General features: G+C 69.3%; 42 protein-coding genes. 19 read left to right on the top strand and 23 right to left on the bottom strand.

The genetic code is table 11. From position 1 onward, the window contains the following. The first annotated feature begins 72 nt into the window (after positions 1 to 72). The 4 genes from HHX40_RS21920 (at position 73) to HHX40_RS21905 (ending at position 3,337) form a co-directional block, all read left to right on the top strand. Positions 73 to 582 carry an NUDIX hydrolase gene (locus tag HHX40_RS21920; RefSeq protein ID WP_220499435.1) on the top strand — a complete coding sequence of 170 codons (510 nt, stop codon included), beginning with the start codon at positions 73 to 75 and terminating at the stop codon, positions 580 to 582. Positions 583 to 805: 223 nt separating this feature from the next. After that, positions 806 to 1,837: an inorganic phosphate transporter gene (locus HHX40_RS21915; RefSeq protein ID WP_182882119.1), complete on the top strand. Its 1,032-nt coding sequence runs from the start codon at positions 806 to 808 to the stop codon at positions 1,835 to 1,837. Between the two features lie 46 nt (positions 1,838 to 1,883). After that, complete coding sequence (locus tag HHX40_RS21910) at positions 1,884 to 2,288, top strand: arsenate reductase ArsC (RefSeq protein ID WP_182882118.1); 405 nt, start codon at positions 1,884 to 1,886, stop codon at positions 2,286 to 2,288. A gap of 443 nt (positions 2,289 to 2,731) precedes the next feature. After that, on the top strand, positions 2,732 to 3,337 hold the full coding sequence (locus HHX40_RS21905; RefSeq protein WP_182882117.1) for a class I SAM-dependent methyltransferase: 606 nt from the start codon (positions 2,732 to 2,734) through the stop codon (positions 3,335 to 3,337). A 44-nt stretch (positions 3,338 to 3,381) separates the two neighbouring features. On the opposite strand, the gene HHX40_RS21900 is transcribed toward HHX40_RS21905, so the two are convergent. The 7 genes from HHX40_RS21900 to HHX40_RS21870 all read right to left on the bottom strand — a co-directional run bounded on the left by HHX40_RS21900 (position 3,382) and on the right by HHX40_RS21870 (position 8,729). Next, positions 3,382 to 4,443 carry an alcohol dehydrogenase catalytic domain-containing protein gene (locus HHX40_RS21900; protein ID WP_182882116.1) on the bottom strand — a complete coding sequence of 354 codons (1,062 nt, stop codon included), beginning with the start codon at positions 4,441 to 4,443 and terminating at the stop codon, positions 3,382 to 3,384. Beyond that, positions 4,440 to 5,057, bottom strand: a complete 618-nt coding sequence (locus HHX40_RS21895) for a VOC family protein (RefSeq protein ID WP_182882115.1) — start codon at positions 5,055 to 5,057, stop codon at positions 4,440 to 4,442. Before HHX40_RS21895 ends, HHX40_RS21900 begins: the two co-directional genes overlap by 4 nt. A gap of 133 nt (positions 5,058 to 5,190) precedes the next feature. After that, on the bottom strand, positions 5,191 to 5,562 hold the full coding sequence (locus tag HHX40_RS21890; protein WP_182882114.1) for an SgcJ/EcaC family oxidoreductase: 372 nt from the start codon (positions 5,560 to 5,562) through the stop codon (positions 5,191 to 5,193). 7 nt (positions 5,563 to 5,569) lie between these two features. Continuing rightward, positions 5,570 to 6,286, bottom strand: coding sequence for an SDR family NAD(P)-dependent oxidoreductase (locus HHX40_RS21885; protein ID WP_182882113.1), 717 nt, complete (start codon positions 6,284 to 6,286; stop codon positions 5,570 to 5,572). Positions 6,287 to 6,463: 177 nt separating this feature from the next. After that, the gene (locus HHX40_RS37825) at positions 6,464 to 7,375 is read right to left on the bottom strand and encodes a LysR family transcriptional regulator (RefSeq protein WP_182882112.1); all 912 of its coding nucleotides are present in this window, start codon (positions 7,373 to 7,375) and stop codon (positions 6,464 to 6,466) included. 51 nt (positions 7,376 to 7,426) lie between these two features. Continuing rightward, entirely contained in the window at positions 7,427 to 8,053 is a 627-nt protein-coding gene (locus HHX40_RS21875) for a TetR/AcrR family transcriptional regulator (protein WP_182876440.1), read from the bottom strand. Between the two features lie 310 nt (positions 8,054 to 8,363). Continuing rightward, positions 8,364 to 8,729: an ArsR/SmtB family transcription factor gene (locus tag HHX40_RS21870; RefSeq protein WP_182882111.1), complete on the bottom strand. Its 366-nt coding sequence runs from the start codon at positions 8,727 to 8,729 to the stop codon at positions 8,364 to 8,366. Positions 8,730 to 8,932: 203 nt separating this feature from the next. Here HHX40_RS21870 and HHX40_RS21865 point away from each other — a divergent pair, with 203 nt between their 5' ends. Then, positions 8,933 to 10,288, top strand: coding sequence for an NAD(P)-binding domain-containing protein (locus tag HHX40_RS21865; protein WP_182882110.1), 1,356 nt, complete (start codon positions 8,933 to 8,935; stop codon positions 10,286 to 10,288). A gap of 105 nt (positions 10,289 to 10,393) precedes the next feature. Here the strand turns inward: HHX40_RS21865 and HHX40_RS21860 are convergent, their stop codons facing one another. From HHX40_RS21860 to HHX40_RS21850, 3 genes are all read right to left on the bottom strand, one after another. Beyond that, positions 10,394 to 11,632, bottom strand: coding sequence for a GNAT family N-acetyltransferase (locus tag HHX40_RS21860; protein WP_220499434.1), 1,239 nt, complete (start codon positions 11,630 to 11,632; stop codon positions 10,394 to 10,396). Between the two features lie 60 nt (positions 11,633 to 11,692). Next, positions 11,693 to 12,793, bottom strand: coding sequence for a GTP-binding protein (locus HHX40_RS21855; RefSeq protein ID WP_259403829.1), 1,101 nt, complete (start codon positions 12,791 to 12,793; stop codon positions 11,693 to 11,695). Between the two features lie 324 nt (positions 12,794 to 13,117). After that, positions 13,118 to 13,507, bottom strand: coding sequence for an ArsR/SmtB family transcription factor (locus HHX40_RS21850; RefSeq protein ID WP_182882108.1), 390 nt, complete (start codon positions 13,505 to 13,507; stop codon positions 13,118 to 13,120). A 152-nt stretch (positions 13,508 to 13,659) separates the two neighbouring features. On the opposite strand from HHX40_RS21850, the gene pepN reads away from it, so the two are divergent. Beyond that, positions 13,660 to 16,074, top strand: a complete 2,415-nt coding sequence (gene pepN / locus HHX40_RS21845; protein WP_310738223.1) for an aminopeptidase N — start codon at positions 13,660 to 13,662, stop codon at positions 16,072 to 16,074. A 1,376-nt stretch (positions 16,075 to 17,450) separates the two neighbouring features. Here pepN and HHX40_RS21840 read toward each other — a convergent pair. The 8 genes from HHX40_RS21840 to HHX40_RS21810 form a co-directional block, all read right to left on the bottom strand. Then, a complete protein-coding gene (locus tag HHX40_RS21840) occupies positions 17,451 to 18,674 on the bottom strand; it encodes an NAD(P)/FAD-dependent oxidoreductase (RefSeq protein ID WP_182882107.1) in 1,224 nt (407 codons plus the stop codon). A 15-nt stretch (positions 18,675 to 18,689) separates the two neighbouring features. Continuing rightward, positions 18,690 to 20,030: a metallopeptidase TldD-related protein gene (locus tag HHX40_RS21835; RefSeq protein WP_182882106.1), complete on the bottom strand. Its 1,341-nt coding sequence runs from the start codon at positions 20,028 to 20,030 to the stop codon at positions 18,690 to 18,692. After that, positions 20,014 to 21,393 (bottom strand): TldD/PmbA family protein, encoded by a 1,380-nt coding sequence (locus HHX40_RS21830; protein ID WP_182882105.1) that lies wholly within the window; start codon positions 21,391 to 21,393, stop codon positions 20,014 to 20,016. The genes HHX40_RS21835 and HHX40_RS21830 overlap by 17 nt, the downstream gene beginning before the upstream one ends. Continuing rightward, on the bottom strand, positions 21,384 to 22,301 hold the full coding sequence (locus HHX40_RS37820; RefSeq protein WP_182882104.1) for a methyltransferase domain-containing protein: 918 nt from the start codon (positions 22,299 to 22,301) through the stop codon (positions 21,384 to 21,386). The genes HHX40_RS21830 and HHX40_RS37820 overlap by 10 nt, the downstream gene beginning before the upstream one ends. Then, on the bottom strand, positions 22,256 to 23,776 hold the full coding sequence (locus HHX40_RS21820) for a radical SAM/SPASM domain-containing protein (RefSeq protein WP_182882103.1): 1,521 nt from the start codon (positions 23,774 to 23,776) through the stop codon (positions 22,256 to 22,258). Before HHX40_RS21820 ends, HHX40_RS37820 begins: the two co-directional genes overlap by 46 nt. 115 nt (positions 23,777 to 23,891) lie before the next feature. Continuing rightward, positions 23,892 to 24,026, bottom strand: a complete 135-nt coding sequence (locus HHX40_RS36990) for a hypothetical protein (RefSeq protein ID WP_259402773.1) — start codon at positions 24,024 to 24,026, stop codon at positions 23,892 to 23,894. Between the two features lie 105 nt (positions 24,027 to 24,131). Then, entirely contained in the window at positions 24,132 to 25,754 is a 1,623-nt protein-coding gene (locus tag HHX40_RS37815) for an OPT/YSL family transporter (RefSeq protein WP_182882102.1), read from the bottom strand. Positions 25,755 to 26,005: 251 nt separating this feature from the next. Then, positions 26,006 to 26,734, bottom strand: coding sequence for an MIP/aquaporin family protein (locus tag HHX40_RS21810; protein ID WP_220499432.1), 729 nt, complete (start codon positions 26,732 to 26,734; stop codon positions 26,006 to 26,008). An 811-nt stretch (positions 26,735 to 27,545) separates the two neighbouring features. Here HHX40_RS21810 and HHX40_RS21800 point away from each other — a divergent pair. The 6 genes from HHX40_RS21800 to HHX40_RS21775 all read left to right on the top strand — a co-directional run bounded on the left by HHX40_RS21800 (position 27,546) and on the right by HHX40_RS21775 (position 36,119). After that, entirely contained in the window at positions 27,546 to 28,004 is a 459-nt protein-coding gene (locus tag HHX40_RS21800; protein ID WP_182882100.1) for a peptidase inhibitor family I36 protein, read from the top strand. Positions 28,005 to 28,035: 31 nt separating this feature from the next. Continuing rightward, a complete protein-coding gene (locus HHX40_RS21795; protein WP_182882099.1) occupies positions 28,036 to 28,470 on the top strand; it encodes a hypothetical protein in 435 nt (144 codons plus the stop codon). Between the two features lie 95 nt (positions 28,471 to 28,565). Then, positions 28,566 to 29,462, top strand: a complete 897-nt coding sequence (locus tag HHX40_RS21790) for a hypothetical protein (protein WP_182882098.1) — start codon at positions 28,566 to 28,568, stop codon at positions 29,460 to 29,462. A gap of 155 nt (positions 29,463 to 29,617) precedes the next feature. Continuing rightward, entirely contained in the window at positions 29,618 to 32,746 is a 3,129-nt protein-coding gene (locus HHX40_RS21785) for a hypothetical protein (RefSeq protein ID WP_182882097.1), read from the top strand. Positions 32,747 to 32,773: 27 nt separating this feature from the next. Continuing rightward, positions 32,774 to 35,713: a hypothetical protein gene (locus tag HHX40_RS21780; protein ID WP_182882096.1), complete on the top strand. Its 2,940-nt coding sequence runs from the start codon at positions 32,774 to 32,776 to the stop codon at positions 35,711 to 35,713. A 55-nt stretch (positions 35,714 to 35,768) separates the two neighbouring features. After that, positions 35,769 to 36,119 (top strand): hypothetical protein, encoded by a 351-nt coding sequence (locus HHX40_RS21775; RefSeq protein WP_220499431.1) that lies wholly within the window; start codon positions 35,769 to 35,771, stop codon positions 36,117 to 36,119. A 316-nt stretch (positions 36,120 to 36,435) separates the two neighbouring features. Here the strand turns inward: HHX40_RS21775 and HHX40_RS38275 are convergent, their stop codons facing one another. Then, positions 36,436 to 36,735, bottom strand: a complete 300-nt coding sequence (locus HHX40_RS38275) for a hypothetical protein (RefSeq protein WP_182882094.1) — start codon at positions 36,733 to 36,735, stop codon at positions 36,436 to 36,438. Between the two features lie 1,309 nt (positions 36,736 to 38,044). Here HHX40_RS38275 and HHX40_RS21760 point away from each other — a divergent pair. From HHX40_RS21760 to HHX40_RS21745, 4 genes are all read left to right on the top strand, one after another. Next, a complete protein-coding gene (locus HHX40_RS21760; RefSeq protein WP_138460690.1) occupies positions 38,045 to 38,614 on the top strand; it encodes a DJ-1/PfpI family protein in 570 nt (189 codons plus the stop codon). Between the two features lie 19 nt (positions 38,615 to 38,633). Further along, the gene (locus HHX40_RS21755; RefSeq protein ID WP_182882093.1) at positions 38,634 to 39,020 is read left to right on the top strand and encodes an ROK family protein; all 387 of its coding nucleotides are present in this window, start codon (positions 38,634 to 38,636) and stop codon (positions 39,018 to 39,020) included. A gap of 219 nt (positions 39,021 to 39,239) precedes the next feature. Continuing rightward, positions 39,240 to 43,166 carry a ThuA domain-containing protein gene (locus HHX40_RS21750; protein ID WP_182882092.1) on the top strand — a complete coding sequence of 1,309 codons (3,927 nt, stop codon included), beginning with the start codon at positions 39,240 to 39,242 and terminating at the stop codon, positions 43,164 to 43,166. A 92-nt stretch (positions 43,167 to 43,258) separates the two neighbouring features. Continuing rightward, the gene (locus tag HHX40_RS21745) at positions 43,259 to 45,295 is read left to right on the top strand and encodes a ThuA domain-containing protein (protein ID WP_182882091.1); all 2,037 of its coding nucleotides are present in this window, start codon (positions 43,259 to 43,261) and stop codon (positions 45,293 to 45,295) included. Between the two features lie 419 nt (positions 45,296 to 45,714). On the opposite strand, the gene HHX40_RS21740 is transcribed toward HHX40_RS21745, so the two are convergent. Together HHX40_RS21740 and HHX40_RS21735 are read right to left on the bottom strand one after the other, a co-directional pair. Beyond that, the gene (locus HHX40_RS21740; protein WP_182882090.1) at positions 45,715 to 47,856 is read right to left on the bottom strand and encodes an MMPL family transporter; all 2,142 of its coding nucleotides are present in this window, start codon (positions 47,854 to 47,856) and stop codon (positions 45,715 to 45,717) included. 70 nt (positions 47,857 to 47,926) lie between these two features. Then, positions 47,927 to 48,331 (bottom strand): hypothetical protein, encoded by a 405-nt coding sequence (locus HHX40_RS21735; RefSeq protein ID WP_182882089.1) that lies wholly within the window; start codon positions 48,329 to 48,331, stop codon positions 47,927 to 47,929. Between the two features lie 312 nt (positions 48,332 to 48,643). Between HHX40_RS21735 and HHX40_RS21730 the strand changes: the two genes are divergently transcribed. From HHX40_RS21730 to HHX40_RS21720, 3 genes are all read left to right on the top strand, one after another. Continuing rightward, complete coding sequence (locus HHX40_RS21730; RefSeq protein WP_182882088.1) at positions 48,644 to 52,864, top strand: OmpL47-type beta-barrel domain-containing protein; 4,221 nt, start codon at positions 48,644 to 48,646, stop codon at positions 52,862 to 52,864. 173 nt (positions 52,865 to 53,037) lie between these two features. Beyond that, positions 53,038 to 53,667, top strand: a complete 630-nt coding sequence (locus HHX40_RS21725; protein ID WP_208868801.1) for a hypothetical protein — start codon at positions 53,038 to 53,040, stop codon at positions 53,665 to 53,667. 1,313 nt (positions 53,668 to 54,980) lie between these two features. After that, complete coding sequence (locus HHX40_RS21720) at positions 54,981 to 56,540, top strand: hypothetical protein (RefSeq protein WP_182882087.1); 1,560 nt, start codon at positions 54,981 to 54,983, stop codon at positions 56,538 to 56,540. Between the two features lie 134 nt (positions 56,541 to 56,674). On the opposite strand, the gene HHX40_RS21715 is transcribed toward HHX40_RS21720, so the two are convergent. Together HHX40_RS21715 and HHX40_RS21710 are read right to left on the bottom strand one after the other, a co-directional pair. After that, the gene (locus HHX40_RS21715; protein ID WP_182882086.1) at positions 56,675 to 56,902 is read right to left on the bottom strand and encodes a hypothetical protein; all 228 of its coding nucleotides are present in this window, start codon (positions 56,900 to 56,902) and stop codon (positions 56,675 to 56,677) included. Positions 56,903 to 57,213: 311 nt separating this feature from the next. Continuing rightward, positions 57,214 to 57,671 (bottom strand): tetratricopeptide repeat protein (locus tag HHX40_RS21710; protein ID WP_220499429.1); only part of this gene is annotated, 458 nt, incomplete at its 5' end.

The following is a 57,671-nucleotide window of genomic DNA, read 5'->3' as shown; positions in this document are numbered from 1 at the left end:
ATCCGCGACGTTCGGGAACGCACCGGCGACGGGTTCCTTCCCTGACCCGGGCCGCCGCCTAAGATCGGCGGAGTGACCGTTCCCGCCGTGCGGGCCAGCGCCCGCGTTCTGCTGGTCGACCGCGACGACCGGCTCCTGCTCTTCCGTTTCCGGGCCTCCGACGATCTGCCCGCCTCCCACTTCTGGGCCACGCCCGGCGGTGGTGTCGAAGACGGGGAAACCCTCTCTCAGGCGGCGGTGCGCGAACTGTTCGAGGAGACCGGTCACCTCCTCGCTCCGCAGCGGCTGAGTCCGGTGGTGGCCGTCTCCTCCGGTCCTGCCCGATTCGGCGAGTTCACCCTGCACGCTGTTGATTCGTTCTTCTTCACCCGCCTCGACCATCTGACCTTGGCTCCCTCGGACCTGGAGGCCCACGAACTCGAGGCGATCGCCGCACACCGCTGGTGGACCGTCCACGAACTTCAGACCACCTCCGACCTCGTCTTCCCCGTCGGCATCGGCGCGCTTCTGCCCCGGCTGCTCGCCGGTGACCTCCCCGCCGAACCGGTGCACCTGCCCTGGCGGCCGGCTGCTGCCCAGTGAGGTCAGGCGAAGCACCCCCGACCGTCCTGGCGCTATTGCCGTCGGAGAGATGAACAGCGATCATGAACTTCAGGTGACGAAAGGATGAACGCCGAGCAGGCGGCGGCGCCCGATGCGTCGGCTCCGAGAATCGCTCTTCCCTCTGACGTGTAGTCCGGCCCGGCCTTACCTGTTGCCGCGCGCGCTTTCACTCACGAGCACCACTACCCCCGGAGGCAGACGCATGGAAGTGCTCGTACTCTTGCTCGTGCTCCTACTGGCCGCCGCCAACGGAGCGAACGACGTGCCGAAGGGCGTCGCCACGCTCGCCGGCGCGGGTGTTACGAAAATCCGCACGGCCATCGCATGGGGCACGGTGGCCACCGCCCTCGGCTGCCTCGTCTCGCTGACGTTGGCCTCGAAGATGACCCAGCTCTTCTCCAAAGGCATCGTCTCCGCCACGCCCACCCCGGCTTTCACGGTCGCGGTGCTGATCGGAACCATCTTCTGGGTTGTCCTGGCCACGATCCTGAAACTGCCCGTCTCCACCACCCATGCCCTGGTGGGCTCGCTGCTCGGCGCCGGGAGCCTGTTCGCCGGCTCTGCCGTCGAGTGGGGTGGACTGCTCGGGAAGGTCGTGCAGCCGCTGCTGCTGAGCATCCTGGTGGCCTACGCGATCTCGGCCGTACTGGGAATCATCACCCGGAAGGTCGTGACGATCCGTACCGCGAGAAGGGAAAGGACCCCGGCTCCGGTCCCGGACCGTGATGCGGCGCAGGTCGCGACCGTGACGGCACAGGTCGAGCCGACCAAGGCGCAGAAAGCCATCGGGGTCGCCCACTGGGCGACAAGCGGGCTGGCGAGCTTCGCCCGAGGCCTCAACGACGCACCCAAGATCGTTGCTATCGGCTCCTTCGCACTGGTGGGCGGGATGACCCCGACCGGCCTGCTGCTCGCCGTGACCGCGGCCATGGCCGTCGGAGGTGTCGTGGCGGGCTCCCGCATCGCCGACCGGCTCGCGTACTCCGTGATCAAGATTCCGCACGTCGAAGGTTTCACCGCCAACCTCACGACCGCGGGCCTCGTCGGACTGGGCGCCATCCTGGGACTGCCCATGTCGACCACCCAGGTGTCGGCCGGGGCCATCTCCGGCATCGCGGCCAACGATCTGTCCAGGCTCAACAAGAAGACGGTCCGCGACCTCCTGATCGCATGGCTGTGCACACCGCCCGTCGCCGCCGCCGTGGCCGCCGGGGCGTATCTTCTTCTCTCGTGACGGGGGCCGGTCCGCCCCGCTCCCCGACCGATCGAAGGGACCAGCCATGCCCCCGATACCCAGTGTCCTGTTCGTGTGCGTGCACAACGCCGGCCGTTCCCAGATGGCGGCCGGTTGGCTCGCGCATCTGGCCGGCGACCGCGTCCAGGTCCGTTCAGCCGGGTCGGCGCCCGCGGAGCGGGTCAACCCCGCCGCCGTCGACGCCATGCGTGAGGTCGGCATCGACATCAGCGCCGCGACGCCGAAGCTCCTCACCGCCGAGGCCGTCCAGGCGGCCGACGTGATCATCACTATGGGCTGCGGTGACGCCTGCCCGGTCTTCCCCGGCAGGCGGTACGAGGACTGGAAACTCGACGACCCGGCCGGGCAGGGCGTCGAAGCCGTGCGTGTGATCAGAGACGAGATCCACGACCGGGTGAAGGTTCTCCTGGCCGGACTGCTGAAACCCTGACGCGCTCGAACGCCGGGCACCCGGCCTCGTCGGCAGTGTCATCAATCCGCTCAGCGAGCATTTCCAGGCGACGGTCGAGCAGTCGTCCCGGATCTTCTGGGCGTGGTTGCTCGGCGTACTGTTCAGAGCGCCGCGGCGGGCATCGGAGTGCTCGCCGCGGCGACGTCCACGGGCGACAAGGGCCTGGTCCTCGCTGCCACCATGCTGGCGAACGCCGTCGCCACGGGAGCCTGGACGGCCGCCTATCCGACCTTCACCGAACTGTTCCCCACGCACCCGCGGGCCGCCGGAATCGGCACCAGCGTCGCCGTCGGACGGATCGGCGGCCTATCCGCGCTGAGCCCCGGGACCCGCGGCCCGGACGGCCGGACCTGGGCATCGGCCTCGCCGGTGCGTCCTTCGGCGGTCGCCTGCCGCCTCCTCCGGTCCGGGAGAATGCAGGCATGGCTGAACAGAGCATCTGGATGCAGAAGGTCGCCGCCGACCCCGATCACTCCACCTGGTTCATCGAGCGCTTCCGGTCCATGGCCCGCGCCGGCGACGACCTCGCCGGGGAAGCCCGCCTTGTGGACTCCATGGTGCCGCGCCATGCCCGCATCCTCGACGCCGGCTGCGGGTCCGGCCGCGTCGGTGGCGCGCTGGCCGAGGCCGGGCACGACGTCGTCGGCGTCGACGTCGACCCGGCTCTGATCAAGGCCGCCGAGCAGGACCACCCGGGGCCGCGATGGCTGGTCGGCGACCTGGCCGAACTCGACCTTCCCTCGCGGGGCATCCCCACGCCGTTCGACGCCGTCGTCTGCGCCGGAAACGTGATGACGTTCCTCGCACCGAGCACCCGTCGTGAGGTGCTGAGGCGCTTCCGTGCGCACCTCGCGCCGGACGGCCGGGCCGCGATCGGTTTCGGCGGCGGCCGCGGTTACGAGTTCGGCGAGTTCTTCGCGGACGCGGCCGCCGTCGCGCTCGAACCCGACCTGCTGCTGTCCACCTGGGACCTTCGTCCGTTCAGGAACGACTCGGCCTTCCTGGTCGCCCTCCTCCGCCCTGCCTGACAGCGCGACTGCTCGGTCCAGCGGGTGGTCGGACGTCGGCTGCCTCATTTCCTCGGGTCGAGGACGATGCGGAAGCGAGCGTCGCCGTTGATCATTCGCTCGTAGGCCTTGGGGGCCTCGCTCAGCGGGAACACCTCGTTACTGGAGCGGATGCCATGGTCGAGGACGAAGCGCAGGTTGTCCTCGTTCTCGATCGCGGTGCCGGTCAGGCTGCCGCGTACAACGTGCTCACCGAAGATCAGGTCGCTCGTGCTCACCTGGATCGGGTCGGGGGCGGCTCCGACGACGACCAGTTCCCCGCGCCGGTCGAGCCCCCGTACCAGTGGCGACATCGAGGCGCCGGACGCGGCAGTGGCCACGATGACCGCCGCCCCGCCCAGTTGTCGCAGGGCGGCTCCGGGATCGGTCCGGGTGCTGTCGATGTAGTCGTGGGCGCCGAGTTCGGCGGCGAGGCCGGCCTTGGCGGCGCCGCGGGCGATGGCGACGACGCGATGGCCCAGCGCGCGGGCGTACTGGATGCCGAGGTGGCCGAGACCGCCGATGCCTTGTACCGCGACGAGCGAGCCTGGCCGCGCGGACGCCGAGATCAGCGCTTTGTACATGGTCAGGCCCGCGCACAGCAGTGGCGCACCGGCGAAGGGATCGAGACCGGGCGGGATCCGCACGAGGCCCGTAGCCCGCGCGTAGGCCACCTCGGCGTAACCGCCGTCCACGCCGGTGCCCGTCTGCGGCTGGTCCGAGCAGTTGACGAAGTCTCCGCGCCGGCACTCTTGGCACGTGTTGTCCTGGCCGCCGAGGAATCCGACGCCGACGCGGTCGCCGGCCCGCCATGCCGGGTCGACGCGCTCGCCGAGGGCCTCGATGACGCCGATGATCTCGTGTCCGGGCACGATCGGCGTTGAGGGGTCGGGCCGCAGCCCTTCGACGGCGAGGACGTCGGTGTGGCAGATGCCGCAGGCCTCGACCCGAATCCGTACCTGGCCGAGTGACGGCTCGTGCCGCTCGCGTTCGACGAGGGCGAACCGCCGCTGCCCGGTGACGGTGACGACACGGTAGGTGGAGGCCTGTGCCTGGTCAGCGGAGGCGCGGTCCGCGGAGGCGCTCATGCCAGCAGCTCGCTTCCGGCCTGCTCGCGTACGAGGTAGTCGGCGTACCAGTCCGGCCAGTCCGGGTCCTCGGCGCCGAGGCGGGCCTCGTGCTCGCCGTGCGCGACCGCGGCTCGGCCCAGCGCGGCGGCGAGGTCGGCGGTGGAGGCGAAGGCGGTGGCCGACGGGTCCAGCCGTCCCGGCAGCCGGGTGGTGACCTCCTGCAGCACCCAGCCGTTGCCGTCCGGGTCGCTGAACGACAGGAAGGAGCCGTAGCTGCGGCGCTGCGGATCCGCGCCGGGCACCCGGGCGGCGGTCCCGGCGTGGTGGAAGACGCCGCCAGCGTCGTGGAATACCTCGCTCGGGCCGGCGCCGAGCCGGCTGAGCTCGTCGTGGGCGGCGCCGATGTCGTCGACGACCAGGTGCAGACCCTGAGCCGAGCCCGGCTCCTGGGAGGTGACCGACGTGCCGAAGATGACCGAGGCCGGCGAGCCAGGCGGGGTCTCCTGCACCACCCGGAAGTCCGCGGGGGTGGCGATGTCGGCATCCAGCCGCCACCCCAGTCCCGTGTAGAAGCTCTTGGCCCGGTCGACGTCCGCGACCGGCACCACGACCACTTCGAGTTTCATGTCCATGATTCGCGCCTCCTGCGCTTGTGACGAAATGCCGGCGTGGCGAGGGCTCGCGCGGCCGCTTGCCGCCGGGTCGCACCGGGAGGTCTCACCGGCCGCTCGGGGCTGGTGAGTTCCCCGGTGCGATCGCCGCTCCTCACTCGATCCGGGAGACCTGGTAGTGGGCGATGCGCCAGCCCTCCTCGGTCCGCTTCACCAGCACGCTGAGATGGACGTGGAGGGTGGGCCGGTCGGTGAAGGAGAAGTCGACGGCCAGGTAGCCGAGGACGAGGTCGGCGGCGAGGGTTCTGGACTCGACGATGCGGTACGCGGCGGTCAGCCCGGCCGGCTGGGAGTCGTAGTAGGCGGCGACGCCCGGCCTGCCGACGCTGTAGGGGCGCAGCCCCTGGAAGATCGCGTCTTCGGTGAACAGGGCGGCGACCTGCTGCGGCCGGTGCGCGCCGACGCCGGCCCGCCACCGGTCCAGCACGTCCCGCAGGATCGCCTCGGTGTCCGTGTCGGTGTTCATGGGATTCTCAGTGGCCGGCGCTCATGCCGCCGTCGACGTGCAGGATCTCGCCGGTGACGAAGGGTGCGTTCTCCAGGAACAGGACCGCGTCCACGACGTCGCTCAACTCGCCCATCCGGCGTACCGGGTGTAGTGCGGCCAGCGCCTCGTGGGTCTCCTCGGGGTGCATGGGCGTCTTGACGGAGCCGGGCGAGACGGCGTTGACCCGGACCCCGCGCGTGGCGTACTCGACAGCCAGGGACCTGGTGGCCGCCTGCAGGCCGCCCTTGGTCAGCGAGGCCAGCACGGACGGCACCCGCGCGTCGGGGTTGTCGACCAGGCTGGTGGTGATGGTGACCACGTGACCACCGCCGCCCTGTGCCAGCATGCGGGCGATGGCGAGCTGGGTGACGTGGAAGAAGCCGTCGAGATTCACCCCCCGAATGGCGGCGTAGTCGCCGAGCGTGTAGTCGGTGAACGGCTTGGCGACGAAGATGCCCGCGTTGTTGATCAGCGTGTCCAGGCGGCCGAATCGCTCCACCGCCGCGGCGACCGCGCGCTCGGCGGTGGCCCGGTCGGCGACATCGCCCTGCACGGTGACGACGTCGGGATCGGCCGAGGGAGCGATGGTGCGCGAGACGGCGACGACGGCGTGGCCGAGCCTGCGATAGCCCTCGACCAGGCCGGCACCGATACCCTGCGACGCGCCCGTGACCAGAGCGACCTTCTGCTGCTGGATGCCCATGATGACTCCTCCTAGCCTCTTCACAGTCTGCAATAGACGATCGGTCGTCTATTCGTATGTGAAGTTAGGCAGTGGCCAAGGAGAAGTCAAAGCTAGGCCGGGACCGGAATCCTCCTACCTGATAGGCAGAACCTCTTAGCGCTGGTGCATGAGAGAGTCCAGGCGGGTCGAGGGCGGTCAGCGCCGGTGCGGGTCGTCCTCGGGCAGCCAGGCGTCCGCGCCGTGGATGCCGAAGTCGCCGTCGGGGCGCAGGGCCTGCACGACGTCCAGTACGGAGGTGCGGTCCTCACCACGCCGCCACACCAGCGACCAGGTCCAGTACACCTCCGGCGCGACGATCTGCCGCCGCACCAGGTCCGGCGGCAGCGACGCGCTCTGCCCTTTGGGCGAGTTGACGATCGGGCGGTCGCAGCGGCGCACGTGGTCGAAGAAGGCCGGGCCGGTGATGCCGCCGTCGGAGACGCGCACCGCGCGGGCCCCGGTCCGACCGGCCAGCTCCTCGGCGTAGACGTTCCACGACGACCAGGAGGTGACGTCGTCGTCGAGCAGGACACCGGTCTCCGCGGCCGGAACGTCACCGGTGTCCCGGCCGGTGGCCACCGCGTACAGCCGGTCGGCGCCGATGAACTGCGCGCGCAGGCCGCGTTGCTGCAGGTCGCGGGCGCGCACCCAGCACACCGCGAGATCGAGACCGCCGTCGGCGACCCGGGCGGCCTGGGTGTGCGACGGCGCGACCCAGGCGTCGACGTGCACCCGGGCCACCGCCGCCGTGCGGGCGCCCAGGTCCGGCGGGAGCCAGTTGACGTAGCCGAGCCGCACCGGCTCCGAGCCGGACAGCCGGCGGGCCCGCTGCCGCAGCTCGTCGGCGCGCTCGACCAAGGCCCGCGCGTCGGCCAGCAGCGCGGCCCCGGCCGGGGTGAGGGACACCGACCGGCGATCCCGGTCGAACAGACGCACGCCCAGATCCCGTTCCAGCGCCTTGATCTGCTGGGACAGCGAGGGCCCGGCGATCAGCAGCCGTCCGGCGGCGCGGCCGAAGTTCAGCTCCTCGGCGACCGCGACGAAGTATCGCAGCTGGCGCAGCTCCACACCGTCATGCTACTGAGGCGGTGAGAGGCCAGGCCTACCAGCGGGCGGAAGTCAGAGGCCGACGGCCACCTCACTGGGCGCCGGCGCCTCGGCTCCGAGCAGCGCCAGGCAGCCGGCCCACAGGACTCCCATCCGCTGCGGGTCGTTGTAGAGCTTGGCGAACAGCACCTGCCCCTCCATCTGCGCCACCACCGACCGCGCGGCCTGCCGGGTGTCGGCCACCCTGGCCTCCCCCCTGGCGACGGCCTCAGCGATGACGGCCTCGATCATCTCGACGTGCGCGTCGAAGATCTCCTGCAGCCGCGCGCGGATGGCCTCGGTCTGGTTGCTCAGCTCCAGCGTCAGGTTGCCGAACAGACACCCCGCGACGCTGCCGCAGCTGCGCTGCCCGCTGCGCAAGGTGGCCTCCGTCGCCTCGAACAGCTGCCGCAGCCGCTGCAGCGGCGGCGCCTGACCGCCCAGGATCCGCTTCCAGTCGCGCTCCTGGGCCGCCCAGTGCTCGTCGATCACCGCCAGAGCCAGCGCCTCCTTGGAGGCGAAGAAGTAGTAGAAGCTGCCCTTGGGCACGCCGGCCGCCTTGCAGATCTCGGCCACCCCCAGGGCGGAGTAGCCGCGCAGCTCGATGAGCGATCGCGCCGCGTCGAGGATCTTCTCCTTGGCGTCGCTGGTCCGTCCCATACCGCAAGTGTACGACCGATCAACCGTTTGATACCTGACCGGTCGGCTAGCACAAGCCGTACCCGACTGGTCCGCCCTTGCGGCGCTCATAAGACTGGAGGGCACCACTGTCTCACCCGAGATCGGGCTCAACTTCTCTGATGTCCCCGCCGATCTCGTTGACACGTCGGCTCAGTTGGTCACCACTGCCTTCGCTCTCGGCAAGGCCCTCGGCCTGCCGTACGACCACACCGCAACCCCGGCCTTCACAGCGGCCGGCAACCGGGCGTCTGATCATCAGGCGGCCCCGCGCGTTACTGGTCCAGGTGTCTCAGGCAGGGCCGGCGCCGGTCAGCAGCCGGCCCATTCCGGCCAGCACGCTCGGCTCGACCCGGTAGTACACCCACGTGCCCCGCCGCTCGGAGGCCAGCAGACCGGCCTCCTTGAGCTTTTTCAGATGGTGGGAGACGGTCGGCTGGGACACCCCGACGTCGGAGATGTCACACACGCACGCCTCGCCGCTGGGAGCGGAGGCCACGGCGGAGAACAGGCGCAGCCGCACCGGGTCGCTGAGTGCCTTGAACATCGCCGCCGTCCGCTCGGCTTCGGCGGCCGTGAGCGTGCGTTCGGTCAGCGGCGGGCAGCACGGCACCACCACATCAGACTCCAGCACCGGCAGCGTCCGCCTATTCGACATCTATCTATGTTGACATACATCGAACTAATTCGTGAGGACCGGCCGATTCGCTCAGCCCGGACTGGCCACCCCCGATCACCACAACCTCGACATCCACGACGAACCCTCTCCTTATTTCGATGAGTGTCTATGTTGACGGTCATCGAATCAGGTGCCATGCTGGCCGCGCAACTCATAGACGGATGTCGAAACAGGGAGGCGTCATGACTATGCCCGCCGCTGAACTGCCCATTGTCGTGATCGGAGCCGGTCCCATCGGCCTTGCCGCTGCCGCCCACCTGATCGACCGCGGACTGGACCCGCTGGTGCTGGAGGCCGGCCCCGCGGCCGGATCCGCCGTCCGGGAGTGGTCACACGTGCGGCTGTTCTCCACCTGGGGCGAGGTCGTCGACCCCGCCGCCGAAAAGCTGCTCGCCCCGACCGGCTGGGTCCGCCCGGACGTGGCGACGTACCCGACCGGCGGAGACTGGGCCGAGCTGTACCTGCAGCCGCTCGCCGACGCACTCGGCGACAAGGTCCGCTACACCACGACCGTCACCGGCGTGGCCAAGGCCGGCCGCGACCGCGTCGTCGACTCCGGCCGCGACGAGCAGCCCTTCAGCGTGCACGTACGCACCGCCGACGGCCGCGAAGAGCGCATCACCGCCCGCGCGGTCATCGACGCCTCCGGCACCTGGACCACCCCGAACCCGCTCGGCGGCGACGGCCTGCCCGCGCTCGGCGAAAAGAGCGCGGCCGACCGCATCTCCTACCGCGTCCCCGACCTGCGCGACCCCGCCGTACGCGCCCGATACGCCGGTCGCCGCACCGCGGTGGTCGGCTCCGGAGCCTCGGCCTTCACCGCCCTGGCCGCCCTCGCCGACCTGGCCACCCAGGAGCCGGGCACGCACGCGGTCTGGATCCTGCGACGCGGCATCGGTGCCGGCACCTTCGGCGGCGGCGAGACCGACCAGCTTCCCGCACGCGGCGCCCTCGGGCTCGCCGCCAAGGCCGCCGTCGAGGCCGGCCACGCCACCGCGGTCACGGGCTTCCGCACCACGGCTGTGCAGCGGGACGGCGACCGCCTGGTGCTCATCGCCGATGACGGCCGCCGCACCGAGCCGATCGACGAGGTCATCGTGGCGACCGGCTTCCGCCCCGACCTGTCGTTCCTGACCGAGGTCCGCCTCGGCCTGGACGAGCGCCTTCAGGCCCCCCACGCGCTGGCGCCGCTGATCGACCCCAACGTGCACTCCTGCGGCACCGTCTACCCCCACGGCGAGGGCGAACTGTCCCACCCCGAGCAGGGGATCTATCTGGTCGGGATGAAGTCCTACGGCCGCGCCCCGACGTTCCTGGCCATGACCGGGTACGAGCAGACCCGCTCCATCGCCGCCGCCCTGGCCGGCGACCGCGAGGCCGCCGAACGCGTCGAACTGGTCCTGCCCGAGACCGGGGTGTGCGGCGGCTCCGGTCTGTTCGACCAGCCCGACGCGGCGCAGGCCTCCGGCGGCTGCTGCGCCGCCCCGGCAACGCTGCAGGTCGCCATCGGCGCTCCCGCCTCCTCCGGCGGCTGCTGACGGCGGTGACCGATCTCCACACCCGCGCGGCCGCGACAGGTGATGAGGACCGGTCGCGGCCGGCCACACGAGTCTCTGACAGCCGCCGGTTCCGCACTGGCGACGTCAGACGGCGGGGCTGCGGCGTTCGATCATGAGGACGTCGCGCCAGACGCCGTGATGGCGGCCGACGCGTTCGCGGGTGCCGATGACGCGGAAGCCGGCCGCCCGGTGCAGCGCCAGACTGGCCGTGTTCTCCGGGAACACGCCCGATTGGATGGTCCAGACGCCGGCGTCCTCGCTGGCGGTGACAAAGGCCTCCAGAAGGGCCCGGCCCAGGCCCCGGGAACCGTAGCCCGGGTGGACGTAGATGCTGTGTTCGACGACGCCGGCGTAGACGGGACGGGCGGAGACGCGGGAGGCGGCCACCCAGGCCACCACCTGATCCGTACGGGTGTCGGTGACGACGTAACGCAGGTTGCCGAGGCGGGCGGAACTGAACGTCTCCCAGGACGGGGCGGTGGTCTCGAAGCTGGCGTGGCCGGTGTCGAGGCCGAGCTGGTAGACGCTCAGGACCTGGCCGGCGTCCTCGGCCCGCATGGGGCGGATCTCGAAGCCGGGGGCGACGGGCGGCTTGCCGGCCTTGACGATGGCCGAGTGGACGCCGTCGCCGTGGTCGGCGGTCGGGGTGATGGTGATGCCGGTGAAGCCGGCGTCCAGGAGCAGGGTGCGGTACTCGCCGACGGTCAGGGAGCCGGCCGTGCACCCGATGCGGGTCTCGGTGCGGCGGCGCAGGTCCTGGTCGGGTACGGAGTCCTCGGTGACGACGTCACTGACGCCGAAGCGGCCGCCGGGGCGCAGGACCCGGAACGCCTCGGTCAGGGTGGCGGCCTTGTCGTCGGACAGGTTGATGACGCAGTTGGAGATGACCACGTCGACCGTGCGGCCGGGCAGCGGGACGTGCTCGATGGTGCCGTGCAGGAACTCGGTGTTGGTCACGCCGGCCTGTGCGGCGTTGTCGCGGGCGAGGCTCAGCATGTCGGGGCTGGCGTCCAGGCCGTAGACCTTGCCGGTGGGGCCGACGCGGCGGGCGGACAGCAGGACGTCGATTCCGCCGCCGGAGCCCAGGTCGAGCACGACGTCGCCCTCATGGAGGTCGGCGACGGCGACGGGATTGCCGCAGCCCAGACTGGCGCGCAGGGCGCCGTCGGGCAGGGCGGCGGCGGTGTCGTCGTAGCCGGCGGCGCCGAAGCAACCCTCCTCGAAGGAGGCGTCATCCGCTGAGGCGGGGTCGTCGCCGGGCCGGCCGGTCATCGCGGTCCTGGCGAACCTGGAGTAGCGGTCGACGATCTCCTCGTGGGCCACGGCGGCCTCCTTCACGCGCAGGTGGGGGCGGCGGGGACCCCGGCCGCCCCCGTTTCCATCTCATCCTGCCGCGGCGGGAATCCGGTAGGTGGGACGCGGGTAGCCGGGCTTGAACGACGGGACGCCGGCGCTCTGCACGGCCGACGTGCCGGTGGCGGCGGACACCTCCGCCACCGCCTCGGCCACGGCGGCGTCGAGCTCGGCGGGCTCGCACGCGACGCGGGCGTTGAGCCGTGCCTCCGCCCCGGTGAACATCCTCCCCGCGACGGCGTCCACGGTCGGCTCGGCACCGCCGGCGGTCACGCTCACCTTGCTCAGGTCACCGGCGGACTCGAGGCTGACCTTCACGTGGCCGATCATCCAGCCGTTGCGGGCGGCGGTCGCGGACAGGTGCTCCAGCAGCGCACGGGCCCAGGCGTCCGGGTCGAAGCCCTCCACCGCCGTCACGTCGAAGCTGAGGTTCAGCCAGGCCAGCGCGGCCTCGGCGTTGGCGTAGCGGTCGTAGTCGATGTCGAGGCCGCGCCCTACGGGCTCCGAGCCGAGCCAGAGGGACACCAGTTGGTCCAGCCCCTCGCCGGTTTTCGCGGAGTAGCCGAGCACGGTGGCCGTGGGGTATCGCTCGCGCAGATCCGCGGTGATGGCGGCGGCTTCCGCCGCGTCGAGCAGGTCGATCTTGTTGAGCGCGATCACGTCGGCTTCCTGTAACTGCTTGCCGAACAGGTAGGACATGTCCGACTCCGTGTCGTCCAGCGGCAGCGACGTGCGGAGCGCGTCAAGCCTTTCCGGTTCGACGACGACCAGGAGGGGGGCGGGCGTGAAACGTTCACCGTAGTGGGCGCTGAGCGGCCGGATGACGGTGGCCTGCAGATCGGTGCAACTGCCCACCGCCTCGGCGAGCAGTGTGTCCACCCGGTGGCCGTCGACCAGGCGCTGCGCGACGGTCAGCAGGTCTTCGAACCGGCAGCAGAAACATCCGCCCGTGACCTCGCCGGCCTCCGCGATCGCGGACTTGGCGAGCTGGGTGTCCACCAGTTCGGTTCCCTGGTCGTTGGTGATGACCGCGACCCGGCGGCCCTGCGACTGGAGATGTTTCGCGACCGCGACGAGAGTGGTGGTCTTGCCCGCCCCGAGAAAACCGCTCAAGGTCATGAAGGTGATCAACCGGCGTTCGCCTCACTTCTGGTAACGGTGCTCCGTACAGATATCGCCGCATGGCACGGCACGAGTGAGTATTCGCGTCACAGGGAGTCGAGGTGGTTTCAGTGATCCGCCATCCGCAGTCAGCTAACAGCCTCCGTTCCGCGTGGTCAAGATCCTTGACGCCCGGCAACAAATGATTAACAATGCCGCGGGGCCGTACCAAAAAGGGGTATTGATGACCGTCAATACAGGTGCTACAATCGTCACGAAGTTATTCGTGTGCGAAATTGTTCGCGCATCATTTACGCGATGACGGCATCGGTAACCGGCCGCCCGCCGGATCGCCTATCTCGTGGCGACGGAAGGCAGGGCGATGATGCCCGTGAGTGCGGTGAGCGCCTCGGGCACGACCCGGTAGTAGACCCAGGTACCCCGGCGAGTCGACGTGACGAGCCCGGCGTCCCGGAGAACCCTGAGGTGATGGCTGATGGTCGGCTGGGTGAGGTCGAACGCCCCGACAAGGTCGCACACGCACGCCTCGCCGTCGAGGTGAGAGGCGACGAGGGAGAGCAGCCGCAGCCGTACGGGGTCGCCGAGCGCCTTGAAGCCCGCGGCGAGCGTGATGCTCTGTTCCTGGGTCAGCGGCTCCGTCACCCGCGCCGGGCGGGGCACACCGGGTTCGACCGTGGGAAGGTCCTCATGCGGCAGCAGCACGGGCTCGTCGTGCTCGGCCATGACGATCGGGTCCTCTCCCTAAGCGCCCCGGGCGTAGGTCACCCGGCCGCATCACCCACGAGTCTAGACAACCCTTCCGCGCAGGAGGTCTCGTCATACCGCGTCCCCCGCTGACCCACGCCGAGGCGACGGAGCGTGGCGCCCTGCTGCGCGTGCGGTCCTACGACCTCCACGTCGACCTGAGCCGGACCGGGGAACCGGTGTTCCGGTCCAAGAGCACGATCCGCTTCACCTGCGCCCGGCCGGGCGCCTCCAGCTGGGCGGACGCCCTGCCCCGGCGAGTGCGTTCCGCAATGCTCAACGGGCGGCCGGTCGAGTACGACGGCGCGGGACGAATTCCCTTGCCCGATCTGGCGGCCGTCAACGAGCTGACCGTGGAGGCGGACTACGACTTCTCCACCGGCGGCGAGGGCCTGCACCGGTTCACGGACCCGGCCGATCGGCAGGTGTACGTGTACAGCCACCTGCAGCCCGGCCACGCTCCCCGGGTGTTCGCCTGCTTCGACCAGCCCGACCTCAAGGCGCCCTTCACGATCAGCGTGACCGCTCCCGACGGCTGGACCGTGCTGTCCAACGCTCCGCTCGATCACTGGCCCGGGGCGGGCGTCCACAGGTTCGCGCCGACCCCGCCGATCAGCACGTACGTGGTGGCGGTGGCGGCCGGCCCGTGGGCGTCGTGGACGGTGGACCAGGGCGGCGGCGTGCCCCTGGGGGTGCACTCCCGGCGTTCCCTGGCGGCGCACCTCGACCCGGCCGTGCTGCTGGAGCGGCTCGGGGCGGGGGTGGCGTTCTTCGCCGAGGCGTTCGCGACGCCCTATCCGTTCCGGAAGCTCGACCTGTGCTTCGTCCCCGAGTTCAACTTCGGAGCCATGGAGAACGCCGCGTGCGTGTTCGCGGCCGAGACGTTCGTGTTCGACCGCGCGGTGACCCGGTACGCGCACCGCCGCCGGGACGAGATGATCTTCCACGAGATCTCCCACCAGTGGTTCGGCGACCTCGTCACCCTGCGCTGGTGGGACGACCTGTGGCTGAGCGAGGCGTTCGCCACCTGGGCGGGCGTCCACGCGCTGACCCGGCTCACGGACGACGCCGACGCCTGGGCCGACTTCGCCGCCGGCAAGAAGGCGCACGCGTACCTGCTGGACCAGTCGGCCGCCACCCACCCGGTCGTGACCGGCGTCCCCGACGTGGACGCCGCCGGGTCGGCCTTCGACGCGCTGACCTACCACAAGGGCGCGAGCGTGCTGCGCCAGCTCGTGGCGCGCCTGGGGCTGGACGGGTTCCTGGAGGGCATGCGGCGCTACTTCGCGGACCACTCCCACGGCACCGCCGGCCGGGCCGAGATGCTCGGCGCCCTGGAGAAGGCGGGCGGCCGGGACCTGACCGCCTGGACGGACGCCTGGCTGCTGACGGCCGGGCTCACCGAGGTGCGGGCCGACTTCGACGTCGACGAGGCCGGGTGCTTCACGCGTTTCGACCTGCTCCAGGACAGGTCGCCGAGGCCGCACCGTCTCGCGGTGGGCGTCTACGCGGAGGACCGCCACGGCGATCTGGTCCGGGTGGGGCGGCACGAACTCGACGCGGACGGCCCGCGCACGAGCGTGGACGCGCTCGTCGGCGCCCGCTCCGGCGCGCTGGTGCTGCCCAACGACGGCGACCTGACGTACTGCCGGATCGTGCTGGACCCGCGCTCCACCGAGGAGGTCGTCCACCGGATCGGCCGGCTGGCCGATCCCATGGCCCGCTCGCTCTGCTGGACGGCGGCGTGGGACATGGTCCGGCACGGGGAGCTGCCGCCGCGGCGGTTCCTGACGACGGTCCTCGGCGGGCTGACGGCGGAGACGCAGATCGGCGTGTTCCAGCGGCTCCTCGTCCGGGTCTCCACCGTGCTGACGGCCTACACCGAGCAGGGCTGGGCCCGCGCCCACGGCTGGCCGTCGTACGTGGACCGCCTGCTGCATGTCGTCGACAGCCCGGACGGCGACGCGGACCAGAGGCTGGCGGCGGCGCGGGCGATCGCGGACGCGGCGCTGACGGCCGGTCACGTCGACACGGTGCGGAAATGGTTCCACGGAGCGGCCCCGATCGACGTGGACGACGCGTTACGCCGCAGGCTCGCCCGGTCCCTGGTCGCGCATGGCGAGCCCCTGGAGGACGTCACCGGCGCCTTCGCCACCGTGGAGGACCGGCTCGCCGAGCGGCTCGGGGCGTCGGTGCCCACCGCGGAGGCCAAGGAGTGGGCGTGGACGGCCATCCTGGGCAGCGGGAGCGTCGCGCAGGTCCGCGCGCTGGCCGACGGCTTCGCCCACCCCGCGCACCGTCACCTGCTCACGCCGTTCGCGCGGCGCTACGCGCAGGACGTCCCCCCTCTGCTGGCCGCCGCGGGAGACCGGGAACCGGCGCGTACGGTCGCCGTCCGGATGTTCCCCTCCTGGTCGGTCTCACGGCACACGCTCGGCATGATCGACCGCCTGCCCTCCGATGACCGGTTCGTCCGGCTGACCGGCGCGGCCAGGGCCGAACTCGCCCTCGCCGTCAACCTGTCCGAGCGGGACGCCGCCGGGTGACAGCCATTCCTCGGCGCCGGCACCGGCGGCGAAGGACTCGAAGAGCTCCCGCATGGCCGGCCCGGCGTCCGGGCCCGCGTACCACCGCTCCCCCGCCCGGCCGGTCAGCTGGTCCCACAGCGTCTCGCTCAGCATGAACGCCTGGTGATACAGCAGCGGGTAGCAGGGCTTGCCCTCCAGGTAGGTCTGCAGCCGATCCCACGCGGCCCCCCCATCCACCGCGACGCCGAACTCCCGCTCGTACGAGCGTACGTACTCGGCGGCCGGGTCCGGGTGGCCGTCGTGCACGGCCATCTCGTAGCAGAGGCTGGTCGCCACGAGGCGCCGGACGTGCTCACGCGCGAAGGCCAGGCGCTCCACGGCCTCGGCGTCCACCGTGACGCCGAGGTGGCGCCGCTGCCAGTCCGGCCGCCGGACGACCCGTTCCAGGGTGAAACCGAACGCCTCGGTCAGCGCCGGGTGTGTGCGCCACAGGTCGGCGGGGTGCCGGGTGCCCGCGGTGAAGTGCAGCGCGTGCCCGAACTCGTGCAGAAGCGTGGCGTGGTGGCCCAGCGTCGTGCCCGGCGTGACGGACACCCGCACGTCGGCCGGCGGCGCGACCGGCGAGCAGAACGCCGTGCCCGACTTGCCGGGCCGTGCGACGTCGTCGACGACGACGCGTTCCAGACATCCGCCGAAACCCCACTCGCGTACGGTGGAGCGGACGCCGTCGAGGGCGCCGCCGGCGCCCTCGGGCAGGACGGCGCGTGCGGCGACGAGGCGGGCGTCCCCCATGGACGGCGCCGAGATGGCGTCGCGGGTCCGCCAGCCGTCCCATCGCCTGAGGAACTCGGCCCGGGTGGCGTCCAGCCAGTTCCGGGCGTGGGCGACGAACCGGTCCACCTCGGGGTGCAGCGCCCGCACCAGCGCGGCGTGCGTCGGGAACCCCAGCTCGGCCCGCGCCTCGGCGTACGCGTCGAGCCAGCGCCGCCGGCCCTCGCGCAGCCGCTCCCCGACGTCCGCCAGGGCGGCCCGGACCTCGGCGCGCCGCCGTTCGTCGGTGACGGTCCGCGAGAGGGCGACGAGCTCCCCGTGGGTGAGCGTCCTGCCGCCGGCCTCGGCGGTGACGGTGCGCTGGAGCAGCCGCAACCGCGCGGTCGCCTCCGTCAGCCGGACGCGGAAGTACCAGAGGACCAGCTCCCCCGCGTAGTGCAGGTCGCCGTGCTCCAGGGCCAGGAGGACGAGCCCGCCGTCGGTCAGCCGGCCGAGCCCGCTTTCCGGCAGGGCCGGAGGATCGTCGCTCTGCCCCGTCGCGGCCAGCCAGCGGGCGTGGGCGACCCGGGCCTGGAGCGCCGCGAGGTCTTCGACGTGACCGGCCAGGTAGCCGGGGACGGTGGTCACGACGGGTCCACGGAGGCCGCCGGGGGCAGGCCGAGCACCTCCGAGGCGCCGTCGGCGACCTTCTGCCAGAAGTCACGCCGGTCCTCGGGGAGCCCGGCGAACAGCTCCGAGCAGCGGCGGGTCATCTCCAGTGCCAGCCCGGGATGGGCCAGCACGCCGCGGATCCAGGCGAGCTGGCCGGGCTCCGGCGGATCGATGCGCAGCCCCGCGAGACCCGCGCGGACCTTGCGCCCGACGCGCTCGTCCAGGACGGTCGCGTAGCTCTCCCGGGCCTGCGGAGTGTCGCCGTCCACCGCGAGCGGCACCGTGGCGGCGAGCGTCTCCGCCGCCGCGCAGGCGTCGGTGATGCCCGCGCCGAACAGCGGGTCCTTGTGGCAGTAGGCGTCGCCCGCCAGCCGCCAGCCCGGCCCCGCCGGCTCGCGGTGGAAGTTCCGCAGGCTCTTGGACGCGTACACGGGCGAGACGCGCCGTGCCGCACGCAACCGGTCCGCCATCGCGGGGATCGACCGGAGCAGGCGCTCGTACCCCTCGTCTCCCCGGATCGCCGCGTACTCCCCCATGGGCGCCGACAGCATGACCACCCACCGCCCGCCGTCGCACGGGCCGACCTGGAGCACGTGTCCGCTGTCGTGCCACAGCTCCAGCGCGGGCGAGGGCAGCGGGACGACGTCCTCCCAGTAGGCGTGGAACGTGCAGCGCATGGCTCCCGCGTCGAAGGTCGTGGCCGCACCGGCCTGACGGGCGGTCGGGGATCCCCGCCCGTCCGCCCCCACGACGATCCTGGCCTTCTCCGACCACCCCGCGCCCTCGATCCCGATGACCTGGTCACCGTCCCGGCGCAGGGACCGGACCGGGCTGCGCTCCCTGATCTCGGCCCCGTGCCGGCTCGCGGCGCGCAGCAGGACCCCGCTGAGGGTCTCCCGGCGTACGCACAGGTTGTAGTGGTACGGCGAGCGGGGCAGCATGGGCGCCCCGTAGTAGCCGCCCTCGACCTCCAGGTGCCAGCGCCGGAGCGGTGGCGCGCCGGTGGCGAGCACCTCGTCCAGCACGCCGAGCCGGTCCAGGAAGGACAGCGTCGTCGGGCCGAAGAAGTGGGTGGAGACGGCCGGGGCGGGCAGCCGGGTGCGGTCGCACACCAGGACCCGCAGGCCCTCCCGCGCGAGCAGGGCGGCGCTCGCGGCCCCGGTGACGCCGCCGCCGACCACGATCACGTCATACATCGGCCGCTCCTCGCGTCATGTCCCGCCGGCCAGTACGAACGGCATACGGCCCGACCAGATCCTGCTCACGGCCCACCGGCGGTCGCTGACCGCGCGGAAGCGGCGGCCGAGCACCTCACGCAGGTCCAGGGCGATCGGTCGCTGCCGGAGGATCCCGGCCACCCGTCCGTCCCTGATCAGGAACCCGAGCCGCAGCCTGCCCTCGACGACCGGTGAGAGGCCGGCGCGCTGGTGCCCGCCCATCAGCGACTCGACCAGCACCCCCTCGCGGACGCCGGCCAGCAGGTCGTCGAAGGAACCGGCGTCGGCCGGTGCGGCGGACAGCGTCGCGCCGTTGAGCACCGGCGTGGCGGGCTTGAGCACCGTGCGGCGCAGCGCATTGCCCCGGAACCCGTGCCCGGTGGGCGCCGTCCCGCACGCGGCCGCCGTACGGACGCTGTGGTAGGCCCGGACCGGGACGCCCCGCTCGACCAGCGTGAGGGGCGCGCACGGCACGCCGTCGTCGTCGCTGCCCGGCCAGGCCAGCCCGCCGGTACCTTCCTCGTCCGGCGCGGCCGGCTCCGAGGGATGGTCGCGCAGGCCGATCGAGGGATGCAGGAACGGCTCGCCGAGACGCCCGGCGACGAACGAGCGGCCCGCGGTGACGGCGGTGCCGTTCAGCGCGGTGACCAGCGGGGTGAGCAGGGTGTGCACCGCGGACGGCGCGAGCAGCACGTCGTGGTCGCCGGAGGGCGCGTCGGCGGCGGGCAGCCCGTCCCAGCCGGCCGCGGCCTCCAGCCACGCGGAGAGCGCCGCGGGCAGCTCCGGCGTCCGGGTCCAGCCGGTCCAGGGCAGCTGGACGGCCGACCCCTCCGCCAGCGCGGCGATGTGGAAGAACCGGTCCGAGGTCGTGGTCCGCCCGTCCGGGGCCGCGCGGTGCACCGCCTGTTCGGTCCGGGTCACCGTGCCGTGCACCGTCAGCCCGGACGAGCGTTGCAGCGCGCCCAGCCGCTCGGCCAGGAGCCGTACGGATCGGGTGCCCTGGTCCGCGGCGGGCGACCCGGCGGCCTCGGGGGCGGCGGTCCTCCCGACGACCGGGTCGCGTGACGCCGGGGGCCCGTGCGCCGCGTTCCGTACGGCCTCGCCGACCAGCCCCCGCACGTCGTCGAGGCGGGTCGTGGTGGCCGTGCCCACCCGGCCGTGGCGGTGCACCCGCAGGCACAGCGCCGTCTCGTGCGCGGACCTGACCAGGTCGGGCACGCCCGAGCCGACCTCCACCACGGTGTCGTCGCGCTCGACGGCAAGGATCTCCCAGTGGTCGGCGCGGGCCGCGGCCTCCGCTCCGACCTGTTCCAGCCGGTCAGCCAGAGGTGACACGTATGCCTCGCAATCGCAGCATGGGGGCCCAGGAGCTGACCGGCAGCGCGTTCTGGCCCTGCTTGCCGCAGCTCGCCGAGGTGTCGCCGCGCCACTGCTCACGGCCGATCGCGTCGATGGCCGCGAAGGCGCCGAGCACGTCACCGGACAGCACCACGCCTCTGACCCGTCCGCGGACCTCGCCGTCGCGGATCTCCCGGCACTCCGCCGGCAGGAAGGTGAATCCGGCGCGGTCGGTCTGCCCGCCGAGCACGCCCCGGGCCAGCAGCCCGCGCGCCACACCGCCGATCATCTCCTCCTCGGACGCGGCGCCGGGGGCGATGGCGATCGTCCGCAGCCGGGGCAGCGGCGGGTGGCGGAAGTTCAGGGCTCTGGCGTTGCCGGTGGGCTCCTCACAGAAGGCCGCCGCGGTGGAGCGGTCGTGCAGCCGGGGCCGGGTGACGACACCGTCGCGCAGCAGCTCCACCGCAGACCCCGCCGTGCCCTCGTCGTCCACCGGTACGAATCCCCGCGCACCGGGACGTCCAGGGTGATCGGTGATCGTCAGCATGGACGGGCCGAGCCGGCGTCCGGGGGCCAGGGACCGTTGCAGAGGCGCGTCCCCGAGGTGGTGGTCGGCCTCGGCGAGATGCCCGATCGTCTCGTGGGCCCAGATGCCGGCCAGCGGGCCGTCGCAGACCACGTCGTACTCCCCAGGCGCCACGACGGGGGCGGCGCGCAGGTCCACGGCGGTCGCGACGGCGGCCTCCACGTCCGGGGCCAGGCCCCGCACCACGGAGAAGTCGCCGCCGCTGCCGGCCGACACCGAGCCGGCGGTCCTCGCGGCGCCGCCGTCGGCGTAGACGGTGATCTGCAGCGTCAGGTCCCTGCGCCGGTACGAGACGCCGGTCCCCTCACTGGTGAGCAGCTCCACGTCCGCGACCGACTCGCGGTAGTAGACGAGCGCCCCGGTCACGCCGGGATGCGCCGCCAGCGCCGCCGCGTGGTAGGCGCCGAGCAGTTCCACCTTCTCCGCCAGGCCGACCGTCTCCGCGAGCTCACCGGCCTCGCCAGGGTGGTCGTCCCGGTAGGGCCGGTGTGCGGCGAGACGTCCCGCCGCACACCCCAGCTCGGCGGCGTCACGCGCGGCCCTGCGCAGCACCGGCCCGGCGTCCACGGCGGTGCCCGACGCGAACGCCGACCCCGACCGGCCGATCACCCGGGCACAGCACCCCTCGTCACGGCTGGTCACACTGCTTTCCAGGCCGTCGCCGCGCCACACCAGGTCGACGGTCCTGGCGCGTTCGACACGGACCTCGGCGTAGTCGTCCGCCCGCAGGCCGGCGTCCCGGAAGAGCGCGGGCGAGCCGCCGGTCAGCAGCACGGTTGCGCGGGGCTGTCGTCCCGGTAGGCGAAGATCATGGCACTGGTGACCTGCGCGCCGTCGCGGTACGGGACGAGCCCGTCGCTGCGCATGTCCACGCTGCCGAAGCCCGCGCCGAGCACCAGGTCGCGGTACTCGCTCTCGGTCATGCCCACCACGCACCGGGCGAAGTCCTCCGCACCGGCGGACTCGCCGGCCGCCACGTCCGCCGGGGGCGGGCCGTCGTCGGAGTACACGACGTCGGAGATCACCGCCACCCCGCCCGGGCGCAGGACCGCCGCGACCGCGTGGAGCACTTCCTTCTTGTCGGGGAACATGCCGAGGACGCAGTTGCTCATCACCACGTCCACGCTGGCCTCGCGCACCGGCGGGCGCCGGATGTCGCCGACCCGCACGTCGATGTTCTTGAGCCCCATCTCCTTCGCCGCGCGGCGAGCCGTCCTGACCATCTGCATCGACGCGTCGACGCCGATGACCCGGCCCGTCTCCCCCACCCGGCGCGCGGCGATCAGCAGATCGAGGCCGGCGCCGCAGCCGAAGTCCACGACCGTCTGCCCGGGGCGCAGGCCGATCGCGTTCATGGGAGAGCCGCAGCCGCTGGACAGCTCCAGGACCCACTCGGGGATCTCGGCGAGTTCCTCCGGGGTGTACACCGATGTGGGAGAGCAGCACAGCGTGCTGGTGCCCTGCACCGCGAGAGCGTCGTAGCGCTTCTTGACGTGCGTCTCGACGGGAACGGGACCCTGGTCGGCCGGGGCCGCTTCCGGGGCCGCGCAGCAGCCCGCCGCCTGGTCCGCGGTCGCCGGGGCGCATCCACAGGCGTCCGGCTCGGCGACCGTGTCGGCCGCCGTCCGCGGCCGGATCAGCTCATCCAGGGAAACGAACCCACGCGTGTCATCTGCTCCCACGTTCCCTCTTCTCCTTCCGGTCGGTTCGCGTGCTCCTGCCGCCGGCGCAGCGCCATGGGCAGCAGGTAGGCCAACTGGGTCTCGACACGCGTCGTGATGCTGGACACCTTGGGGCAGTAGCAGGTGTTGAAGTCGCCGCCGTTGGCCGCCCACGCCTTGATGGGGCAGCCGCCGCCCCCGCAGAACAACTTCACGTTGCAGTCGCGGCACATGGGCACGGTGTCCACGTGGCGGTGCCGCCAGGGATCCCGATAGCCGGCCGCGTAGCTGAACTCGGGGTAGAACGTCCCGCAGGCGTGCTGGGGGCGGCCCACGGTCTCCGGGCAGCCGTAGATCTTGCCGTTGGGGTCGAAGGCGACGACGCTCGTGCCGGCGCTGCACCCCTGGAGGTTGGGCCGCAGCCGGTCGCCCTCCAGGACGGCCGACCTGATGCGGGCCAGGTCGGGCTGCAGCATGCGGTCCACCAGGGGGTTCTGCTGCACCATTTGCCAGAAGGCCTCCTGGAGCCCGGCCTTGACGTCCCCCCGGACCATGCGCTTGCGCTTCTCCTCGGGGTGGTCGGGCGTCACGTACAGGAACGTGGTGGCCTTGGTGAAGCCGTTGAACAGGCGGATCTTCGGGTGGTCGAGCCACCCCTTGGCCTGCGCGAACTCCGCGAAGCGCGGCATGTCGTCCACGCTGTCCTCGTCGACGAGCACCCGGATCAGCACGCGGATGCCGGCCTCCGCGGCCACGTCGATGCTGCGCTCGATGAGCTCGAACGTCGGCTTGCCGTTGCGGAACACCCGCCGGGTGTCGTGGGTCCTCGGCGTGCCGTCCAGGCTGACCTGGACCTCCTCGCAGCCGTACTTGAGCAGCATCGGCACGTACGCGTCCAGCGCCACGCCGTTGGTGATCGCGGTGACCGGGTAACCGCGGTCGTAGGAGCCGCGCAGGATCTGCTCGACGGCGCCTCGCTGGTACGCGGTGTCCAGCAGCGGTTCCCCGCCGAACAGGGTGATGTACGGCGGGCCGGAGTTCTGGTGCCGGTCCTGGATCTCCGGGATGGTGTCGAACGCGGCCTCGATCATCTCCTCGTCCATGCGCGGGCTCTTGGTCGTCAGCTCGCCCTCGAAGCAGTACGGGCACGCCAGGTTGCACACGAACGACGGGATGAACATGAACTGGAACGGCGCTTCCTGGATCGCCTGGAAGTAGCCGTCGACGATGGCGCGGTAGCGCGCCTCCTCCTCGACCGGATCGGTGCAGACGTACCCGCGCTCCAGCAGGCCGGCCACGAGCTCACGGTCGACGGCATCGTCTCCGGCGCGGACCCGTTCGAGCACGGCGATCTCGGCGGGGGTGACGATGTCCATCGATCCGGACACCGCGTTGGCGAGGACGCTCACCTTGCCGCTCTCGTCGAGATAGGCCGGGTCCAGGGTGCCCTCGGGGAGCTCCACCGAGAAGGTGACGGTGTTCGGGCTCACAAGCATGGTGTGTCTCCCAGAAACGGTGTCCGTGATGCCGCCGGGGGGTGGGTGAGGGGGTGGGCCGGGAATTGGAGGGCGCGGCAGGGGATACCTCTGCCGTACGGTCCGGCGGCCACGGTCACTCGCAGCCGTCGGGGTCGTTGGCCATGATGCTGGTCACGACGTCGAGGTTCTTCCGGCCGCGCATGGCGGTGCAGCAGTCGGTCTGCTTCTCGGACACTTCGGCGTTCTCGATCATGGAAATGGCGATCATAGGTATCACCTCCTCCACTGTGATCTCTGCCGCGCTCTCCGGCCCGCTCCCCGGCGCGACGCGGCGGGGAGAGTCGTTGGTGGGGCGCGTGCCCCAGGTGGCGGGTCACCGCAGGACCTCCCGCACGATGAGCACCGCCACGGTGATCAGGCCCTCGCCGATGATCAGCCCGGAGGCGACGATCTCGGTGGCGCTGCGCCGGCCGGGGTTGCGGCGGGTGAGCAGCCACTGGGTCAGGCCTCCGGCGGCGAGGGTCAGCGAGTAGGCGGGGGGAAGCAGCACCCCGAGGCCGATCATCGTGGGCATGGCCGAGGTGAAGGCCAGGCCCAGGCCCACCGGGCCCGAGACGGCCAGCGCGAGGGCCACGGTGGCGGGGTATTCGGCCGATCCCCGGACGGTGGCGTCCACGAACTGGACCGCGGTGGCCACGGGGGCGGGGAAGGAACGTCCTCCGAGCACACCAGCGCGGCTGAGCACCGCGATCACCAGGACGCCGACCACGGCGCCGGCCAGGCCGCCCGCCAGTTGCGTCCAGCCCGTCAGCCGCCTGGGCGGCTCGGACAGGCCCTCGGGACGGTCGTGCGCGACCTTCACCGAGTAGGTGAAGTAGACGGCGGCGAGGGCCGCGCAGCAGATGGTCGACGCCATGAGCAACGCCGCCGTCTGGTCCGCGCCCGATATGGCGAAGGCCACGACGCTGAAGTACAGCGCCGGGGACAGCGGCACCAGCCCGATCTCGCCGCCGGCCCGGGTGAGGAACACGGTCATCACGGCGAGCAGCACGACGCCGAGCAGGCCGTAACCGAGGTAGCGCAGGAGAGACGGGTAGACCAGCGCCAGGAGCGCCGTTCCCACGAGGACGGCGACGGCGAGCCACCGCGTACGGCCCGGGAGCAGGCGGCCCCCCTGGAGGGAACGCGCCAGCGGCCCGCGGACCCGGGCGATCGAGGCGACGGAGTAGCCGAGGATGAGACCCACACCGGCGGCGAGCACCCAGGGATAGGACAGATGGTCGGTGTAGGCCACGGACCGGCCCGCCGTGCCGTCCTGGACCGCCCACACGACGACGGTGTACGCCGCGCCGGCCGCCAGCCACGCGCACGCGCGCGGGCCGATGAGGAACCCGACCCCGTACAGCAGGGGCGAGAGGGCCAGGGCCAGATGGGTGCCCGTGACCTCCGGCGTGACGTCGTGGCCCCACAGGGCGACCCCCAGGGCCGACGCGGCGCCCACGCCGGCGGCGATGGGGAGCATGCGGCCGAGCCGGTCGCTCTCCCCGTCCTTGGGGCTGCTGAGCGACGCCATCAGGGTGATGGCCGGCTTCAGGGTCGGGTAGGGCAGCCTCTCGGCGACCACCAGCGTCCGCGCGACAAGCCCGCCGAGGAAGATCCCCAGGGCGTTCGCGGCCATCGCCAGCACCACCAGGAAGCCCCAGGCCGGCAACTCACCGGCCCGCAGGACGACGGCTCCGATGCCGGTGTCCAGCGCGGCCGTCGCCATGTATCCGCTGGACGCGATGGAGAAGACGACGAAGAGACCCTGCCAGCTGAGCGCCCCCGCCACCCGGAGCAGCGCCGCGCCCAGCGCGGCCACCAGCGCCGACCCTCCGAAGGACGTGCCCGTACGGAACAGGACCAGCACGTTGAGGACGCAGAGCAGCACGCCGATGGCCAGTCCGATGAGCGTCGCCCAGACGTACGACCCCCGCCAGCCGGCAGCGGCGTCCACCGCCGGAGTCGAACGCGATGCGGTGGAGGATGCGGTGCGCTCCCTTCCTCCCACAGAGCGCCCCCCATCTCGACCAGGTGAACTACATTGATAACTATCGATGTAGCCGACGAGTGCACATTAAATTGGACCGACGGCAATGGTCAAGAGTCTTGACAAGATTGCCTATTCGTGCACGTGGCTTATGTTACGTGACCATTACGATACTTTTCGTAATTACGCCGTGAGATATGTCGGCTGATTCCGCCGGATCACAGCGTGCGATCGGCGAGCAGTGGGTCGGCGTCCACACGTCCCGTCGTCCCCGTGCCCGGATCCCGGCCGTACAGCCCGGCGACCAGGGCGAGACCGATCACGCCGCCGATCAGTTGGACGACGACGAACCCCGGCACCGAGGACGGGGCGATCCCGGCGAAGGTGTCGGAGAAGGCCCGGCCGATGGTCACGGCCGGGTTCGCGAAGCTGGTCGACGACGTGAACCAGTACGCCGCGCCGATGTAGGAGGCGACCGCGACCGGCGCCAGGCGGGCGTTGTCCGCGCGGACCAGCAGGAAGATGACGAGCACCAGCCCCGCCGTGGCGACCACCTCGCCGAGCAGCAGGTTCCCGGCCGAACGGTCGTGCGTGGACCAGCTGACGGCGGCCTTGCCGAACATCGCGTTGGCCAGCACGGCCCCACTGATGGCGCCGGCGATCTGGGCGGCGGCGTAGACCACCACGTCGGAGAGCGAAAGCTTGCGGTGCACCCACCAGTCGGCCAGCGTGACCACCGGGTTGAAGTGCGCCCCGGAGACCGGGCCGAGAATGAGGATCAACACCCCGAGCCCGAAGACCGTCGCCATCGAGTTCTCCAGCAACTGGAGTCCTACGTCGTCGGGCGAAAGCTCCTGCCCCATGATCCCCGACCCGACCACCACCGTCACCAGCAGCAGCGTGCCCACAAACTCGGCCAGCGCCCGGCGAGGCAACGCCGGGCTCACCAAGAATCACCGATCCGGTCGAGACGGACTGACGAGTCACGCACGTTAGGCCTCCCCTTGACATGACATACCGCATGACGTCCTGCTGCACCGCACCAGCCGACCTGTCGTCACATGACACGAAGCGCCACTTCAAGCACCATCCGAACTGATATTTACAGATATCAATGTGATTCGGTAGCGCCAATTTCCGGGGAGTACGCCTGTGCCTCGCGCCGGGAGCCCGGCCGCGATGGCCCGTTTCCGGACAGGCCAAGGAGGGCGGAGACACCCAGCAACAGGCAGGCTTGCCCGCGCCGGCCAGCGGCCGAACAACAGCGACCACCGATCACTTCGTTGGGGGGACACAGCCAGGCTTGCCGCAGGACTCCGACGTGACTTCGACGCCGCCAAAGCCGGCCTGACCCTGCGCCACAGCTCGGGCAAGGTCGAAGGCCACGTCAACCGCATCAAGATGCTCAAGCGGCAGATGTACGGCCGAGCCAACCCCGGCCTCCTGCGCAAACGCATCCTCCTCGCCGACTGAGACGGTCGACGCACGAAATCAGTGCCACCCGATCCGCCGCGCGGTACCAGGACGTGTACCCGGCATGTATTCGGCCTGTACTCAGGTCGTTGATACTCGCTTTCGCACGCCGATCCCCCGCACGTCCGACCACGGCACGTCGTCCTGTGGCTCTCACGACCCCGGGGGCATGCCCATTCCATTTCAGGATTCGCACGCGAGTTTCACCCAGAACATGATGAGAACCTCCGAGCACACGCCAGTTCAGGCAGGCCTGCTCGGCCTGCGGACCGAAAAGGGGTCATCTTGTTTGCCGGAAAATCCGCCAGGAGGGCCGCCCTGGCTCTCGCCTTGGGCATTGCCACGCTGGTGATCGTGGCGCCGCCCGCCAGCGCGGGCCATGACGGTACGTGTAATTACGCGATCGAAGACGGAGACGTTTGCCTCTACCGTCTGGCCAACTTCACGGGCGGCATGCTCGACTTCACGAGAAGCGACAGAAATTACACGTCCGCCGCCGATGTCTTCTATTCGTCCGCCGGCGTACCGACGAGCACCAACATCAATGACCAGGCGACCTCCATCGTCAACTACGAGGGCTATTGCGAGTGGTGGTTCTACACAGACGCCGAGTGGGGCGGGTACGGCTTCACGATGGGCAACATCCAACAGTCGTGGAGCAACATCGGCACATGGGACAACAGGCTCAGCTCGCACTACAAGTGGACCGGATGGACGGAGTGCACGAACGGGTCGACCGGGTGAGTGCCACCGGCAACGCTACAGAAGGTGAATCATGAGAATCCGCATCAGAAGGCCGTTGTCGAGTCTCGCCACCGTCCTGGGCCTGCTCGTCACAACGCAGCTGGTCTCCGCCGCTCCCGCGGTGGCGAACCCGGACGCCGACGGGTGGTGCACGCAGTACGAGGTGTGCGTGTACCGGCTCGCCAACTACATCGACGAGCAGGCGGATTACTACAACGGTGACTACGACTTCACCGACGACAACTTCTGGTTCTGGGGCGGCAATACCTACTACAAGGCGGCCGAGATCGTCGACAATCGCACCAGCTCTGTCAGGAATTTCGATCCCGGCTGCACCGCGACGCTCTGGCAATATGTCGGTTGGGGGGGCGGGCATATCAACGTGTATCCGAACGGCGCCATCCCCAACCTGGTCAACCTCGGCTTCGACAACAAGGCGAGCTCCCTCACCTGGAGCTGCGGCTGATCCCCCGCATGGCCGATTTCCGCGATATAGATAGCAACGGAGCAGTGGTTATGATGAGCAATGGTAACCGGACCAGGTGGCACCGAGTCGCACTCGTGCTGCTTTCCTCTGCCTCGCTGGCTGCGTGCGGCGCCGGGCAGGCGACCATGTCCGTGCAGGCCGGGGCGGAAGCCGAGGCGTCCGTCCAAATCCCCCGCCTTTTGACGACTCAGGCCACGGTACTACCGCTTGACGCGTACAAGCCCACCGGTGAGCAGATGGCGGACCTGACGAGTGCGGTGCGTCACTCCCTCGCCTCCTGCATGAACGGCTTCGGGTTCATGAACTACACGAAGAAGCGGATTCACAGCGAGACGGCGCCTTTCCCGAAGGACCGGCGCTACCTGTTCATCGATCCCGCCAAGGCCGCCCAGTACGGATATGCCGGCGCGCCGGACGCGGAACTGAGCGCCAAGCCACCGTCCGCTTCGTCCAGCACCAACTCCTCGAAGATCAGCCCCGAGGAGGAGAGCGTCTACACGGGCAAGGGACAGCGCCTCTACAAGGGCCGTCAGGTGCCGGAAGGAGGCTGTCTCGGCGCGGCCAGGCAGACCGTCACCCGCGGAGTCGCCGCCGACGACGAATGGCTGATCACCCAGTTGGAGGGGCAGGCCTTCCAGCGCGCCGAGGACGACCCCAGAGTGGCCGAAGTCACGGCGCAGTGGAGCGCCTGCATGAAGAGGGCCGGTTACGACTACAGCACTCCTGCGGCGGCGTGGGAGGACCCGCAGTGGCGCAGCCGGCGCGATGGCGGCGCGCTCTCGGACAAGGAGAAGGCCACCGCCACCGCCGACATGAACTGCAAGCTCGAGGTGAACTACCTCGGAGTGCGCGTCGCCGCCGAAACCGAGGAGCAGCAGAGAGCCATCGACGCCCGGGGCGATGACCTCAAGAAATTCCAGTCGAATCTGCAGATCAAGTTGGCCAATGCCAGGAAGCTGCTCGGCGACTGACACCAGCCATCACCCACCCGCACAGGAGAGGGCCGGATCTCCGGCCTTCTCCGCCGGCGGCTCACGGAGGTGAGGCGTCCGGACGTCCTCCCATGCCGCCGCCACCTCATGTGATGGACCGGCCGAGGACCTGTATCCGCGAGGAAGGGAACAGCGTGTACCTTTTCGGCTACCGGTTCACCACTCGATTAGTCGCACTCCTGGTCGTCCCCGTGCTCGCGACGGCGAACCTCTCCCCCGCGCCAGGGACGGATCCGGCCACGCCGGAACGGCCCAAGGCCGCGACCGGCGCGTCGGCTGGGTACGTCCGGACCATCGACGACCGGCTTTCGTCGGTCGACAGCGGGAAACGGGACTCGGTTCTGGCGCGCGGATGGCGGACGTCCAAGGACCTCGCGCTGGCGACGGCGGGGGATGCCACCGGATTCCATCTCCTCGTCGCCGAGGCCGGCAAGGGCTACCAGTGGCGGACCCTCGCAACGCTGAACGAGCCCGGCATGGACACCGACCAGTGGATCGGTAACGCCTGCCTCACCGGGTCGGGCAGCCGGGTGATGGCCGTCTACGCGCCGCGCCACTTCACCAACCGGTCCGAGCTCTTCGCGCGGGGGGCATTCGCGGCGGTCATCGACGTCCGCACCGGAGCCGTGACCAAACTTCACGACCAGGTCACTCTGGCGTACTTCAATCCGGGCTGCGGACCGGACGACGTCGTCGCGCTCACCCAGGGCGCCGACGAGAACCACCGCACCAGCCGCCTGCTACGGGTCAAGGCGGGAACGGGCAAGGTCGAGGATCCCCTGGTGATCCAGGGGCAGATCACCTCGGCGGTCCCATACGGCGAGGGGTACGTGGGGGCCAGGGGCAACGCCCTTGTCTCGGTCTCCCGCTCCGGCAAGATGACGACCCTCGCCCGAACGAGCTCTGTGCCCTTCGACATCCGGGTGGACGACCGGGCCGGAGTGGCCTTCGCGCAGGAGAGTGCGGGCCGTGTGACCGTCCGCTACCACCGCGGCGGCAAGACCCAGGACCTGGCCACGGGCGATCTCGGGGAGCTGTCCGTCCGGGCGGGGACATCGGGCCGGGTGTTCGTCGTCGGCGAGGCGCAGAACGTCCGGAATCTGCCCGGCACGGTCGCCGTCCTTGCCGCTTCCGCCACCGGTCAGGTCTCCTCCGAGGGCCAACTAGTCGTCACGGGCGCGGCGCGACGCGGCCTGAAGGCGGGTCCTGGCGGCGACCCACGGGACCCCGGTATCTCCGGCGTGAGCGGAGATCCCGTAGAGGCCGAGCCGATCGACGTGACGACCGAGGTCCCGGCGACCAAGGCCAAGCCGGCCTTCGAGGTCGCCGTGCGGGCGAGGCGGGCCCCGGAGATCGACACGGGCAGCCTGGTGAACCCCCGACTCGCCGCCGTGGCGCGGCAGGCCCCGGCTGGGAGGAGTAGCCCCGGAGCGAGCGCGGCGGCTGAGGATCCGGTCGACGCCGGGCACACGTGCGCGGTGCCGCGCAACGACTCCCGGATGCAGACCTACCAGCCTCACTGGCGTCAAGTGGAGTGGGCGGTCGACCAACTGGTGCAGAAGCGGTTGACGCTGATCCGGCCCGCGGGCTGGAAGGGATCCGGGCTGCCGGCGTGGTCGCCGCAGGCGATGTTCCCTGCTGAGGACCTTCAAGGCGGAGGCAGGGTCCCGACGAACATCATGCTCGGCATCCTCGCCCAGGAGTCCAACCTCTGGCAGGCCCAGCGCAGGGTGTTGGAGGGTGAGACGGGGAATCCTCTGGTCGGCAACTACTACGGGGTCGACATCTACGACAGCGATCCCTCCAACGACTGGGCGATCGACTTCTCCAAGGCGGACTGCGGCTACGGCATCTCCCAGCAGACCGACGGCATGCGCAAGGCAGGCTCGGAACGGCCCAGGGAGACGGCCCTTCCGCCGGAGAAGCAGAAGGCCGTGGCCCTCGACTACGTGACCAACATCGCCGCGGGACTGCGGACGCTGACCCAGAAGTGGAACCAGATCTGGAACGACACCGGCGGGCAGGTGATCGCGAACAACGGCAGTTCGTCGAAACTGGAGAGCTGGTACTTCGCGATCTGGGCCTACAACTCGGGCTGGCATCCCAAGGCGGAGGCCGGCGGCAACGACGCCAACGGCCAGCCCAACAACGGTGCCTGGGGACTCGGATGGACCAACAATCCGTCCAGTTCCTACTGGCGGCCCGGACGTCACCCGTTCCTGGACGGGAACACCTACGCGGACGCGGCGACACCACAGTACTGGCCCTACCAGGAGAAGGTCCTGGGCTGGGCGGCGTGGCCCATCACCAAGAGCTACTACGACACCGCCGCCGGCAAGATGCAGGAACAGGCCGGCTACAACGCGGCGTGGTGGAACCACACCGACTACCGCTCCGCCGTGGTCCCGGTGATCCAGAAGGCGAACTTCTTCGCCGTGGACCTGAACGCCTTCTGCGTCCCGTCCCCGGGTAGCGGTACGGCGCACAATGACTGCCGGCCCGGCACGACCAACTACGAGAACCCGGCGGCCAGTACGGGCGGCACCTGCCTGCGGGCCGATTTCAAATGCTGGTGGCATCTGCCGAAACTGTGGAAGGCCGACTGCGCGGCCCAGTGCGGCAACGAGGGCACGATCCGATATTCGGACCCCTCCTGGGCGTCGACCGAACGAGAAGAACCTCGCGACTACTGGTACCCCTGCCAGACCCTTGGACTGCCGCCAGGCGCCCTCATCGTGGACGACGTTCCCCGTTCGGTTCCCGCAGTCCGCGGTGGCTGCGACAACACGGGATGGACGAACTCGGGGACCTTCTCCCTGGAGTTCGGAAAGGACGCCGCCGGCGAAGTGCCGGCGAAGGCCGATTTCCAGCAACTCGGCAACGGTTTCGGCGGACATCAGTGGTTCGCGTACGCACGTAACGCCGCCCACAACGGCATGGTCATGCGGGTCATCGGCACCTGGACCCTGGACCAGCAGGTCAACGGGCTTAGAGAGGTCCTCGTTCATCTACCCGATCACTACGGATACACCAAGCAGGCCCGGTACGACGTGCACACAAGCCAGGGCATCAGGCCACGGGTGATCACTCAGCGTCCCGTCAAGGCGAACCCGGGCCAGCAGGCGAACCGCTGGGTGTCCCTCGGCGTCTTCGCCTTCTCCGGCACGGCAAAGGTCTCGCTGAGCACCCTCAACGGCAATGGCGTCGGGGACGAGAGCGTGGTCTTCGACGCCGTGGCGTTCGCACCGGCTTCCTGCCCGTAATGCCCCCTCGGGACAAAGGTGTAGATCATGAAATCGCACTTCTTCGGGTCAGGGCGGAAGGCGCTGGCCATCGGCTTGGTGGCGCTCTCGGTCGCCATCTGGCTGCCGCCCACCTCGCCCGGGGCGAGCGCCACGGCGAAATCGACCGCCCAGTCGGCCATCCTCTCCGTTGAGGGCACCTCCGTGCGGGACGATCCGAGGCCGTATCACCGCGTCGAACGTCAGGAGAGCGAAGCACAGAAGAAGCGGGTCAGAGAGCGGCCCGACTTCGGCCGTGCGGACCCGATCACCCAGGCGTGGTCGAAACACAAGATGTCCGTGGACGACTACATCGATCTGTCCCTGCGGCGCATCGCGAGGCCGGACAGCCTGCCGGAGAAGTACCGCCCATCCGGAGATCTTCCCCCTTCGACCGGCCTCGCGCTCGGATACGCGCTTTCGCTACGCGACCAGGCATCCCCGGCTACGGACGAGGCCATCGCGAAGGTGAAGCTGTCGGTGCTCGCCGATGCTCCATCGAGCACCCTTCCCCACACTTCGCTGCAGGCCGCCTCTTGGCCGGAGTGCGACGCCGGGGATTACAACTACCTGTTCCACGACTTCGACTGCAAGAGAACGCTCTCGCTGTCGCGGCAGGTCAACATCTACTATCGAGTCGACGGGCTCAAACCGCTCGACGGCGTACCGGCCGTCGATACGAACGGCAACGGCTCGCCCGACGCCATCGACACGTTCGTGAACTCGCTGACCGCGGCGTGGAACGCGTACGAGTCATGGGGATACGGCTGGCCGGAGGACGAGGTCAGCATCTTCTTCGGCTTCGACGAAAACCAGAACCCAGGTCTGACGCTGCCCTTCGGCGACAGCCTCGAAGACGGCGCGATCATCGTCCTTCCTTCGGACCCCGGTATCCAGAGATACACCTACCTTGCCTATCACGAACTGTTTCACGTGTCCCAGTACGCGTTCCTGCCCCTCCTCCAGGTCATCGCCGACCTGCCTTCGGTCAACTGGTGGATGGAGGCGACGGCGGAATGGGCCACCCACCGGATGTACACGCAGGTCAACGCGACCGCCCCGGGCTGGGACATATACAGCGTGGCCCTTCCGCTGTTTCTCGGCGACCCGGAGAACGCGGTCAACGCGAGCACCTGGCCCTGGCAGGAGCACAAACGGCAGTACGGAGCCTTCGTCCTGGCCCAGTACCTGACGGAGCAGACCGATACCGACTTCGTCCGGCACACCTGGGAGGAGATCCCCCTCGACGACCCGATCAGCGCGATAGAGCAGGTCGTCCAGGGGTACGGCCGCTATATGCCGGACCTGTTCCAGGGGTTCTCCCTGGCCAACTACCGGTTGGCCGTCGACAGCGGCGACCTGAGCAAGTTCGTCGGGGCCGCGGTCGGATACCGCGACGCCCACGCCCCGGGTCAGTGGAAGTCGCTGCTGGGAAGCTGGAATGGGCGGCCGAAACGGGCGGCCGAACGCACCATGGCCTGGGGAGACTCAGCCGACGGCTCAGTCCAGGTGTATCCAGGCGGCACGGCTTACCTGGAGTTCACCGGACCGTCGAGCGGCCAGAGCAGGTTGACCCTGCAGCTCGCGGCTCAGACGCTGCCGCGCGTCGACGTCCGCTACCTGCTGGTGACCTGGCCCACCGTCGGAGGCGTCCCGTCTTCCATCCCCTCGCGGTGGAGCCGGCCTGACAGCACGGGGCGGGTCAGCATCGCCCTGGCTCCGGGTGAGACCGCAACGCTGATCGCGACACGGACGGACGTGGTGGGAGGTTCCGGTTCCGCCGCGGACCAGATGAACGCGGCACCGGTGGGCTGGACCGCGACCATGACCGACGAGGGTATGGCCCACCCGGACGCCGCGCTCGACGCCATGTGGACCAACCGGGCGACCTCCGCCCACTGCGCCGACTGGAGCGGCGGCGACGCGGTTCAGTCGACGCTCCTGCCCAGCGGGAAGCGAGCGTGGTTCTTCTCCGACACCTTCCTCGGCGACCCGGCCAAGCGGGGAACCAGGGACCAGACCAGTTACCTCCGCAATTCCATCGTGCTGCAGGATGGCTCGGCGTTGCGCACCATAACCGGGGGCAGCACCTGCAAGGAGACCGATCCCAGCACCGACTTCTGGTCCCGGTACGCAAAGACCCCCGTGGGCGAGGGAGGGCAGTACTGGACGGGCGACGCGAAGGTCGTCTCCGGCAGCGAAGTGATCAAGTTCTACTACCAGGGAATCGGGGACGACGACACCCGCGGCGCCTACGCAAGCCTCAGGATCAACGACCTGGAGGCCGACAACGTCCTCGAGGTGACCCCGTCCAATCTGCAGGACTGCAGCGCCCGGCCACCTCACCCGATCATCTGGGGCGCATCCCTGGTCGATGACGACGGGTACACCTACATCTACGGCTGGGAGGGTGACGGAGCCCACGCCGAGAAGTCGTTGTTCCTCGCTCGCATCCCCACCGGCGGCTCCCTGGACCTCGTCGACCAGGCTTACTGGCGCTATTACGGCGGTACGGCGAGCGACGGATCCGCCCGATGGGTGGACTCGTGCTCGGCCGCGCAGCCGCTTCAGCCGAAGAGCGAGATCGACTTCAGCGTCATCCGTCTCAACGGCCGGTTCTGGCTGGTGTACCACACGCCCGCGTCCCAGGCACCGGGGAAGATCGTCGCAGTGCCTTCCGCTACGCCGTGGGGGTTCACGACATCCAACCAGGTCGACCTCTACACCCCTCCGGAGACCCAGACCAACCCCAGGTACTCCACGGTGTACGGCGCCCGCGTGCACCAGGACATCCTGCCGGACAGCGGCAAGGTCGCCATCTCCTACACGGTGAGCACGAGCGCGGCAAACGCCTCCTGCTGGACGCGCGGCTACTACTTCCCCGACAATCAGTATCCGCGCTTCGTCGATGTGCCGGTCACGGCGTTCTTCTCGCCGAAGGTTCCCTAACGGTCCTCGCCGTCGTCTGGCAGGCGGCCCGGGCCGCCTGCCGCTTCGAGAGAGGATGATGGCTCTGCCAGCACCCCGTGACAACCGTACGGTCGCGACCGCGTTGATGGTCGTGGCGCTTGTTTCCCTGAGCGCCTGCCAGATCGGGCCGGACGAGCTGTTCACCGTGGTCAACGGCACCGAGGACACCGTTGTGGTGACCTGGAACGACCGCGCGTACGCGACGCTGCCTCCTGAAGAGCAGAAGCAGATCGCGTTGCCGGGCGACCACTGCGACAGCGTTCCTGCACCGGTGGACCGGCTGTCCGCCACGTCGGACAAGGGCGAGCGTTATGACTACCCCGGTCCTGTCTGCAACGGCAGGACGTGGCGGGTGGGTCCGGCGGTCTCCCCCTCGCCGAGGTGAAGGGCTCAGCGGCGGCGCGGGATGGTTGGGCGGTGGGTCTGCGGTGCACAGCCAGGGAGAGATCGGTTTCCACAACCGCTCACCTCTGGCCGAGCAGGAAGCGGGTGTTGAGGGCGAAGGGATGTGCAATTGGTTCGTCTCCCCCTCCGAATTGAACACCCATGTAATGAATTCCAACCGTCCTCGCAGGCACGGGAACGACGCCCCGCCGCGCAGGCATCCAAGGCGGACGTCGGATCTGACAACCTCAGTCACAGGACTGATGAGACATACGCTGCTCCACGACCTGAGAGCCGAGAGATCGCTGTCTCTATGATCAAGCTTCTCGACCTGCCGCCCATTTGTACGAGAGCATCGTCTCCCTGGCCGTGGACACCCGGGCTGCCGGTGAGATCCTGAAGGCCGCCTCGGCTTTCTTCGCGACCGAGCTCGACCGGCCACAGACGCACTCGTGAGTTCCATCGACGAACACCGCGAGGTGTTCGGTGTCGAGCCGATCTGCCGCGTACTGAGCGAGCACGGGCTTGCCATCGCGCCCAGCACCTACTAGGCCGCCAAGGCACGGCCGCGCTCGGTCCGGGATGCCGAACTGGATGAGCACATCCAGCGCATCCACGCCGGCAACTACAGTCGCCGACTTCACCTACGTGCACGCCTGGTCCGGCATCGTCTACGTCGCCTTCTGTGGTCGACGTCTACTGCCGGGGCCATCGTCGGCTGGTCGGCCTCGACGTCCAAACGGGCCACGCTGGTACTGGACGCCCTGGACATGGCGTTGTGGCGGCGCGACCGCGCCGGACACCCCACCGGACCCGGCCTCATCCATTATTACCGGCGGTCATCGCAGATCGGCCTGTACAAGACCGCGCCGAATGGGTCGAGTGGTTCGACACCACCCGCCTGCACTCCTCCATCGGCACCATCCCACCGGACGAATACGAAGCCCTCTATTACGCTCGACACCACCCCAGCGAACCCGCTGGAAATCAACCCCTGAGGTCTCCACCGAAGCCGGGGCGGTTCAAGTAGGGCGCTGGCGGGCGGTTCCGCGATGGTGCAGGATGGCTAACGTCCGCCACCTTTCCTATACGATCCGAGTGGTCGTCGGCATGCAGCAGCGTTGCGAGCGATGTCAACGAGGTTCGCGAAGACGCTAGAAGAGACCTCACGTCACGATGGACGACGAAGCGACGATCGCGCGGGGCCGTGAGGCCAGGACGGGCGGAACGCCGCCGGGAAGATCTCGCGGCCGGCTTGCCGACGAGGCGTACAACACACTGCTCGGACAGCTGGAGGACTTCCCGAAACTCGGCTATTACATATGTTGATGTGACGTTCGGTGACTTTGAGGTTGTCGGGGCCGGTCTTGATCAAGGGCAAGTTGACCGGCTGTACGAGTAGTTGGCGCAGATGGTCGAGTGGGAGGCTTCGACGGGTCGGCCCCGGGTGCTGCCGCTGTTATACGGCGTTGGTGATGGTTTTGTTCGCGTTACGGCAGAAACCGGTTTCCGGCGATCAATGGAGGACTTCCCCGCAGTGCTACGCACCGTGACCAAACTGGAGGTCTTCCGAGTTTACGGCCTGTACTGAAACACCATCCAAATTGGTTTTGGGAAGTCCTCATGTTGCTACGGATCGAGCCTGGCTCCCGCGTCACGATCGACGTCCTGGCGCGAGAGCTGGGGTCTCGCAGACGCCGATCCGAGACGCTCTGAACCGCATGGAGGCCGAGGGCCTGGTCGTTCGTGTGCCCCACGCCGCATCCTGCTGTCCGGTGAGCGGTTCCGGCGGTTGTTCGACGAAGTCAAGGGCTCGGACGGAATGGCGGTAAGGGCTTGACGGGCGGGCCGGGCCGAGGAATGCTGACGCAACCGATCAGATCGGATCGGATCCACCTCACCCGCCCCCGATGCGAGGAGAAGCAGGTGCCTAGAGCACTGCTCCTTACCGGCGATGCCGCCGAGGAGCTCGACACCATGTATCCCTACTATCGGGTGCAGGAGGGCGGCTGGGACGTCGACGTCTCGTCACGGACGCTGCGTGACGTTCAGCTGGTCATCCACGAGTTCGACCCGAACTCCGACGCCTACGTGGAGAAGAACGGCCGGAAGCTGCCGGTCGACGTGCCCTGGGCCGAGGTCGACGTCGAGCGCTACGACGCCCTCATCATCCCTGGGGGACGCGCCCCCGAGTGGATCCGGGTCGACGCCGACGTCCGGCGCATCACCGAGCACTTCTTCGCCCGCAACCTCCCGATCGCGCTGGTGTGCCACGGCGCGCAGGTGCCGGCGGTGTACGGGCTGCTGAAGGGCCGGAAGACGGCGTGCTTCCCCCCCATCACCGGTGACATGGAGAACGCGGGCGCGACGGTCATCGACGCTCCCGACGTCGTGGACGGAAACCTCGTCTCCTGCCGCGGCTGGCCCGACATGCCGCAGTTCGGCCGGGTGATGATGGAGGTCTTCTCGAAGTCCGTCAACTCCGCATCGGCATGAGCACACCGGACGTGTCTCGGTGACGGCACTTAGGACCGTCACCGTCGACGGATCCGGAGCCTGGGCGGCGACCGCACAGGCCGCTGGCGACCGGCGCATGATGCAGGCGGCGGCGCAGATCGGCCAATGGCTCGGGCTCGGCGGCTCGATCGTGGCCAACCTGTTCAACCCGCGACTGATCGTCATCGGGGGCTACTTCGCCTCGCTGGCCGAGTGGCTGCTGCCCCACGCGCAGGATCAGCTGCAGCGGCTCGTGGTGGCCGCCTCCGCCGCCCAGTGCCGATTCGTCGCCTCTACGCTCGGCTTCGGCGCCGCTTCCCGCGGCGCCGCGAGCATGGTGGTCAACCGGATCATCGACGACCCGACCACGATCATGGAGCCACTACCCCGGCCGACAGCCTACTGACGGCCCCCACAGACCTGGAGGCGGCACCTCTCCAGCAACCCCCCGTATCCGCAACCAACGCAACAAGCGGCAACAAGCGCGGCGGCGCGCGCCTTGCCTGACGTCCCCCCGGTCAGGAAAGGGTTTCCCATGTCACCACGTCATCGAACGTGGGCCAGGCTGCTCGACGCAGCCCTGCCAGAAAACGGACGACGCCCGAGACGTCGCACCGCGGCCACGATGGCCTTAGCCCTCACCGCCCCTTTCATCACGCTCCTCGCGACGCCGGTGAGCGCCGAGGCCCCCACGGCGGCTAAGCCCGCTTTCAGCGCTGCAACGGCGCTGCTGCAGCCGTCCGCGTCTGCCGCCAAGGCCGCACCACCAGACGCCGGCTTCAAGGTACTCGTGGTGCGCAGCACCCAGGACGCGGTGTCGTCGGCCGGCCTGGCCGCGATCCGGGATGCGGCCAAAACCGGTGATTTCACGGTCGTGGCGCCCGAGCCCGCTGACGTGGGCGACCATTTCACGAAGAAGAAGCTGAAGCAGTACCGCGCGGTCGTGTTCTTGGACACGGGTCACGCGAGCCCGCTCACGGACGCGCAACGCACGAACTTCGAGAGCTACTTCCGCGACGGCGGCGGCTTCGTCGGCGTCGGCTCGGCGGTCGAGACCGACGAGTCCTGGTCGTTCCTGACTGACCTCCTGGGGACGCGTGCGTCCGGCAGGACCGACGTGCAATCGGGTGACGTGAAGGTCGCCGACCGCGTCCACGACGCGACCAAGGATCTGCCGCAGCTCTGGTCGCGGACCGACAACTGGTACAACTTCACGAAGAACGTCCGCGGTGTGTCACACGTCCTCGACACCGTCGTCGAGGACCCGTTCGGGCCGCAGCCGCAGGGCGCCAACCTCGACGGGATCGCCGGGGGCACGATGGGCGCCGATCACCCGGTCTCGTGGTGCAAGGACTTCCAGGGCGGCCGCTCGTTCTACACCGGCCTGGGCAACACGGCCGCGAGCTTCGACGCCGGCCTCACCAAGCACCTCAAGGGCGCGATCGGCTGGGCCGCGGGCCAGGCCGACCCGGTCTACAGCGATTGCGGCGCGACCGTGCTGGCCAACTACCAGCAGACGAAGATCGGCTCGCCGCCGAACCTGCAGGAGCCGATCGGCTTCGACCAGCTGCCGGACGGCCGCGTTCTGCAGACGGACCGCCTCGGCTCGCTGCGCATGCACGACTCGACCACGGGCGTCACCACGGTCGTCGCCAACTTCGCCGATCCGAGCCTGCCGATGACGCAGCAGATCTACTCCGCGGGCGAGGACGGGCTCTATGGCCCGGCGGTCGACGCCAACTTCGCGACCAACAAGTGGGTCTACCTCTACTACTCGGCGAAGGAGGTCACCGACGTCAAGCTGAGCGACGGATCGGTCGTCACCCAGATCACGCCGAACACCACCCCGCCGAACGTGGCGGCGTCCAAGACCGCGTGGGATCCGTACGTGGGCTATTTCCAGCTCAGCCGCTTCAAGTTCGTCGACGCCACCGACAGCGCGCCGGCGCACCTCGACATGGGCTCCGAGCAGCAGATCATGCGCGTGCCGGTCAACCGCCAGGAGTGCTGCCACGTCGGGGGCGACATCGACTTCGACAAGCACGGCAACCTCTGGATGGTCACCGGCGATGACACGCCCGCGGGCGGCATCAACGCCGGCGGCTACGGGCCGTACAACTCGCAGAAGACCGACGAGCAGCAGACCGTGCGCGTCACCAACGCGACGGGCGGCACGTTCACGCTGACCTTCGAGGGCCAGACGACGGAGCCGATCGCGTGGAACGCGGATCGCGATGCGATCGACGCGGCGCTCGAGGCGCTCTCGAACATCGAGGCGGATGAGATCCAGACCAGCGGCGGCCCGGTCAACACGTCGAACGTCAACGTGTTCTTCCGCCGCGGCAAGCAGCAGTCCGATCAGCCGCAGATCACCGCCGACGGCGCCGGCCTGACCGGCACCGCCACGCCGGCGATCGCCACCAACACGGCGCAGGCGGGCGGCTGGTACCAGCGGCTCACCGGTGACTCGCGCCGCACCGCGCTGAACACCAACGACCTGCGCGGCAAGGTGCTGCGGATCAAGGTCAAGGACGGCGACATCTCCGCCGCCGACGCCAACAAGGTCGACTTCGGCTCCGGCACGGGCGCCTACTCGATCCCGTCGGGCAACCTGTTCCCGCTGGTCGCGGGCGCACCGCAGGAAAAGACGCGGCCAGAGGTCTACGCGATGGGTTTCCGCAACCCGTTCCGGATCCAGGTCGACGAGAACGACGTGGCCTACATCGGCGACTACTCGCCCGACGCCCAGACACCGCAGCGCTCGCACGGCCCGGCGGGCACCGGCCGCTACGAGATCGTGCGCAAGCCGTCCAACTACGGCTGGCCGACGTGCTACAAGCGTGACCTCGCGCACTACGAGTGGAACTTCCACGAGTTCGCGCCCGGCACCACCACCGCGGGCACGCCGCTGAACAACCCGCCTAAGAAGTTCGACTGCGACGGGCCGACGCAGCGCAACGACTCGCTGTGGAACATTGAGGGCGGTCCGACGGTCGAGCCGGGCCTGAGGGACGTCCCGCCGGTCACCGACCCGGACATCTGGTACTCCTACCGCGACAACAACACGAGCGCGCCGCTCGGCACCCCGTGCGAGGCCCAGTACGCGCCGACCCCGGGCCCGATCGCGCCCGGCTCGACGACAGAATGCCCGCGGCTGTTCCCCGAGCTCTACACCGGCGGCGTCGGTCCGCACGGGGTCACGAAGTACCACTACGACCCGGAGAACCCGAACCCTCATAAGTTCCCGCCGTACTACGACGACTCGGTGATCATCAGCGAGTGGACGCAGGACACGCTGCGCGAGGTCAAGCTCGACAAGCAGAACAACCACGTCCAGAAGATCAACAACTTCCTGGATTGCGGCAGCCGTGCTAACGCCGGGGCAGGCAGGTTCCGGTTCGAGTGCGACAACCCGATGGACTTGCAGTTCGGTTCTGACGGCGCGTTCTACCTGCTGACCTACGGCAACGGGTTCAACGTCATCAGCCCCGACGCGGGCATGTACAAGTGGGAGTACGTCAAGGGCAAGCGCGCGCCGAAGGCCGTGCTAACCACGGACCGCACCGACGGCTCAACGCCGCTGACCGTGAACTTCTCCAGCGCCGGCTCGCTGGATGAGGATCCCGGCGACTCGATCCGCTACGAGTGGAACTTCGGCGACGGCTCGGCGATCGAGACCGACCCGAACCCGACACACACCTACACGCAGTCCGGCCGCTACACGGCCGTGCTGACCGTGCTCGACTCGTCCGGCAAGCAAACCTCGACCAGCACCGTGATCACCGTGGGCAACACGAGCCCGACGGTGGTCGTCAATACGCCGGTGGAGGGCGGGACGTTCGCGTTCGGCGACGACATCCCGTTCTCGGTCACGGTCACCGACCCCGAGGACGGGACGGTGAATTGCTCCGAGGTGCAGGTGACGTTCGTGCTCGGCCACGACGCGCACGGCCACGCCGAGGAGTCCGTCAACGGCTGCTCGGGCGTGCTCCACACGGAGGCCGACGACGTCTCACACGGCGGCAACGTCTCCGGCGTGATCCAGGCGCGCTACACCGACCACGGCGGTCCGGGCGGCGTCCCACCGCTGACCACGACCGGCCAGCACCAGATCCGCCAGAAGCACCAGGAGGTGGAGTTCGTCGTCAACCAGTCCGGCACCAACACGGCGAACAACACCGACGGCGGCGCCGGCGTGCACCGCGGCAGCCTGGGCTCGGGCGACTGGCTCCAGCTCAACGGCCCATTCAACCTGACCAACATCGATTCGATCAGTTTCCGCGTGGCGGACGCGGCGACCGGCCGCACGCCCGGGTCGCCGCTGGCGGCAATCGAGGTCCGTCAGGACTCGATCACCGGGCCGATCCTGACGACGGCCAACCTCGTGTCCACCGGCGGGACGGGAACCTGGACAAGCCAGACGTTCCCAGTCTCGATGTCCGGGACGCATGAGCTGTTCCTGGTGTTCCGCTCGGTCACGGGTGGCGCCACGGGCGGCAACATGTTCAACCTCAACTGGGCCGAGTTCGTGGGCACGGGCATCGGCACCTAGCGAACCCGCCCGTGCCGGCGAACCCGAGTTCGTCGGCACGGGCATCCGCACCTAGCGAACCCGCCCGTGTAGCGGCAAGAGAGAAGACACTCATGCGAAGAAGATTTCGCACATCGGCAGTGGCCGCCTTCCTGACGGCGGCCGCACTCATCCCCGCGGCACCGTCGTGGGCACAGGAGACGACACCGCCGACGATCAACGTGGCGACGCTGTCGCCCTCCGCGCCGACCGGCCAGAACAACTGGTACCGCGGCCCGGTGACGCTGAACGTGTCGGCGACCGACGACGTCGGCATCGCCAAGTTCCAGTACTCGCTCAATGGCGGCGCCGCCTACATCGACGTGCCCGTCGAGGGGGCGCCGGCGTCGGCCACTGCGTCGGCGGTGATCACGCAGGAGGGCAACACCAGCGTCCGGTACCGCGCGGTCGACACGGCCGGAAACGTCGCGGCGTTCCGCTCGATCTCGGTCCGGATCGACACGCGCGCGCCGGCTGCATCGTACCCGGCGATCACCGACGGTCACGTCGGTCACGTCGCCACACTTATCCCGACGCGCACGGACCCCGCCCCCGGCTCGGGCGGAGTGGCTGTGCTGAACATGTACCTCGACGGCAAGCTGGTCCCCCCGTTGCCGGTGCAGACCTCCGACCTGTCGCTCGGCGTGCACACGCTCGCGGTGCATCTCTCTGACGCTGCTTCCAACAGCGCGAAGTACACACAGACGTTCATCGTGACGACATCGTTCGCGGACGTCGGCACGCTGATCGCCCGGTTCGTGACCGCCGGCAGCGTCCCGGCGGAGGTCGGCACGGCGCTCCAAGCCAAGCTCGACCAGGCGAAGGCGCTCGCCGACGCCGGTTCGGCCAAGCGCGCGAGCCAGGTCCTGCACGAGTTCGTCTCGATCGCCGGCGACCAGATCGCGCCCGGCTCGGCCCGCAGCACACTCGTGGGCGATGCGCGTTACCTGATCGACCAGCTCAACGGCCGGCTCGCGCCGGAGCCCGCGACGGGCCTCGAGTCTGAGCCCGCGGAGGGCCCGAAGTTCATCCCGGACCCGGTGCTCGCCCCGCTCCCGCACAACCCGGACGCCGACTACAACGTCCTGGTCTTCTCCAAGACGACGGGCTTCCGGCACGACCACATCCCGCACACCGTGGCCGCGATCCAGAAGCTCGGCATCGCGCACAACTTCAACGTCGACGTCTACGACCCGCAACTCCCGACCGTCACGCTGCCCACGAGCCCGTTCCTGAGCCTCGACACGCTCAAGCAGTACGACACGATCGTCTTCGAGTCCAACGTCGGGCACCCGGGCCCGCTCAATCCGATCACCGAGCAGCCGAACTTCGAGGCCTACATGCACCAGGGCGGCGGCTATGTCGGCATCCACGGCGCCGCCGACTCGTTCGAGATCGGCACCTGGCCGTGGTACGGCGACCTTGTGGGCGGGTTCTTCACCAACCATCCGAACGGCCAGAACGGGTTCGGCCAGTGCGGCAGCTGCATCCACACCGAGGTGGTGACCGAGGACAACACGCACCCGGCGACCGCGCATCTCCCTGACCGGTGGATGACGGTCGACGAGCTCTACAACTTCGACCGCAACATGCGGGCCGACGTGCACACGCTGCTGAGCCTCAACGAGGACAGCTACCAGCGCAGCCTCAACAGCGGCAACGCGGCCACCAACCCGCTGCGGCTGATGAACGGCGACCACCCGATCGCGTGGTGCCAGAACTGGGGCGGTGGCAAGGCGTTCTCGAACATCCTCGGCCACTTCCGGACGCAGTACTACGACGACTCGTTCATGCGGATCATCCTCGGCGGGATCGAGACGACCGCCGACCGCACGGGCGCCAACTGCTCGTCCTACCGCGAGACCAGCCTGCTGATCGAGGCCGACCGAGCGGCCGGGCTGCTGACCGCGGCCGCCGCCGACGCCGCCGATGCCGCCCTGGACATCGCGCGGGACAGCTACCTGGCAACCAACTACACCACCGCCATCCCGGCGCTGAACTCGATCGTCGACCTGGCTAACGACAAGGCCTCCGGCGACGCTGCGGCGCGTTCCGAGCTCGCGCGGCAGGCGCGCGCGCTGCGGGAGTGGATGCAGAACCTCAACCGCTGACCCGTTCACGCGGCGGGGGCGGTAGATCGCCGCTCCCGCCGCGCTGACGCTGTGGACCGTCCATCTCGCTGACGGCGCCCCGCCGCGCAGGCGTCCAAGGCGGACGTCGGATCTGACAACCTCAGTCACAGGACTGACGAGACATACGCTGCTCCACGACCTGAGAGCCGAGAGATCGCTGTCTCTATGATCAAGCTTCTCGACCTGCCGGGTGTGTGGTCACTCAAAAAGGCCTCGTCGCCCTCGGCTCTCCCCAGCCTGGCTGCCCACGGCCAGGGAGACGATGCTCTCGTATAAATGGGATGCTGTGGTGGAGCAGCCGGTCGACCAGGCTGACGGCGGTGGTGTGCTCGGGCAGGAAGCGGGCCACCGCGCTGGAACACAGCATGCATGAGCAAGAGGTCACAGCACCGGCGACGTCAGCCCGGGGCAGCGGTCTGCCTGGACGGCCACCAGTTTCGCTCGCCCAGCATCACCGCGAGAGCGGGGACGAGCAGGGCCCGGACGAGGAAGGTGTCGGCGAGCAGGCCCAGGGTGACCACAAAGCCGATCTGAAACAGCGCCTCCATCGGAAGCACCATCAAAGTCGCGAAGGTGGCGGCGAGCACGAGGCCGGCGGAGGTGATCACACCGCCCGTCCGCTCAAGGGCCTCCGTCACCGCGCGGCGGGTCTCGTGCTGTCGACGCCGCTCACTGATCCCGCTGAGGAGAAACACGTTGTAGTCGACGCCCAGGGCGACGAGGAAGATGAACGCGTACATCGGCAGATTCGGGTCTGAGGCCGGCTGGCCGAGGATGTGGGTGAAGATGAGGGAACCGACACCGAGGGCGAAGCCGAAGGAGAGGACCACGGTCGCGATCACGTAGAGCGGCATCACCACCGCGCGCAGGAGCACGGCGAGGACGACGAAGATCAGGGCAAGGCCGACCGGGACTATCAGCCTGGTGTCACGTTCGAGTGCCTGGCGGGCATCGTAGTTCTCGGCCACGGTCCCGCCGATCAGGACGATGTGGCCGTCGGCCGCGCGCCCAGCGACCTCGCGCAGCACCGGGACGGCGTCGGTGGCCTGCTCCGAGAACGGATCCATCCGCAGGTCCGCGTCGAAGATGAGCAAGTCCGTCGCGGACCTTCGCCGGCCTTGAGCCTCCGCACCCAGGGAGTCGCCGTCCGCCCCGACCGACCTGGCCACCGCGTGCATATCGGCGACGGGTGTGTGCGCGCCTTCGGTGAGAGCGCTCTGGACCTTCCCACCCACCTCGTGGGCTACGACGATGCGAAGCGGCGCCGCCCGGCCGGGGATGAAGTGGTCGCGGATCACCTGCTGGCCGCGGACCGAGTCCGGCGCCTCACGGAAGGACTCGGAGAAGTCGAGCGCCGGACGCCCGCCGATGCCGGCCAGCGCGCCCGCGGCGAGGAGAGCGGTGACCGCCGCGGCGATCACTCCCGGGCGTGCGTGAACGAGACCCGCGACGCGCCCCCAAAACGTGACCGCAGGTGCGGACTCGGGCTCGAGGCGGGGAACAGCGGGCCAGAACGCCCGTCGTCCGAGGGTGGTGAGCACCGCGGGCAGAAGGGTCAGGCCGGCACAGACCATGATCGCGACACCGAGGGCGAGGATCGGGCCCATCTCGCGCATGGCGTTGAAGTCGGCAAGGGCGAGGACCAGCATCGCGCCGACGACGATTGCTCCAGCGGAGAAAATCGCCGGGGCGGTGCGCTGGGCGGCGGCGACCATCGCCTCCTCGACGTCCCGCGCCCGGCGCAGCTCGTCGCGAAACCGCGCCACGATCAGCAGACAGTAGTCGGTGCCCGCACCGAACATCAGCACGATCAGGATCGCGGTCGTCTGGCCGCTGACCTCGGTGAGGCCAACGGCGACGAGGCCGTAGGCGAGGCCGGCGGTGACGAGATAGGCGAGGACGACGACGGCCAGCGGCACCAGCGCAACCAGCGGCGAGCGGTAGGTCAGGAGCAGCAGGAGCAGCAGCACGGCGATCGTGACTGCCAAGAGGGTCCCGTTGATCCCTTCAAGCGCAGCTTTTCGATCGGCCTCGAAGCCGGCACGGCCGGTCACGAAGGCCCTCAATCCGCTCTCGTCGCCGGCGGCCGACGGGACTGTCTCGCGGATTGCCGCGACCGCCTGCTCAATGTCGGGCGTCGAGTCGTCGGTCATCAGGACCGTGCTCAAGATGACGGTGTCATCGGGTGAGGTGAGCAGCGAAGCGCCCGGGCTCATGTCGAGCGGATCGGTTTTGCCGCACGCGCGTTGGTACGGGGTGGCGATCATCGTCAGGTTCGGGATCGCGCCGGACCGGCACAGCGCGAGGGCGTCGGCGTCGGCGCGCCGTCCGTCGTCCGCGGTGATCCCACTCTCGCGGAAGTAGGCGATCACCGCCGCTGTCTCGCTGCCGCGCCGGAACCGCTCGTCGATGATCTGCTTGACCGTCGCCGACTCCGATCCCCGGACGAGGAAGGTCTCGCTCTCGTCGGCGGCCCGCTCGCCGAGCCTGGCTTGTAGCGGTACCGCGAGCATCGCGAGCGCAAGCCACACCGCGATCACGACCCACCGTGACCGCCGACCGGCGGAGATTACGGAAGCCCTGGTGGGAGGTCGCATCGGGTCGCCGACCTCAGAGCCCACCGCCGACCCCCTCTATATAGCTGACGACGCCATCCGCGACGTAGACGTAGATCCTCGTCGGGTCGATCTCTATCGGCACGGGCCGGCTCTTGTCGTCCTCGCGCGAAACGATGATTTCGCAGTTGTGACGGGCCGCCTTCTCGCGCGCCTCAGCGAGCTCCAACCCGAGCAGCTCCGCCGTATCGAAGGCGTTCTCCGCGGGCCTGTACTGGCTGACGCCACCATTCTGTCCCGTCTCCACCATCGGGCATTGAAGGGCGGTCAGGTCGCGCCCCCGCGTCTTCGCCTCCCCGGACTCGTCGTTACATCCGGTCAGAGCCATTGCTCCGACGGCGATCGCAACCGTGGCCGCAGCGACGCCGAGAAGCCGCCGGTGAACCCTCTGCCCGCTCATAGCGGGGACGCTAGCGGACGAAACTACCTCGATCAAGACAACTAACATCTTTGGTAAACAAAAGGGCGGAATTGCTAGTACTAGCTTTGGTGATTCGCTGACGAAAGTCCTTGACATCTAGACAAAAGGCGCAGACGCTACGTCTTGACCTTCAGGCGGTCGAACCACATCGCTCCGGCCGCGGGGCTGGTCGCCGCCGCATTGGGAGAGGAAGTGAGTGGTATGCGGAACGCCGCGCCGCCCGCGCGGAGTGTGAGGCGTTCTTTAGTCGCACTGACCGCGGTCGCTCTGGGGGCTCAGATGCTCGCCCCTGTGACCGCCGCCCAAGCGGAGAGCACCCCCCTGACGGCTGCTGCCCCGGCGACGAGCACCGGGCAAGCGAGTAGAGCCCTCCTTGCGGCCTCTGCCCGGGCGGAGGGCAGCAAGAGGGTCCTCATCTACACCGGCACGACCGGGTATCGGCACGCCGAGGCGATCGACAACGGTCGCCCAGTGGTCCAGGCCGCTCTCCAGGCCGCGGGCTACGAGGTCGACTGGGAGGACTGCGACAACAACGGTGGCGGCACGAACAACTGCAACCACCCGGACAAGAACCCTCGGATCTTCACCGACGATAACCTGGCCCGATACAACGCGGTCCTGTTCCTGAACGCATCGTGGTCGTGGGCCGGCGGCGGTCGCCCCGGACCGCTCTTCGACCAGGCACAGCGCGACGCGTTGATCCGCTTCACCCAGAACCGCGGCGGGATCGCGGCTGTGCACAACATGACCGACGCCGGCGCCGGCGTGTCCGTGTGGGACTGGTGGGACGGCGGGCCGGACAGCGTCATCGGCACGACGATGACCGCCCACTCGAACGGGTCGGCGACCGGCAACGCCGCAACCGTCCAGGTCGCCGACCACAACCACCTCTCCACCAAAGACCTGCCCGACACCTACCAGCTCGCCGACGAGCACTACAACTTTGTCCGCAGCGTCCGGGGGACCCACCACGTGCTCGAGACCTTCGACGAGCGCACCTACAACACCGGCAGCCAGAAAATGGGCCAGGACCACCCCACGACGTGGTGCAAGCTCTACGACGGCGAGAGGGTCAAGGACGGCACCGCCACCCCGCGGCCCTACGACGACGGCCGGACCTGGGTGACCTCGCAGGGTCATTTCGGCGTGCGTTACAGCGAGAACGGCGGCGACAACCCGCTGGTCAAGCAGATCGTGGGAGGGGTGCGCTGGGTCGCCGGCGAGGGAAACAAGACCGACTGCTCGGGCACCGTGTGGTCGAACTTCACCCGCACGACCCTGGTCGACAATGCGAACGGCCCGATGGCTCTCGACGTGGCGCCGGACGGCAAGCTCTACTGGACCGAGATCGGCCCCACAACGGGCTACCAGTCGCAGGGCTACGTGAAGATGCACGATCCGAACGGCCCGCCGAACAACTCGACCACGGTCGCGACTATCCCGACCCGCGCCGACCACGGCAACTCCGAGGACGGCGTACTAGGGATGAGCCTGGAGCCGGGCTTCGACCTGTCGAACCCGAACAAGCGCGACATCTACGTCTACTATTCCCCGCGCAACCCCGACTGGCCGACCACGGGCAACCAGATAACGGTCGGCTACAACCTGATCAGCCGCTTCACGCTGAACGAGACCGGCACCGCGTTCGAGCCCGCGAAAGCAGGCGGTGACCCGGCACATCCATACGATGAGCGGGAGATCCTGCGCGTGCCCAAGGCGAAGATCTCGGGTAACCCCTCAGGCTTCCCCGGTGGCCCCACCGACAACGGCCCCGGCCATGTCGGCGGCGCGAGCCTGGTGTTCGACTCCGAAGGCAACCTCTACCTCGGAGTCGGCGACGACGTGTCCCCGAACGCGTCCGGCCACAACCGCTACGTGCCGATGGACCATCGCGCCTCCGAGCGCTGGGATTCACGCAAGACGGCGGCCAATACCGCCGACCTGCGCGGAAAGGTCCTGCGCATCAAGCCGATCAAGGACATCCCGGCAGGGCAGGCCGCCGACCCCGGCCTGGACAAGACCTACACGGTTCCGAAGGGCAACATGTTCCCGCCGGGGACCCCGAAGACCCGGCCGGAGATCTATGCCATGGGCTTCCGGCAGCCGTTCACGGTGCACACCGACCCCGCCCACCCGGGTACGGTCGTCGTCGGCGAGTACTGCCACGACAACTCGGTGGACCAGGCCGACCGCAGCCCGGCCGGCACCTGCGAGTGGGATCTGGTCGACGAGCCCGGCTTCCAGGGCTGGCCGTTCTGCGTCGGCGACAACTCGAAGACCAACACGACGTGGCGCTGGGACTACGCGACCAACTCCTCGACCGGTCAGCAGTACGACTGCTCGCTCGACAAGATCCCGGCCGACCTCAACTGGGCCCCGCCGGGCGGTACAAGTTCGCAGCCCACATTCCAAGGCCTCGATGAAATCCCAGGCCCCGCGAAGAAAGCGACGATCTGGCGCAAGTACCCCGGCAACCCCGGCGGTGAGAATCCGATGGACTTCGGCGACCTGGGCGCCGGGGGCATGCAGCCGGTCACCGGTCCGGTCTATCGATACAAGGACAGCTTCGGCCCCGGCGCCTTCCCGGCCTACTACGACGGCTCGTGGCTGATCACCAACCGTGGCGCCGACAACGGGTTCTGGAAGGAGGCGCGCCTGCGGCAGGACAACAACCAGTTGCTCCGGGTCAACGACTGGCTGCCGGTCAACCACTTCGGCACGCCGAACAGCAGCTTCGTGATCCCGACCAAGTTCGGGCCCGACGGCGCCCTCTACATGGGGCGCTGGACCTTCGGCTGCTGCCGCGCTCAGCTCAACTCCACAGCGAAGATGGAGTTGGTCAAGATCGAGTTCAAGCCCTCCAGCAAGTGCACGGAGGACACCCAGGCGCCGACGGTCTCGCACCAGATCGAGGGCCGGGCCCACCCCAGCCAGCAGAACGCCTACATCGACTCGGCCACGCTCAAACTCAACGCCACCGATGTCGGCTGTGCCGGCGTGGAAAAGGTCGAGTACCGCGTCAACGGCGGAGCGTGGACCGCCTACGACGCGCCGGTACTGCTCAAGAACCCGGGGAAGTACACGGTCGACTACCGGGCCACCGACTACTCCGGGAACACCTCCGCGACGCAGAGCGCCGTCTTCACGGTGCTCGACGGCGGCCGGACGCTCCCCACGGCGTGCGACATCTACGCCACGGGCACGGGGTGGAATCCCGACAACTGTGAGATCGCCCGCGGTGGCATCGTCACCTGGCACTTCAACGCGCCCGACGCGGGGATGCCGCATGATGTCTGGCTCGTGCCGCCCGGCGGCAATCCGGACCCGAACGGCGGCGACATCTTCGAGGTCACCAAGGGCGCCGTCTCGCCGGGAGGTCCGCCGGTCTCGTACACCTTCGATCGGGAGGGGACCTGGACCGTCATCTGCAGGCTCCACTCCGGCTACGACGGCAAGAAGTGGGCAGGCATGGTCGCGACAGTCACGGTCGGAGGAGGGGCCAAGGGCGTCTACACCATCTCCCCCAAGAGCAGCGGCAAGTACGTCACGCCGCAGAACGCCTCGACCGCCGACGATGCAAAGATCGTTCAGATGGGCGCGACGCAGGGCAGCGAGCAGCAGTGGGAGGCCGTTCCCTTCACCGCGGGCGCCTACCAGCTCAAGAACGTCAAGAGCGGCAAGTGCCTTGACGTGCCGAGCGGCTCGACCGCGACGGGCACCCAGCTCGTCCAGTACTCCTGCCATCCCGACGGACATAAGGACCAGATCAACCAGCGGTTCTACCTCATCCCGTCCGGAGACGCCTACCAGGTCAATCCGGCGGTGAGTGGCCTGTGCCTCGACATCAACGGCAACTCCAAGGCCGACGGCGCCGCAGTGATCCAGTGGACCTGCAACAACGCCGACAACCAGCGGTTCAGCTTCAGCCCGGTCGCCGCGGCCGACAAGACGCCGCCGGTGACGACCGCGACGACCGACCCGGCGCAGCCGGAGGGCGGCTCGTTCACCGGTCCGGTCACGGTCACGCTGACCGCCGTCGATGAGGACAAGGGCAGCGGGGTCGACCGGACAGAGTACAAGCTGGACGGCGGTGACTGGAAGCTGTACACCGGGCCGGTCGTCGTCTCCGGCGACGGCTCGCACACGCTGGCCTACCGCTCGACGGACAAGGCGGGCAACGTCGAGGACGTCAAGACCCTCACGGTGGCCATTTCCTCTCCGCGGGTTCCGCTGACCGTGACCGCTTCGTCCCGCTGCGTGGGTACGTCGGCGTACGTGGCGGTGACGGCCGTCAACGACGGCGATGTGCCGGCGGACGTGATGTTGACGACCCCGTACGGTTCCAAGACCGTGGCCGACGTGGCCCCGGGCAAGCAGGCCTATCAGTCCTTCAACGCGCGGGCCGGGCAGATCGGCGCGGCCAAGGTGACTGTCAAGGGGACCACGACGATCGGTGGCAAGCAGGTCACCTCGACCTACGACGCCGACTACAACGCGATCAGCTGCGGCTAGAGCTGTAGCTGGACCAGGCCGGCGGTGGCCACGGTGTACACACCCAGCGGTGTACGCGCCGGGGCCACCGCTCTACTGAACGAACCGTACTGAAATGGGGCCGGCCGGTCGACCGTCTGGACGATCGGCCGGCCGGCTCCGCCCCCATGCCCCCCATAAAATGGAGCGATCACGTGAAGACCACGAGAACTGCCCAGATACTGGCCGCGTCGGTGCTCGGTCTTGCGCTTGCGGGTGTGGCCGGTCCCGCGATGGCGGACGACGCCCCCGGTGACGGCATCGACGTCTCGGTGAACATCGAGCCCACCACCACTCCCGGTCAGCTGTCGATGACCGTGGCGGACAACGACGGGGTCTCCCTGCAGGAGAACGGCTCCGACGCCGCCGCCCGCCAGTTCACCGGCACCCTGCCGACGGTCACGGTGACCGACACCCGCACCCCCGAGGAGATTCCCGCCGGGGAGTACTGGGCGGTCGTGGGCCAGGCGAGTGCATTCACCGCGGCCGGTGACCCGGCCAAGGTCATCGGCCCGGAGTACCTGGGCTGGAAGCCGCGCCTGCTGACCGGCTCCTCCACCGGCGCGGTGTCGGCCGGTGAGCCGGTCTCCAGCGTCGTCTCCGACGGCACCGGCGCGCCCGCCGTGGGTCTGGCGGGCCAGGAGCTGCTCGTCTCGACCGCCAACTCCACCGACGAGATCGGCACCTCGAAGGTCAACGCCGACCTGGCCCTGCGGACCGGGGTCGACGTCGCCGCCGGGGAGTACCACTCGACCCTGACGCTCTCGCTGTTCAACCAGTCCTAAGCCGGACGCGGGACGCCAGAAAGGAAACGACCAGAAAGGAAACGGGTCACCCTTCGCCGAAAGGGTGGCCCACCTCACCCCGTTTCCGTGGACGGGTCTGCGGGCCGAAATTCTGGCTTTCAGGGGCCGAGGAAGACGAACCGAGCGCTCAAGCGAGGTGGCGGCAGAACGAGCCGCTCAGGACGCGATGTGGGGCCTACAGGAACGCCCCGACGGCTCCGGGGTCGCTACGTGTTCGAGGCCGACCTCGCCAGACAGGCCGTTGCCGACGCCGCTGCTGGGCGGATGACAGTTCGCCGAACTGTGCGGTGGCCTGGTTGGCCGTTGCCTGCGCGGACCGGGCGGGCTCCGCGAGCGCATGCCGGGCACTGGCGTTGCCCGCTGACGCGGTGAGCTTGGCATGAAGCGAGGCGGCCTCCTGAGCGATGACGCGAGACGCCTGAAGACCGACAGTCCGGAAGAAACCTTGAACGCGGGCGTCTTGCAGGAAGTCCTGAAGGTTGCCCTGGCTTCTCTGCATGGTCGTCTGAATGGCGCGGCTCATGTTTTGCAGCGCGTCACCTATGGCCCGGACCGTCCGCCATTGAGCGCTGTCCTGGAATGGACGGTTGTGACGCGCGACATCCTGCAGGGCAGGGGCCGACAGGCATTGACACCATCCTCTCGCCCGCTGGGTCGGCTCCCCCCAGAACACGCCCAATACAACAGCCAGCGCCGATTGTTACAACAGTCAGATATTCAGGTCGATGCCGAGCAACTTGACCGACGCCAGGTGCCGGCTGAGGTGAGCCCTTGCAACTCCCTGCCCTCCAGGGCCCGCCGGCGCACTCCACCAAATCAGCGATCCTCGCCGCCCTTGCCCCCTCTGGGGCGAGGGCCGACGAGCCGGGTCACAGGAAGCGATGGTGGTAGCCGCGCCTCCTAGGCAGGAGGGGACCTGCCGCGAAGCGTCCAGATCCGCTTTGGTCACCTCCACGAGGTCGGCCGTTGCCGCCGGTTCGCCACCTGTTCCGGCGCCGGCTCGCGCGGTCGGCCAGCGGTTCGGGGAAGAGTGCGTCCTGGCAGGGGCCGCACCCGGCCCGGCATGCGCCGGCCATCTTGGCGGCGAGGAGCACCCCAGGTCAGAACGGGTTTGGAGGAACGACCATTCCGACCCGATGACTTACCGATGGACAGGAGTCGCATTCAATCGCATTTCGGCGGAGACGATATCGAACTGAAATAAACAGATTCTATGAGCCTGTTTGGCACTCAATTACGTGGTTATGAAGAACGGCGCCTCCACCCCCCTACCTAACAAGGTGGTGACGTTCATGCGTCTTGTGAGACGCGGACTCCGAATCCTCGGCTGCGCCGGGGCGGCCGTCATCGTGCTTGCCGGCCCCTCCCCAGCCTCGGCCACCGGCACCGTCAACGCGGCCGTGACGGCCGCGAACACGCAGATCGGTGCGAAGATCCGGCCTTACGAGAAGCTGTACGAGCGGACGACCACGCGGACCCGGGCGCTCCCCGCACAGCCTAAGCAGGCTCTGCTCCAGGCCACCTCGGCCCTGTCCGCCGAGCTGGGACTCGCGCAGAACCCCACCCAGATCCTCGACGCGGACCTGTCGCCGGAGGTTGCGGGACGGCTGGCCAACGTGCTGACCGATCTGCTGGCCTGCCACCGGCTGACCAAGCCCGCCTTCGCGGCGATCCCGCCGGGCCTGCTGCCCGCGGTGCTCACGACCGACGGCTCCCTCAATCCGGCGGCCTACACCGGGATCCGGCTCTGCGGCGAGTCGGCCTGGCAGTCGACCAACGAGCTGGAGCTGGCCGCGGCGGAGGAGTCGAACACCGCCGCTCCCGGCTGTCAGGCGCTCGGCCAGGTGGACCTCGACATCTGGCCCGTGCTGCGGGTCGACGGCGCCTGCCACGACAACCGCTACGACAACGACTACCTGCTCACGCTCGACGTCGGCGGCAACGACACCTACGCCAACAACGCCGGCGGCAACCTCGTCGACGTGAACTTCTCGCCGGCCGGCTCCGCCGTACCCGGATTGCGCGGCACCGGGCCTGCCAAGGGCTGCCAGCGCGCCATTCCCGGTCTCACGGCCCTCGACTGTGTTCCCACCGCGGCGGTCGTCCTCGACCTGCAGGGCAACGACGTCTACGGCGTCAAGCAGAGCCCCGACCACGACACCGGGTGCACCAACGACCCTGTGGTCCGCCGGATGATGACGGGCGGGGCCGGCTTCCTCGGCGTGGGCATCCTGCGCGACGTGGAGGGCGACGACACCTACACCGGAAAGACCGGTGCGCTGGGCGCCGGCCACATCTTCGGTGTCGGCATCCTGTCCGACGGCGCGGGCGACGACGCCTATAGTGCCGTACGCAACAGTGAGGGCTTCGCCCTGGTCGGAGGCGTAGGCGTGCTTCGCGACGAGGCGGGCGACGACAGTTACGGCTTCTACATGCCCGCCCCGATCGACCCGAACGCCCCCAACCAGACCGAGGGCGCGGGCGGCGTGCGCGACGACGAGGGCGAGGGCCTGTGCGACCGCGTTCCCCGCTTCACCCAGGGCGCGGGCAACGTGGCCGGTGCGACCGGCATCTTCCTCGACGACACCGGAGGCGACAGCTACCACGGCGCGTTCGTCCTGGAGTTCGTCGGCCCGTTCCAGGTGCCGAGCACCCGCGCGGGAAGCCTCGGCTTCGGCAACAACCAGGGCCTCGGGGTCTTCCTCGACCGCGGCACCGTCAGCGACCAGTACACGGTCGACGACGAGCCCACCGTGGCCGGGGTGCCGAAGCGCGGCGACAACGTAACCGTCCAGCCCAACAACGAGAGCACGGGTTCGGGCTTCGGCCAGGGCCTCTTCGTCGACCAGTGATCGCGGGCGGCGAGTGATCAGTGCGCGGGTGCCCGGACCGGGCACCCGCGCACGCTTTTCCCCGGCACAGTAGACGCGCTGGACAGGGCCCTCTGAGGAATTGCCGAAGAGCGCCTGGCCCTCCGGCTTCCGCTCTATCCGGAGACGGCGCTGCCATTCGACGCCGACTCCGGCAGGGCTGGGACCCACTGCGCGACGTCGTCCATGCGTATGCCCGCAAGTTCGCCGTCGCCGGGAACGACCTGATCTACATCCATCACCCCGACCTGACCCACGGCTTCATCCAGTTCACCGGCCACTCCAAGCGCCGCTGCAGGCCGCCCACCGAGGTCAGTGGCGTCGTACGCCTGCACCTCGATCATTCCGCGCCCTCGGGGTCAGGGTGCAGTGGACGCGCGGCGACCTTTACAACGTAGATTCGTGGCGTCGGATCCCGCCAAAACGGACAGCTTCCTGGAATCAAGAAAAAGTCCATTTGAACACGGCGGCCACGCGCACCTTCGTCGACCGTGGATCCTCTGGTCAGCTCCGGTATCGACGGGCACTGGTCGGCACGTTCGGCTTCACGGTCAAACGACCGTCAGACATCAAAAGAGCCTGATCACTATGATCAGCCCTCTGACCTGCTACAACAGTGTCGGGCCGGCGGGTTTTGAACCCGCGACCCCTTGACCTAATCTCCCGGTCCTTCACTGCATGCAAGTCGGTTGCGCGCATGCTGGCAATGCTGCGCCCAGCGTCCCAGACCGATTGCTTGATAAAGCTTTTGCGCTGCAGCATAGGATTCGCACGCGTTGGCGCATCGCTCCTGAGTTTCTGCCAACCGAGCCAATGCGAGAAAGACGTTGGCCTGGCCGATCCGGTTCCCGATCTCCTCATGCAGAGCGCGGGCCTGAGCGTAGGCGCTGGCGGCCTGCTCATACTCGCCCCGCATCCGCGCGACCTCCCCCAAGCCCCTCAACGCGTTGGCCTGGCCGAGCCGGCTCCCGACCTCCTCATACACAGCGCGGGCCTGAGCGTAGGCGCTGGCGGCCTGCTCATACTCGCCCCGCATCCGCGCGACCTCCCCCAAGCCCCTCAACGCGTTGGCCTGGCCGAGCCGGCTCCCGACCTCCTCATACACAGCGCGGG

The sequence above is a fragment of the Microbispora sp. H10949 genome (assembly GCF_014161435.1).
In the GTDB taxonomy this organism is placed as follows: Bacteria; Actinomycetota; Actinomycetes; order Streptosporangiales; family Streptosporangiaceae; genus Microbispora; species Microbispora triticiradicis.
The sequence above is the reverse complement of the archived record's forward strand: the minus strand, read 5'-3'. Positions and strand labels throughout refer to the sequence as shown.

Excerpts from the sequence above, each read along its gene's own strand:
- HHX40_RS21915 (WP_182882119.1), top strand. The coding sequence starts at position 806 with ATGGAAGTGCTCGTACTCTTGCTCGTGCTCCTACTGGCCGCCGCCAAC.
- HHX40_RS21910 (WP_182882118.1), top strand. The coding sequence starts at position 1,884 with ATGCCCCCGATACCCAGTGTCCTGTTCGTGTGCGTGCACAACGCCGGC.
- HHX40_RS21905 (WP_182882117.1), top strand. The coding sequence starts at position 2,732 with ATGGCTGAACAGAGCATCTGGATGCAGAAGGTCGCCGCCGACCCCGAT.
- HHX40_RS21900 (WP_182882116.1), bottom strand. The coding sequence starts at position 4,443 with ATGAGCGCCTCCGCGGACCGCGCCTCCGCTGACCAGGCACAGGCCTCC.
- HHX40_RS21895 (WP_182882115.1), bottom strand. The coding sequence starts at position 5,057 with ATGGACATGAAACTCGAAGTGGTCGTGGTGCCGGTCGCGGACGTCGAC.
- HHX40_RS21890 (WP_182882114.1), bottom strand. The coding sequence starts at position 5,562 with ATGAACACCGACACGGACACCGAGGCGATCCTGCGGGACGTGCTGGAC.
- HHX40_RS21885 (WP_182882113.1), bottom strand. The coding sequence starts at position 6,286 with ATGGGCATCCAGCAGCAGAAGGTCGCTCTGGTCACGGGCGCGTCGCAG.
- HHX40_RS21875 (WP_182876440.1), bottom strand. The coding sequence starts at position 8,053 with ATGGGACGGACCAGCGACGCCAAGGAGAAGATCCTCGACGCGGCGCGA.
- HHX40_RS21870 (WP_182882111.1), bottom strand. The coding sequence starts at position 8,729 with ATGTCGAATAGGCGGACGCTGCCGGTGCTGGAGTCTGATGTGGTGGTG.
- HHX40_RS21865 (WP_182882110.1), top strand. The coding sequence starts at position 8,933 with ATGACTATGCCCGCCGCTGAACTGCCCATTGTCGTGATCGGAGCCGGT.
- HHX40_RS21850 (WP_182882108.1), bottom strand. The coding sequence starts at position 13,507 with ATGGCCGAGCACGACGAGCCCGTGCTGCTGCCGCATGAGGACCTTCCC.
- HHX40_RS21840 (WP_182882107.1), bottom strand. The coding sequence starts at position 18,674 with ATGTATGACGTGATCGTGGTCGGCGGCGGCGTCACCGGGGCCGCGAGC.
- HHX40_RS21820 (WP_182882103.1), bottom strand. The coding sequence starts at position 23,776 with ATGCTTGTGAGCCCGAACACCGTCACCTTCTCGGTGGAGCTCCCCGAG.
- HHX40_RS36990 (WP_259402773.1), bottom strand. The coding sequence starts at position 24,026 with ATGATCGCCATTTCCATGATCGAGAACGCCGAAGTGTCCGAGAAGCAG.
- HHX40_RS21795 (WP_182882099.1), top strand. The coding sequence starts at position 28,036 with ATGAGAATCCGCATCAGAAGGCCGTTGTCGAGTCTCGCCACCGTCCTG.
- HHX40_RS21780 (WP_182882096.1), top strand. The coding sequence starts at position 32,774 with ATGAAATCGCACTTCTTCGGGTCAGGGCGGAAGGCGCTGGCCATCGGC.
- HHX40_RS21775 (WP_220499431.1), top strand. The coding sequence starts at position 35,769 with ATGATGGCTCTGCCAGCACCCCGTGACAACCGTACGGTCGCGACCGCG.
- HHX40_RS21750 (WP_182882092.1), top strand. The coding sequence starts at position 39,240 with ATGGCCTTAGCCCTCACCGCCCCTTTCATCACGCTCCTCGCGACGCCG.
- HHX40_RS21745 (WP_182882091.1), top strand. The coding sequence starts at position 43,259 with ATGCGAAGAAGATTTCGCACATCGGCAGTGGCCGCCTTCCTGACGGCG.
- HHX40_RS21735 (WP_182882089.1), bottom strand. The coding sequence starts at position 48,331 with ATGAGCGGGCAGAGGGTTCACCGGCGGCTTCTCGGCGTCGCTGCGGCC.
- HHX40_RS21720 (WP_182882087.1), top strand. The coding sequence starts at position 54,981 with ATGCGTCTTGTGAGACGCGGACTCCGAATCCTCGGCTGCGCCGGGGCG.
- HHX40_RS21715 (WP_182882086.1), bottom strand. The coding sequence starts at position 56,902 with ATGATCGAGGTGCAGGCGTACGACGCCACTGACCTCGGTGGGCGGCCT.